Origin of the sequence: Thalassolituus sp. ST750PaO-4 (assembly GCF_020320405.1) — a bacterium.
In the GTDB taxonomy this organism is placed as follows: domain Bacteria; phylum Pseudomonadota; class Gammaproteobacteria; order Pseudomonadales; family Oceanobacteraceae; genus Venatoribacter; species Venatoribacter alkanivorans.
This window is the reverse complement of the sequence record NZ_JABVCB010000007.1, coordinates 57,672-115,342: the sequence shown is the minus strand read 5'-3', so window position 1 is coordinate 115,342 and position 57,671 is coordinate 57,672. Positions and strand designations below refer to the sequence as shown.

The following is a 57,671-nucleotide window of genomic DNA, read 5'->3' as shown; positions in this document are numbered from 1 at the left end:
TACAACAACAGGACCAGAAGTCATGAAAGACACCAGATCTTTGAAGAAAGGACGCTCTTTGTGCTCTGCGTAGAAACCGCCCGCTTTTTCGTCGTCCAGTTTGATCATTTTAGCGGCAACAACTTTCAGGCCAGCTTTTTCGAAACGGGTCAGGATTTCACCGATTACGTTTTTGGCCACAGCGTCTGGTTTAACGATGGACAGAGTGCGTTCAACAGCCATTTTTAGCTCCCAAGGGTAAATTATCAGGGTTACGGAAAATAAAACCCGCGGATTATACGCACCTTTTCATTAAAGTTGTACGCGTACGCGGGCGCGCTGGCGGATTATTTGACCGCCAGCGGCAGGAAATACGGAACTCAGCGATCAGCCGCGCAGCATCTGCACCACACGCGTAACTTCACTGAGGGCAAAATCGATTTCTTCGGCCGTGGTGAAACGCCCGAGACTGAAGCGCAGACCGGCATGTGCCAGCGCATCGCTGCGGCCAATGGCCTTCAGCACATAGGACGGCGCAACCGTCGCCGAGTTACAGGCCGAACCAGAAGACACCGCTACCTTCGCCAGCGAGGCCAGCAGGATCTCACCATCCACACCGTCAAAGCTGACGTTCAGATGATTGGCGGTACGCTGCTGCGTATGACCGTTCAGATACACCCCACCCAGCGCCTGCAATCCATTCCACAGCTGATCACGTAATGCGCCGATACGGGCTTCATCGGCCGCCAGCTCTTCCTGCACCAGACGTGCAGCCTCACCCAGACCCGCCAGCTGATGGGTTGGCAGCGTGCCGGAACGCATACCGCGCTCATGGCCACCGCCGTGCATCTGGGCCGCCAGTTTCACCTGCGGTTCACGGCGCACATAGAGCGCACCAATGCCTTTCGGGCCGTAGAACTTATGCGCGGACACCGACAACAGATCGACCTGCCAGTCTCTGACGTTCACAGCAACTTTACCCAGCGCCTGAGCGGCATCCACATGCAGATACGCCGGGTGATCTTTTAACAACGCGCCGATGGCGGCGATATCGGTAATGGTGCCCAGCTCGTTATTAACCGCCATCAGACTGACCAGACAGGTATCGTCACGCAGGGCATCAGCCACCTGCTGCACACCGATCAGACCATCGGCATCCGGTGTCAGGTAAGTAACCTCAACCTGTTGCCGCGCCTGCAGCCAGGCACAGACATCCAGTACCGCCTTATGCTCAATCGCCGAAGTAATAATGTGCAGCGGACGGCCGGCATCGTCAGCACGCAGCGCTTCGACCACACCTTTTAAGGCCAGGTTGTTGGATTCGGTTGCACCTGAGGTCCAGACGATTTCACGCGGATCGGCGGCGAGCAGATCAGCCAGCTGGCGCCGGGCATTTTCCACCACCTGCTCAGCCTGCCAGCCATACCGATGGGAACGTGATGCCGCATTACCAAAGGTACCATCCAGAGTCAGGCAGGCTGCCATCACCTGAGCCACACGGGGGTCGACCGGCGTGGTCGCTGCATAATCGAGATAGATGGATTTCATGGGTCACCGCTGGAAAATCTGAAACCTGAGGCGGCGCATTGTCCGCGCTGCAGCGCTCAGGTCAAGGGGCGCTCAGATCAAGAGGAGCACTCCGGTCAAGGACCGGCCATTCAGCCGGTAATGTCTTCTGTACTCAGTACTGCATCAATACGGTTTCGTGTATTGCTGTCCTGACGGTCGGCGGTATTACGGATCTCTTTACGCTGAATCAGTTGCGCCAGCGTGATGCCGCGCAGAAATGCGTGAATCTGATCACTCAGCTCCAGCCATAAATGATGGGTCAGGCACTCTTCGCCATCCTGACAATCACCACGGCGGTTGCAGCGTGTGGCATCCATGGATTCGTTTACCGCGTCCACCACCTCAGCCACATTAATATCACTGCCATCACGGCTCAGGCGATAACCACCACCCGGGCCACGCACGCTGGCTACCAGACCACCGCGGCGTAACTTGGCAAACAACTGCTCCAGGTACGACAGGGAAATGCCCTGACGACCGGAAATATCATTCAGACTTACCGGCCCGTCCTGCGCATGAATCGCCAGATCCAGCATGGCCGTCACCGCATAGCGGCCCTTGGTCGTTAAACGCATGGTCTATCCCCCACATAAATCGTGGTGGCATTATGCGTATATCCGACTATTTCAGTCAACTTTAGCCTGCATGCCTTTACACAACAAAACACGCCGGACTGGTTTCAGTGCTTTTCCACACCCGGACCAGCACTGTCAGCCGTTTCGGCACTGTCAGCATCGTCACTGCTGACCGCTTCGCTGAGGCTGACAAAGGTTTCCGCCTCAAGCTGCGGCAGCGCCTCAGAGCAGGTGCGGTCACCCAGATCGTGCAACGCCTTGCACATGGTGTCGATTTTACGGTCCACCGCGTGCATGTGATCCATCAGGTTATGGATGGAACGGGCAATTGGATCGGGCATTTCGTCGGCCATACCATAGGCATCAAAGCCAATTTTCTCGGCGATTTTGCGCCGCTGCTCATCTTCAGCCGTACTCGCTTTACGCACAATACGGCCCGGAATACCGACCACCGTCGCCCCCGCCGGAACTTCTTTGGTCACCACGGCATTGGAGCCGATACGGGCGTTTTCACCAACGATAATCGGCCCCAGCACCTTGGCGCCGGCACCGACCACCACGCCATTTTGCAGGGTCGGGTGGCGCTTGCCTTTATTCCAGGTGGTACCACCCAGCGTCACGCCGTGATACAGGGTGCAGTCATCGCCGATTTCAGCGGTCTCACCAATCACCACGCCCATACCGTGGTCGATAAAGAAACGCCGGCCAATGGTTGCTCCCGGATGAATCTCAATACCGGTCATCCAGCGGCTGAAGGTCGACAGCATGCGCGCCAGCCATTTAAAGCCCTTGCGCCACAGCCAGTTGGCCACCCGGTAATGCAGCAGAGCATGCAACCCCGGATAGGTGGTGACCACCTCAAAGGTATTGCGCGCTGCCGGGTCACGCTCAAATACACTGGCAATGTCTTCACGCAGTTGTCTGATCACTCAGTATCCCCTTGTGTTTTATGGCTGGTGTCGCCCTGACGCTGTACCGCCGCCAGAATGCCACGCAAAATATTCACTTCTGTTTTGTCCGGTGCAGCGCGCTGATACAGACGGCGCATACGGGACATCAGGTGCTTCGGAGTATTGGGGTCAAGGAAGCCGATATCAATGAGCACAGTTTCCATATGACGGAACAGTCCATCCAGCTCGCCCTGGGTTGCCAGCGGATAATCCCAGGGCACGCCCCAGGCTCCGGCCTCATCTTCCGGTTCGGCTTCGGCGCGGAAATCATCCGTCACCAGTGCCAAACGCATTTCATAGCACAGCACCTGAATGGCCTGGGCAACGTTCAGGGATGAGAAGTTTTCGTCGGTAGGAATATGCACGTGCGCGGTACACAGGTGCAGCTCTTCATTGGTCAGACCACGGGATTCACGGCCGAACACCAGCGCCACTTCATTACCGGCGGGAATCATTTCCGCAGCTTTCGCGGCCGACTGGCGCGGCGACATCAGCGGCCAGGGAATATGGCGGCTGCGGGCGCTGGTGCCAATCACCAGACCACAGTCGGCAATGGCGTCTTCCAGCGTCGGTACGATGACCGCGTTGTGCAGAATATCTTCTGCGCGCGAGGAACGCTGGATCGCCTCTTCGTCAATGCTGGCGATCGGATCAACCAGCACCAGCCGGCTCAGGCCCATGTTTTTCATCGCACGGGCGGCCGCTCCGATATTGCCGGAGTGGGTGGTATTAACCATTACGATACGGATTTTATCGAGCATAACGCCTTGTCTGCGCCGCAACGGCGCTTATCGGAGAATGGCGGCCGGTCTGAAACCCGTGCAATCCGCAGGTTAACCTCACAACGGAGCATCTGCGGGAGCCAGGCCGGTACAGAATAAGGGGCACGAAGTGTAACGCAAAACGGGCTTCGCTAACCAGTCAGGTGCTGATATAATCCCGCGCCCGAAAAATGTTCTTTAACTTTAAGAGATAGCGATCCCTATGCAACCCATGGTGAACTTGGCGTTGCGCGCTGCGCGTAATGCTGGTCAAGATCTGGTCCGTCGCCTGGACCGCTTCGATTCGTACAAAAGCACGGATCAGGAGAAAGCAAAGTTTGTGGCAGACTGCACCATTGGTCTGGAAAAAGGCATTATTTTTGAGCTGAAGAAAGCCCTGCCTGAACACAACTTTTACGGCCGTGAAACCGGTCAGAACGGCGAACAGGCCAACCAGCCTGTGTGGCAGGTGTGCGTCATCGACGACATCTCCAACTTCCGCGTAGGTATCCCATCTTTTGCCATCATCGTCTGCTGCATGCAAAACGGCAAAGCAGAACACTCGGTGATCCTCAATCCTATTAATGGTGATGAATTCACAGCTTCCCGTGGCCGTGGTGCCCAGCTGAACAACCGCCGTATCCGCAGCGGTAACGTTAACAGCCTGAGCGACGCCATCGTTGGTTACACCCAGCCTATGGGCAACAACGAAGCCGCCTTCGATCAGCTGCAGCGTTTACAGCGTCTGATGTCAAAAAGCTTTGACCTGCGCAATATCGGCTCCAACGCCCTGTCTATCTGCTACGTAGCCGCCGACCGTTTTCAGGGTGCCCTGCTGAGCAACGTTGATGAGTTTGCCCTGAACGCTGCCGGCCTGCTGGCTTCCGAAGCCGGTTGTCTGCTGTCTGAAGTGAGTGGTCAGCCATTGCTGCGCGCTCCGGCCAACCTGGTGGTCAGCAACCCACGTCTGCTGAAAGCCCTGCTCGCCAAAGACTGATATACAAGCCATCACCGGCAGCATGTTGTTTTCAACAGATAACGACACTGCCGGTGATCACGGTTTGCCCTGCCTCCTGCCGCACCATCACTAACCGTCAGTTTTCTCTATACCACGCAGTGTTTTGTTACCCAGCAGCAGCACTCCCAGTGTCATCGCGACGGCCCCCAGAGTAAAAATGCTGCCCAGCGATGACATAAACTTGCCCAGCACACCAATCCCCAGAGTACCGAGGGAATCCCCCGAAGCATCCTGCGCCGTCCAGATACCATTAATACGACCCAGATACTGATCCGGGGTATTAATCTGCACCAGGTTGTATTGCAGTAAGGAAGCGATGGACACCAGATAGCCAAAAGCGGCGAGCAAAAACAGTGCAGTCATAAAACTGTGGTTAAGCCCCAGCGCCATCATGCAGGCAAAGGCCGCCAGACTGACAAACAGCATCACCTGCCCGGGTTTCTGCACATGGCTGGCCCAGCCACTCACCAGTGCGCCTAAGGTTGCCCCCAGCGGCACTGCGGAATACATCAGCCCGAGTTCAGCCGCCCCACCGGCAAAAGCGTCTTCTACCAGTGCCGGAAACAGCACACGAATGGCTGTGGTTAACGTCACCAGAGTTCCGGCCAGTACGGTGTAAAACACAATGCGGTTAGCAAACAGATAACGAAAACCCGCCGCCAGCGCCTTTAGCGGATGATGCTCTTCCACCTCCTGCGGACGCATGGAAGGCAACGCCAGCAAAGGAATCAGGGTCAGACCAGTGCCCAGTGCGGCAATCAGATAATTCCAGCCGACGTCGGCAAAGGCGATGATCAGCCCGCCCAGCGCCGGGGAAATAACCGTCGCCAGACGTACCGACAACATACTGACGGCACGCGCCTGCAGCAGATTTTCACGTCCGACAATAAAAGGCATGCAGGCTAACAAAGCGGTTACACCAATAGCACCGAAAAAGCCGTCCCAGACCGCCAGCAGATAAATAACCCAGAGTTGCGGCTGTGGCAGCCAGGCGTTTACCGCCAACCCGAGAAAACCAATGCCGCACACAGCGCGGGCAAACAGAATCAGTTTTTTACGGTCATCACGGTCGGCCAGCACGCCACCCAGCAACAGTCCGGCAAACATACCCGCGCCTTCCAGCGCCATTACCAGCCCCACCTGAAACGAATCACCACTGAGCTGATACACCTGCATGGGTATGGCAACCGCCAGCATGCCCAGCCCCAGCAGGGAAATAGTACGGGCAATAAATACGTTGCGGAAATGACGGTTGGTTTTCAGCAGGCTGAAATCAACAAAGAACGATTTTTTATTCATAGCATCAACTTAAACTAAGGCCGGTCATGCACTGACCGGCGGGTAATGACGGGAGGAACCTGCGGCTTCACTGTCTCCCTCAGCAAGCAGACGGTCGAGTAACGGGCCGAGCTGCTGCAGGGATTGTGGCGAAAGGATATTTTCATGACTGGCCCAGGGCAGAAATTCATACTCGGCTCCCGGTGCATAAGGCTGCCAGTCGGCTTGCGGGCGGATATAAGCGGGCAGATCCTGGGCGGCGACAAACACGCTGAAGCGACCGTCGTAAGCCGGAGTGCGTGTCTGTTTCAGCAGACGTACCGCATCTTTGTAGTTGGCAAAGATCTGCTCCAGCATGGCGTCTTTTTCTGCCTGAGCCTGGGCCATGGCCTGCTGCTCGTCCTGCGCCAGCGTGGCACTGTCTGTTTCCGCACCGACGGCATCATTCAGCAGTTGCGCCTGTTCCCGCTCGGCACCTAAGGCTTCTTCTGCACCTTCCGGATCGTTCCAGTCGTGTACTTCCGCCGGATAGGTATCGAGCAGACCGAGGAAGGCCACCTCCTCGCCCTGAGCGCGCAACTGCGCCGCCACGGCATAGGCCACCGTGCCACCCAGCGAGTAGCCCAGCAGATAGTAAGGTCCGTGAGCCTGTTCGCGGCGGATAATGCTCAGCTGACGCTGCACCAGTTCTTCCATACTGGCGCTGCTGGCCATCAGGCCGTGCGGGCGCGGTGACTGCAGGCCGATGATGGCGCGGCCTTCACGCAGGTAACGCGACAGCACACTGTACTGCCAGGCAAAGCCCGAGCCCGGACAGAAGCAGAACAGCGGCTCTGGCGTGTGACCGTGAACGTCTTTACGCGCCGCACGAAGCCTTATCACTTCGGCAAAACCATCGTGACCAAAATCGTTGCGCTGGTCGTTTTCGTTAAGCAACGCTGCCAGTCGCGCCACGGTGGGTGCGCCCATAATCTGCCCCACGGTCACCGCTCGTTTCAGTTCCCGGCGGATATCGGCCGCTAAGCGCATGGCCAACAACGAATGGCCGCCAAGGGCGAAGAAGTCGTCATCGGCACGGAGTTCCGTCACCTCCAGCAGGCGCATAAACAGCTGCGCCAGACGTTGCTCCAGCCCGCGTGCCGGTGCGCGCCCGCTGCTGCTGCCAGCGCTGCTGAGCTGAGGTTTGGGCAGGGCTTTGCGGTCGAGTTTGCCGTTGGCGCTTAATGGCAGCTTTTCCAGCGTTACCCAGGCCACCGGCACCATATGCGCAGGCAGCGCAGCACTGGCGGCGGCTTTGAGTGCATCCTCTGCCAGCGTTACGCCGGGCTGCGCCACCAGATAAGCCACCAGCTGGCGGTTGTCTTCACCGGAGCCGTTATTGCCCTCGTGCAGCACCGTTGCATGCACCACGGCATTGGCCACGCCCGGTTGCGCCAGCAGACAGGTTTCGATTTCACCCAGCTCAATGCGCTGACCGCGGATTTTGATCTGATCGTCGGCACGCCCCAGATATTCCACCACGCCATTGCTCAGCCAGCGCACCACGTCGCCGGTGCGGTACATACGACTGCCCGGCGGGCCATAAGGATCGGCAACAAAACGCCCGGCGCTGAGTGCAGCACGGCCCAGATAGCCGTGCGCCAGCTGCACACCACTGAGATACAGCTCGCCGGTAGCACCCACAGGGACCGGGCGTAATGTCGCATCCAGCACCTGCAGACGGGTGTTCCACACCGGACGTCCTATCGGCACACTGTTACCCAATGACACTGGGCTACCCAACGACACCGGGTTGCCCGCAGACGACACAGCCTGCGAGGCCGGTTCGTAACTGACATCCACCGCCGCTTCGGTCGGACCGTAGAGGTTATGCAGCTGCACGCCCTGATCATCCGCGGCGCGAGCGCCAAAACGCTGGTTAAAGGCATCGGCCTGAGCCCAGGTCAGGGCTTCACCGCTGCAGAAGACCTGACGTAATGATGTACACAGCGGTTGTTCTTCACCGTACAGCGCCCGCGCTGTGCTGGTAAAAATCGCCAGCATGGACGGTACAAAGTGCAGTGTGGTCACCTGCCAGCGGTTAATAGTGTCGATCAGCGCCTGCGGATCTTTGTGCGCTTCCGGCGCGGCCATCACCAGCCCGGCGCCCACACACGCCGACCAGAAAAATTCCCACACCGACACATCAAAGCTGCACGGAGTTTTCTGCAACACCACATCCGCTGCCGTCAGCGGGTACTGGTGTTGCATCCACTCCAGCCGGTTAACGATGGCTGCATGGCCGACCAGTACGCCTTTCGGTTGTCCTGTGGTGCCCGAGGTATAAATCAGATACGCCGGATGCGCCGGAGTGATATTCACCCGCTTAAGCTGCGCCGGGTCGCTGGTCTGCAGGTCGTTCACATCCAGCAGCGGGCTGTTGCCAGCCAGCGGTTGCAGCCGTGCAAACAGGGCTTCTGCCGTGATCAGCGCCGCCGCACCAGCATCCTGCAACATAAAGCCGAGACGCTCATCCGGATAACCGGTATCCAGCGGCAGATAGGCCGCACCGGCTTCAATCACCGCCCAGATGGCCAGAGTCAGATCCACCGAGCGCGGCAGGGCCAGCGCCACAATGCTGCCCGGCGTCACTCCGGCCTGCTGCAGACCTGCAGCCATAGCATCCACCCGCGCACGCGCTGCGCCATAGGTCAGAGTCTGGTGCTCGTCGGCCACACAGAACGACTGCATATGATGCTCAGCCCGACTGCGCAGCGCCGACTGCAGGGTGGCGCCGGACAATGGCCGCTGCGTGTTATTAGCCTCTGTCAGCAGGCTTTGCTCCACCGGACTCAGCGCTGGCCAGCGGGCCAACGGCACAGCGGAATTGCTATCGGCTTCAGCCAACGCCAGACGCAACACATGGGCCACGCGCTGCGCCAGCAGAGCTGCGTTCAGGCCCAGCGTCGCCAGTGCCTGGCGGTCTTCTACCAGCAGAGTCAGCTGCTCGCCGGGAATCACCAGCAGCGCCAGCGGGTAATGGCTGTAGCCACGGTTATGAATAGCGCGGATATGCAACGGCTGGCTGCCATTGCCACTGAGCTCGGCGCTGGCCCAGGCGGAGTCGGGGTAGTTTTCCACCACCAGCAGAGTGTCAAAGAGAGTACCCAGTCCGGCCTGACGCTGAATGTCCGCCAGTCCCAGACTGTCCTGTTCCATCAGATGCGCGTGTTGCTGCTGTATGGCCGCAAGCTGGGGCCAGAAGGCCTGATCAGCGTCGGCCTTAACCCGCACCGGCAGGGTATTGAGGAACAGCCCCACCTGCTCGCCCAAACCGGTAATGGCGGCACTGCGCCCGGACACCGGCGTGCCGAACAGCACATCGTCGCGCCCGGTTATGCCACGCAGGACCTGAGCCCAGATGCCCTGCATCAGCACGTTGAGGGTAATCCCCTGACGCCGCAGCCTCTGCGTCAGCGCCTGGGTTTCTGTCGTGGTTAAGGTGAGCGTGTATTCGCTGACAGCGGCCACCGCTGTGCGGCTGTCGGCAGCATCGAATACACAGGTCGGGCTGGCCCCCGCCATCGCCTGCGCCCACACAGCGCGTGCTTCAGTGTCATCACGTTGCAGCAGCTGTTGCAGCAGTTGCGGGTAGGACACATCCAGCGCCGGTAGCGGCGCCTGTGTCTGGTAAGCGGTGATCAGATCGCGCAGCAGCAGCGGCGTCGACCAGCCATCCACCACCAGATGGTGAATCACCAGAATCAGTTCACTGCGCGGTTCGTTGTCTTCATTCAACCCGAGATGCACCAATGCCGCTGCCAGCATCCCACCAGCACGGCCGGTGGGGTAATGCGCCTGCAGCAGCTGTTGTTCAAGCTCGGCAAAGGCCCGGGCGCGCTCGCTGGCAGGCAGGATGCTGAGGTCGTGTTCGCTCAACGGCCAGTGCCGTTCCGTAACGGCCGGCATTACCAGTAACGGCTGCTCCAGACTGTCACTGTCGAACAGCCCGGCCAGTTGCGGATAGCGGCCCACTACATGATTGAGCGCCTGCTGTAAGCGTTCACTGTCCACCACGCCACTGAGAGACAGGCGGGTAAAGGCGTTGTAGTTACCGCCGTCCGGGTGCAACTGGGTTTCAAACAGCATGCCCTGCTGCAGCGGCAGCAGAGGTGCGGCCTCCACCTCACGCCCATAGCGCAGCTGCAGGGTCTGGCGCTCCGCCGCGCTCAGCCACTCCAGCTCAGAAGCCGTGTTTGCCTGCAGGGGCGTCATTACAGTGGCCAGTGCGCGTGGGGTTTTAAGGCTGAACACCTGCGCCGGCTTCAGCAGCCAGCCCTGCTCGCGCACTGCGGTACAGAGAATAATGGCGCTGATGCTGTCGCCACCGATGGCAAAGAAATCGTCATCCGCGCCCACCTGCCCGAGCCGAAGCACAGCGGCCATTTGTATGCACAGCAGCGCCTCATCGTCGCTCAGTGCCCTGTTGGTGTGGACACTGCCGCCGTGCATATCCTGACTGCTCGGTAATGCCTTGCGATCAATCTTACCGCTGACATTACGCGGGAATTCATCCATCACCAGCAGCAACGACGGCACCATGTAATCCGGCAGCCGCTCGCGCAGCAGGTTCAGCAGCTCGCGGCTGCGCTGTGTGCGCTCGTCACCGCTCAGTCCCGGAATCACGCAATAGCCAAGCAAACGCTGGCTGTTGTTGATCGACTCCGCCAGCACCAGCGCACTTTCCACCGCCGGCAGTAGCGACAGGGCGTTTTCCACCTCACCGATTTCGACGCGGTAGCCACGGATTTTCACCTGATCGTCACCACGACCGGCAAATTCCACGCGGCCATCGCTGGTCCAGCGCACCAGATCACCGCTGCGGTACATGCGGCTGCCTGGCGGGCCATAAGGGTCGGCAACAAAACGTCCAGCCGAGAGTGCGCCACGGGCCAGATAACCCGCCGCCAGACCGGCACCGGCGATATAGAGTTCGCCCAGTACACCCGGCGGCACCGGCTGTAAGCGGGCATCAAGAATGTAAACGCGGGTATTGCCGATGGGGCGGCCCACCAGCGGGCGCTCGCTGTCACGCACACAGGCACGCAGGGTATCCACTGTGTATTCGGTCGGGCCGTACAAATTGTGGGCGGTAAGTTGCGGATGCTGATTCAGCTGCTGCCACAGGTTAGCCGGGCAGGCTTCGCCACCGATCAGAATCAGCGACGGCTGATGATGGTCAGCGTCCATCAGGCCCTGATTGAGCAGTTGTGCCAGAAACGACGGTGGCAGGTCGAGGGTGTCGATGCCACGTTGCCGGATCTGCTGCACCAGCTCGCTGGCGTCGCGCCGCACAGTGTCGTCGAACACATGCACTTCTTCGCCCAGCAGCAGCCAGAAAATCTGCAGCCAGCTGGAATCGAACGAAAACGAATGGGTGTGACCGGCACGCAGTGGCCGCCCCGGACAGCGCTGCGCGATCTGCTCGCGCAGCGGCTCATAAAAGGCGCTGCGGTGTGAGCTGATCAGATTAAGCAACGCGCCGTGGGTATTCATCACCCCTTTCGGCCGCCCGGTACTGCCCGAGGTAAAAATGACATAGGCGATATCATCGTCCCCCGGCAGCGGTCGCTCATCAGCGTTAAGCCGCACGGCGGGCTGGGCCTGCAACTCTGCCAGCAACGCCATATCGTCGAGATTCGCCCGCTTAAGCTGTGCCGGAAACTGTGCCGTCACCGTCTGCGTCGTCAGCAACAACGCCGGACGGGCGTCCTCACACATCATGGCCATACGCCCGGCCGGGTAATCCAGATCCAGCGGCAACCAGCTGGCACCGTTGTCGAGCACCGCCAGCATGGCCAGTACCGAATAGCGCGACCTTGGCAGCGCAGTGGCCACGACCTGACCACGCCCTATGCCCTGAGCCCGCAGCCAGCGGCTGAGACGTGCGACTTCTGCGCCGGCTTCAGCAAAACTCAGGCGCTCGTCGGCGCCGCTACCAGTGGCAAAAACCAGCGCGGTGTGCGCCGGTTTTTTCTGCACCTGCTCCCAGAACAGATCGGCGATATTGTGCAGATCCTGTGGTGGCGGGAATACCCGCCCCTGTTGCCACAGGCTCAGGCTGTGACGTTCGTCGTCGCTGAGCAGGGGCACATCGGCCAGTGGAGATTCCGGCTGCGCCAGCCAGTAATTGAGCAGGCGCACAAAACGTTCAGCATGAGCAGCTAATTCAGCGGCAGTGTAACGGCCAGCACCGGCGCGTAATTCCAGCAATAAGTGCTGCTCATGCACCAGCAGACCGAATTCAATATCGTCCACCGGACCGGTGGCGAGGTGATGGGTAATACCTTCGGCTCCGGCAAAATCCAGGCGGTAATCAAAGTGTTTGTAATTCACCACAGCGCCGTATAAAGGGTCGCCGGCCACGCGCTTCAGGTCGCGTGCAATCTGTTCGGCATCGTATTTCTGATGGCGGCGCACGGCGGCCATCTGTTCGTGCACCTGACGGGTTAATTCTGCCAGCGAAGTCAGTGGCGCAATGCTGAGTGGTAATGGCAACACGTTCACCACCGGAGCCGCAGAGGTAATGGCCGCCGAACCCAGACGGCGCATAAAGGGCACGCCAAGCACCTGAGTGCTCTGGCCGGTCATGCGGGCCAGATAAGCACCAATCAGGGCCATCAGCACATCCGGCAGACCGGTGCGTTTACCGCATTGCGCGGCAAAGGTTTTCAGCCGGCTGAGCACATCGCCGGCCATCGGTAATTCCACAGTTAATAACGATGCGGCCCCCGCAGTGCTGTGCGGCCTGGCCGATAAAGATGCCGGTGTGGGCAGGTCGGCACAGAGCTCTGACCAGAAAGCCTTATCACGCTGGCAGGCGTCCGAGGCGCGGTAAGCCTGGTATTCCGCCGTCACCTCAGTTACCGCAGTAAAGGGCGATGGCCCACAGGCGATACCCGCCAGACGCTCAGAATACAGAGCGGCAATACGCCGGCTCAAGGCATTAATGCTGAACCCATCGAGCTGAATATGATGGTATCTCTGGTACCAGAGCCAGTGCTCCGGCGCGAGCTGAATCAGCAGATGACGGAACAGAGGGGCTTCACCGTCCACCGCCAGATGGGCGTGACTGTCGGCCCACATATATGCAAAGGCCTGTTCACGGCCATCCGCCAATGCCGAGAAATCCAGCCGTTCACAGGCGGGAATATTCTCTGCCCTTAAACAACGCAGCGTCTGCTGACCATCGCGGTACAACGCACACACCGTATCGGCTTCCGTCATGGCCTGGCGAATGGCCAGATCGAGCAGCGCCGCATTTAACGGTCCGCGGATTTCCACCGCATGGGAAATGTTATACAGGTCGCCGCTTTCGCTGACCTGATCCGCCAGCCAGATTCCCTGTTGGGTGCCGGTCAGTGCTTGCCCGTTAATATCTGCACCGCTCATTGCCCGGCACCTGCGGTAAACGGATTAATGCTGAGCCAGTGCGCCTCAATAAAATCGTTACAGGCGCTGCGCGCCGCCGGACCGAATTGCGGGTGCCAGCCTTCAGGAACGGTGGAAAATACCGGCCATAAACTGTATTGCCCCGCACTGTTTTTCAGCACCAGAAATTCATGCTGGTCATCGTCGAACGGATTTAAATAGGCACTATTGCTCATAACAGATCCTGATTTTTAAATAACCGAAAAAAGGCGTTTTAATCCCGACAGTAATTCGCTGTGCCAGCACAGCCAGTCGTGACCACCACGGAATTGCTGAAAAGAAACATGCGCGCCAGCAGCATTCAGGGCATCGTGCATGGCGTGATTAACCCCAAGCATGCTGTCTTCGTAGCAGCCGATCTGCAGTTCCACATTAAGCTCACTGAGCACAGGGGCAGACGAACGCACATGGCGGGTAAGCAGACCATTACCGGCCTCCTCATTAACATCCGGCCACCAGAAAGAGCCCGACTGACTGAGCACGTTGCCGAAGCGTTGTGGCCAGTTAAGTGCGGCGTACAGCGCCGCTAAACCACCAAAACTCTGACCGGCCACGATGGTTTTTTGCGCAGCAGAGGAAAAGGCTTCCAGTCTTTGCGCATCGGCTAATAATTCCTGTTGCAGCATCAGCCAGAACGCCGGGTTACAGGCTAGTTCGCGCGAGCGCACATCACTGCTGACCGAATCAATAAATAAATACACCGCGGGCGGAAATTCGCCATTGTGAGTTAAGGCATCCAGCTGGGCGAAAAAGCCTTTGCTGCGTGCCCAGCGCTGTCCGTCGAGAAAAATAACCAGAGGTAAATCCCGGCCCGTACCACAGCGGTAACACCACACATCGCGCTCTGCGCTGAGCAGAGCGTTATGCCAGCGCCAGTGATGCAGCTTGCCTTGCGCAGGCAGGCATTTTTCATCGCGTAGCTGCGCATGCACAGCAGCACCCGGTAATATCAGCGCCGATAATTCACGGCCATTACCATCCACATGTGGGGCGCGCAGATTCAGCACATCGGCCTGACCGCTTTGCTGCAATAAATTTATCCACCAGCCGCGCACTGCTGCGGCAACATCACTGCTGCTTTGCTGCGCACTTTTGGCCGGTGGTAATTGCGTATTTTTTACTGGCAACAGCACATAACTGCCAAGCCAGTCGGCGGGTAATTGCGTTTGCCAATACCAGACATCGGTACCGGTCAGGCGCACCAGACTGGTCAGCTGACGGGTCGGATGCGGAGTGTGTGAATACACATCAATGAATACCGCTTCATAAGGTGAACAGTTTTCTGCACCTTGCGGATCACGCCACAGAAAGGTGATACCGCACTGGTTATCAGCACGGCTGGTTAACAGTGGCGTACCCTGTTTTTTTATCTGTTTCCAGAATGCATCTGAACCAGGAACTGCGGTTATATCTGAGGCAGAAAAAACCTGTAGTAAAGCGCTCTCCTGCATTACGGCAGAAGCCTCAGCCACAGTTCCTGAGTTCATAATATTCCCGGCGTTCATTACGACCCACACACTCACTGACACGGAGGCTGCAGCTCACCCGCCACAGACGTTCCTGACAGGCTCAGCCGCTGACGCAGACGGGCAATCAGCAGGTAACACAGAGGCACAAAGAAAATAGCCAGCGCCGTGCCGGAAATGACGCCACCCAGCACGCTGGCGCCAATGGCATTCTGTGCCGCAGCACCCGGGCCGGTAGCAAATACCAGTGGAATAATGCCTGCACCAAAGGCCAGTGAGGTCATCAGTATCGGTCGTAAGCGCTGGCTGGCGGCATGCACGACGGCAGCCATTGGCATCTCTCCGCGGGCAATTTCGCTTTCGGCAAATTCAACGATCAGAATGGCATTTTTAGCAGCAAGGCCGATGGTGGTGAGCACGCCGACCTGAAAGAAAATATCGTTTTTCATACCCAGCAACATGACCCCCGCCACGGCACCGAGCAGGCCCAGCGGAATCACCAGCATCACGGCAACCGGAATGCTCCAGCTTTCGTACAACGCAGCCAAACAAAGAAAAACAAACAAAACGGATACGACATACAGCACCGGGGCCTGATCGCCGGAAATTTTGTCCTGATAAGAAAGCCCTGCCCATTCCAGATTGGTATCCGTCATGCTGGCCGCCGCTTTTTCAATCATGGCCATGATGTCACCAGAGCTGGCTCCGGCCTCTCCGGCGCCACTGATTTCAATCGCAGGCAACCCATTAAAGCGTGCCAGCTGCGCCGGTCCGGAGGTCCAGCGAGTGGAGGCAAATGCAGAAAATGGTGTCATGCTGCCATTCACACCACGTACATACCATTCACCCAGATCCGACGGCTGAGCACGGTATTCGGCGGCGGCCTGCACCATGACCTTTTTTACCCGGCCGTGATGAATAAAATCATTCACATAGGCGCCGCCCCAGGCCGTACTTAACGTGGAATTAACATCGGCCGGACGCAACGCCATAGCCGCCGCTTTTGGCTGATCGATATCGATGCGTAATTGCGGAATAATGTCGCTGCCTTCGGCATCGGCAAACAGAACGTCCGGTGATTCGCTGATGCGCTCCACCAGCTCATGCGCTTTGGCGGTCAGAGCCTCAATTCCCACCGCTGCCGTATCCTGCAACCAGAATTCAAAACCGGCGCTGTCACCGAGACCATCCACCGGTGGCAGTACCATTGCGAACATGCGCCCGTCGCGTAATTCTTCATTCAGAATACGGGTTGCCCGTCCGGCAATCGCCTGTGCGGTATTGTCACTGCCAGGACGCTCATCCCAGTCGCGCAGGTTAACAAAAGCAATACCGGCGTTCTGACCTGAGCCGGAAAAGCTGAAGCCGGAGACGGTATAAATAGCAGCGGTATTATTTTTTTCCCGGGTCAGAAAATAGTCTTCGATCTGGCGCATTACTTCAGCCGTGCGCTCATAGGTCGCCCCCGGTGGCAGCATATAGCGCACCATGACCGTACCCTGATCATCTTCCGGTAAAAAGGTGGTGGGTAATTTCTGATACCCGTAATAAACGCCCAGTCCCAACAACAGATAAATAACAGCAAAACGGCGCGGACGGTTAAGAAATGCCTGTAAACGCCGGCGGTAAGCAGTCTGCAGCCCGCCGATTGCCCGGGCCAGACGGGCGCTCCAGCCAGTGGCCGGTGCAGCGTCCTGCGTTGTGCGTAACAGGCTGACACACAATGCCGGCGTCAGGGTCAGTGCCACCAGAACGGACAAGCCCATTGCCGATACCAGCGTCACAGAAAACTGGCGGTAAATCACACCAACAGATCCGGGGAAAAATGCCATGGGCAAAAATACCGCGCCGAGTACCACCGCCACACCGATTAACGCACTGGTGATTTCCTTCATACTGCGCCGCGTAGCAGTCAGGGCATCCACACCCTCTTCCTGCATAATGCGTTCGGCGTTTTCCACCACCACAATGGCGTCGTCCACCAGCAGACCAATCGCCAGCACCATGCCAAATAACGTCAGGGTATTAATGGAAAATCCGCCCAAAGCCAGCACTGCGCAGGTACCCAGTAAAACCACAGGCACTGTAATGGCGGGAATTAAGGTTGTGCGCCAGTTCTGCAGAAACAGAAACATCACCAGCACCACCAGCGCCACGGCCTCGGCCAGGGTTTTAAATACCGCACTGATGGAGCGTTTGACAAAACGGGTGGCGTCTTCCGGATACATCACTTTAACGCCATGGGGAAATGAACGGCTGAGCTGCTCAATCCGCTCTTTTACTGCGGCAGCCGTCGCCAGTGAATTGGCGCCGGGGGTTGTCATAATCGCCAGTCCGGACGCCGGCATACCATTTAAACGCGAAATACTGCCATAGCTTTCCTGCCCGATTTCGACCCGGGCAACATCCTGCAGCCGCACCAGTGCACCGTCAGTGCTGGTTTTCAACACCAGATTGCGGAACTCATCCACCGTCCGCAAACGCGACAGCGCCGTTACCGTGACGTTGAGTTGTTGCTGATCCGGCGCTGGCAGAGCGCCCAGTTCGCCCACCGGCACTTCCGCATTCTGCGCTTCAATAGTGGCGATAACGTCCTGTGGCATCAGGCTATAGCTGGCCAGCTTGTCCGGTTCCAGCCAGATACGCATCGCATAAGGTGAACCGAAATTCTGTATGCGGCCAACACCCGGTACGCGGCTTAACGCATCCAGCATGCTGTTACTCAGCCAGTCGGCAATATCCGAGTTACTGCGCGCGCCGCTTTCGTCATAAAACACCGCTACCATCAGAAAGGTGTTCTGCATCGCCGTCACCGAAAGGCCGTTCTGCTGAACCTGTTGCGGCAGACGATAGGTCACCTGATTGACCTTGTTCTGCACCATCACTTGCGCGACTTCGGCATCCTGACCGTGCTGAAAAAACAGCATGATGTCGGTTTCACCACTGGAAGAACTGGTGGAATTAAAATACAGCAGTCCTTCCAGTCCTTTCAGCTCCTGTTCCAGCACCTGAGTCACGCTGTTTTCAACAACAGCGGCTGAGGCACCGGGATACATCGCTCCCACGCGCACAATCGGTGGCGCAATATCCGGATACTGCGCCACCGGCAATGTACGCAGGGTCATCAGGCCGGCCAGCATAATGGCAATGGCCACCACCCACGCAAAAACCGGACGATCAATAAAAAAATGCGACACCATAATTTACTGAGCCTCCGCCTGTATCTGCAGGGTATCTGCCCAGTTGCGGGCTTCGGTAATCCGCCCCGGCCAAAGGCGCAGACTGCCTTCCATCACCAGCCGCCCACCATCCGGCACTCCGGCCGACACCAGCCAGTCACTGCCGGACTGGCCCTGAACATTCAGAACACTGAGCTGCGCCCGGCCATCACTGTCCAGTATCCAGGCTGTGGCATCACCACGCTCGTTGTAACGTACGGCCTGCTGCGGGATTCTGTACAGTGCAGGTGCCACGCCCTGCTCAACCCGGGTGCGGACATACATCCCAGGCAACAGCAGGCCCTGTGGATTGGCAAACTGGGCGCGCATGGTGACCACGCCGGTATCGGCATCGACATTCATTTCCGTCAGCTTGAGCTCTCCGGCCAGTGGGTAAGCGCTGCCATCTTCCAGCGTCAATCTGACCTGCTGGCTGCCTGACAACAGCTCGCCGGAAGCCAGGCGACGGCGGATACTTACCTGATCGCGACTGGACTGAACGATGTCCACATAGACAGGATCAGACTGGCGCACCGTTGCCAGCGGTTCATTCTGCCCGACCACCACTAACGCGCCTTCGCTGATCAGTGAGCGGCCGATACGGCCATCAATGGGAGAGCGGATACCGGTGCGTTCAAGATCAATACGTGCGGCATCCACTTCGGCACGCGCCGCTTTTACCTCGGCCACGCCCTGCTGATAAGACGCCAGCGCCAGCTCATATTCATGCTGACTGACCCCTTCGCTGTCCACCAGTTGACGATAGCGCTCCACACTGATGTTTAAGTTCACCAGACTGGCCTCCGCGACGGCCAGCCCGGCTTCAGCACGGGCAACCACCGCACGGTAACTGGCATCATCAATCTGGTATAACAGCTGCCCTGCCGTAACATCAGCGCCCTCCTCAAACAGGCGCCGCACCACAATGCCACTCACCTGTGGACGCACTTCCGCCGAACGAAAAGCCGATACCCGACCAGGTAATTCACTGGTCAGAATTTCCGGGCCGGACTGCAGAGTGAGCACCGAAACCTTTGCCGGAGTTTCTTCTTCAGGAGCCGGCTCCGGAGCGGACGAACAGGCGGTCAATAACAGCAGCGACCACAGCAGAGACAACTGACACAGCCTCCGCCGAATGGATATCGAATAACTCATGGTGGTTATAAATTCCTTCACAAAAGATGGCAGCGTCATGCCGCCAGCGTGGCACCGCCATCCACCACCAGATCATGCATGGTGATATGGCCTGCCAGATCAGAGGCTAAAAAAATAACGGCGTTGGTGATGTCGGCCGGGGTCGCGACCTTGCCCAGCGGAATACCGAGTTTGTACTGCTCGGGCAGACCGCCGATGGTGCGCTGATAGCCATCGGGGAGCATGGCACGCAGCATTGGGGTATCGGTGGAACCCGGCGAAACCAGATTGCAGCGCACAGCAAAAGGCGCCAGCTCCAGAGCCGCACACTGGGCAAAACTGCGCACGGCTGCTTTAGAGGCACAGTACGCTGCCATATTCAGCCGTGGCACATGGGCCGCGTTGGACGACACCGTTACAATGCTGCCACGGCGCTGCTCTTTCATCGCCGGACTGAGTGCACGGATCATAGAAAAGACGGCACGCACATTAACGGCAAAACAGGCATCCCAATCGGCCATCGTCAGATTGTCGAGACCGCCCAGACGTAAAATACCAGCCGCATTAATCAGAATATCGGGCACTGCATGGTGCAGATGATCCGCCACACAGGCCTGCACATCGCCGTCACGACTCAGATCAAGTGTTTGCCGGCGAAACGCATAGGCTGCCGGCGGCTGACTGAAAGCCAGATCAAAACCTGTGACGTCAGCACCCAGCGCCGTTAATTGCTGCGCGACCTGCCAGCCAATCCCCTGACCGGCACCGGTAACCCAGGCATGGCGTCCGGAAAAATCAAATGCGGCCATATTTATGCCGCCTTTGCCGCTTGCCGGCGACTGAGTAAATCCCACCAGGTATTAAAGGTGGCCTGGCGCGCCAGCTCTTCAAACTGCACGCGGATACCGGCTTTATCCCATTCACCAATCAGCTGCATTACCTGCACCGAATCCAGACCGTAATCGACCAGCAGTTCGTCGCCGTCGAATTCATCGGCGCTGATTTCCAGTAATTGCAACAGACGCGTCTGCAGACCTTCACGGGTCAGTATTCCGGCCTTGTTATTTTCAGCAAATAAATCCTGAGTTGTGATCACAGAACCGCAGCGGCCTGCCACATATTTCAGTGCCATGACATGTTCAGCGTGGGAAAAATCAGCGACCGCATCCGCCACCATAAAAGGCTGAATATCACGCATAAAGGCATCCAGCGCCGTGGTCAGGCAGCCAATATGTGCATAAACACCAACAATGATTAACTGATCACGCTGCCAGCCGAGCATTTTTTCCTGCAACTCAGAACGCTGGAAAGCGCTGTAACGCCATTTAACCAGTACAGTGTCATCTGTAGCCGGGGCAATGGCCTGAGCAATTTTGCATTGCGCAGGATCGGCCTTAGTCAGACCCGGCCCCCACATATCATTTAACAGCGCACGCTCGGCATCGCTCTGCTCCACCGGCTGTGCTGTATACACCACAGGAATACCCTGCTGCTTTGCCCACTGATAGATACGTGCAATATTGTCGGTAAGAGCGCTCATAAGCGGGCTGTCTTTGCCGTAAAAACGCAGAAAATAATCCTGCATATCATGCACCAGCAATACCGCACGCTGGCTGTCGACCGTCCAGTTAACCTTATTTTTTGGCAGCTCGTCGGCTGCGGGCAATAAATAGGAGGTGATATCGGGAATGCTCATAAAAAAACCTCAGATAGCAGGTGCAGCAGTAAAAATCTGCTGACGTAATTCTTTTTTGTCGGTTTTACCGACGGCGGTGAGTGGCAGCGAGGCCATAAACTGAAAGCGGTCAGGCAACTTAAATTCAGCGACCCCCTGAGCACGCAGGTATTTGCGCAGCGCGACAGGCTTTAATTCACTCTGCCCTGCGGTTTGGCGCGCAACGATACAGGCCAGGCTTTTTTCACCGAGCAAAGCATCCGGCACAGAAATCAACGCTGCCTGCAATACATCAGGGTGACGCAACAGAATATTTTCAATTTCTTCAGCGGCGATTTTTTCACCGCCACGGTTAATCTGATCTTTTACCCTGCCGACTACTCTCAGGTAGCCGTTTTCGTCCTGTGTCACCAGATCTCCGGAGATATAAAATCCATCCGGATTAAAGGCGCTGGCGTTATGCTCTGCGGCGTTAAAATAACCGCGAAACGTGTAAGGACCACGGGTCATTAACATTCCGGTCTGACCACAGGCCACAGGTGTGTGACTTTCAGGATCAACGACCCACACTTCATCAGCGCTGCTCATCGGACATCCCTGAGTAGTGAAAATACGCTCATCACTGTCATTCAGGCGGGTGTAATTCACCAAACCCTCGGCCATACCAAACACTTGCTGTAACTGACAGCCAAGCTCAACAGGGACACGTCGTGCCAAAGCTTCAGCAAAACTGGCTCCGCCTACCTGCAGTAATTTAAGGCTGCTTAACTGCTGTTGATAACCGGGGGCCGCCTGTAACCACAGAATGACCGCTGATGGCACCAGCGCAGTCATAGTCACACCGTATTTTTCAATTAAGGAAAAGCAGCGCAGAGGTTCAGGATCACGCGCCATAACGACACAGCCACCGGCAAAGAAGACACCTAATGCTCCCGGCGAACTGAGCGGATAATTATGCGCCGCAGGTAATGCGCACAAATAACGTGTGGCACCATCAAGCTGACAGATTTCTGCACTGCGGCGTACGCTATAGTAGTAATCGTTATGTGTCCGGGGAATTAATTTGGGTGTACCTGTACTGCCGCCTGAGAGCTGAAAAAATGCAACCTCTTCTGCTGCACTGTTACAGTCAATATCCGCGTCAACATCCACGTCAACGTCAACACCAACGGTCATGGAACACAGACTGCTGAGATGCAGTGCAAAATTGCTTTCCCCTGCAGAACAGACCAAATCCAGTGCCGGAGCCAGTGTCTTTAATTCAGCAGTAAAGACCTCATCGGTAAACAACGGGTGCTCATGGCTGATCACCAGTAATGCCGGATTCAACTGACTGGCATAAGCACGCAACTCCAGTTTCTGATGACTGAAAAGTGCATTAACCGGGGCAATACCGGCTTTCAGTAAGGCAAAAAAAACAATGTAAAATTCAGCGATATTCGGCAGCTGCACCAGTGCAGTATCACCAACACCTAAACCACGACGGACAAATTGCGCTGCCAGGTTATTACTTAAACGATTCAGCTCTGCATAAGAAAAATGTCGTTCACCACAGATAACAGCAGTACCTTGATTATCACGATGGCGCTGCAGAATATTGCTGAGCGGTAAGTCCAGCCAGAATCCCTGCCCGCGATATTCATCCTCCAGAACCTGCGGCCAACGGTTAAACGGCAGAGAAGGCCTCATAGTGTTACTCCGGAAAAATCGGCATCCAGCGCATTGAGCATGGTCTGCATTTTTGCGCGGGTTTCTGCCCATTCACTTTCCGGCGACGAGTCTGCGACGATACCCGCACCAGCAAAGATCTGGATCCGGTTTGCAGTGATACGCCCACAACGGATAGTCACCACCCACTCACCATTGCCTTCACCGTCACACCAGCCGACCATTCCTGCAAATGGCCCTCGTTCATAGGGTTCTATAAGCTGAATAAGTTTATATGCCTGAGCGGTAGGAGAGCCGCAAACAGCAGGCGTAGGGTGTAACTCAGTAGCGATTTTCAATGGATTCATAGTCGCATCATTAACCTGACCGTGAATGCAGGTTGATAAATGCCACATAGCCGGAGTGCTGATTAACGACGGAGCATCGGGAATATCAAGTTCCTCGCACCAGGGGGATAAAACCTGACGAATATCATCAATTACCAGCTTATGTTCGTATGCATCTTTCGCTGAACGTAATAACTGCTCACTGACCTGGCGATCTTCTGTTGCATCTGCACGCCGGCGTGCTGAACCCGCCAGAGGATTCGAAATAATTTTCCGCCCCTGCTTGCGCAGTAATAATTCCGGACTGGCACCAATCAGCTCAGAGCCATCGGCCAGTGGAAAACGAAAATGATATCCCGATGGATTTTGTGCACGTAATCGCTGAAAAACAGAACCAGCATCCAGTGGCCGGTCAAGGTCCACATTCAGAACCCGAGACAGAACCGTTTTGCGAATATCACTAAGACGGAAATTCGCCACAGCCTGCTCTACAGATTGCCGGAAACGCTGCTCACCCGGCACGCTGTCACAGGAAATAACACGCGACCTTATTGCCAAATCAGGCACAGGTAAAACTGGCGACTCCGTCAGAAATTCGCTCTCGCGGGGTACATAAAGAGTGGCTGGCTGCGTACGATCAAATGGAATACAGCCCATTACCAAGGGGCGTTTCTGACCATAAGCGCGCGCACGATTTAATGCTGAATCAACTGAACGTAAAAACTGCAGCCGCTGAACAGCATCAACACCTACAGGCTGACAAACAGCCTCTGCGATACCCCGCGCCTGAATGCACCCCTGAGATGAAGCATAAAAAAAGCAGGCGTTTTCCGCATCAGGATGAGCGCTGATGCCAGAAGCCAAAACAGGATGAGAGGAATTTTCCTCAATACCGGATACAGGGTTATTCACTTGACACCTCAGCCTCAAACGCTAATGATAATGCTTATCATTTTACGGTACATCACCATCAGGATGAGTGTCAACAAACGTCAAGCAAGAATTGGCTATTTTTTTCTTCTGCTATTTAAACGGATTTTATGAAATTCTTTTTTAATCCATTCCGCCGCCAGAAACCGGGATTTATTTTTTCTCCTGTTCCGCTTTCTTCAGGTTTTCTCTCACTAATTCTTCTTACAAATCATGCCCAGGCTGAAACCCATGATTTATTATCACTATTTAAAGCGGGCCAGATGACAGACCCAACTTTAAACAGCTCGAGGGCGCAACTGGCCGCTGACCAACTCACCGCAGATATTGCTCTTGGTAAATTATTGCCGCAGATAAATGCACGGCTGGAAGTGACCAGTACAGATGATGAGACAGGTAATAGCGGCAGCCGGTCAGGGGAAATAATTCTGCAACAAAGTCTGTTCGATCCGGTTGCCTGGTATGACTACCGCGCAGCTTATGCAGAAAGCGCAGCAGCAAAAACAGCCTTCAGTGACACTCAGCAACAATGGCTGCTGACACTTATCCGGACTTACGCAGACGCCCTGCGGGCAATCGCCGCACAGGAAGCCGCCAACACTGATACCCTGGCGTTTACTGAAGCATTGCACCATGCCAGCCAGCGCCATACTGCGGGGCTTGTTGTAAAAACAGAAGTGCTGGAAGCACAGGCCGCACTCGATAATGCGTATGCAGCGGCTCATTCAGCCAAGGCAGAGCTCAGCCTGCAACTGGAAATACTAAGCCGTATCAGCAGTCAGCCGGTCAGTGCTGTTACACCATTTACACCCGGCCTTGAATTACAGCTGCCTGATGAGCAACAGCTGAACCAGTGGTTGCTGTCGGATGGAATTAATCATCCACAGATTCAACAGGCTCAACAGGAAGAAATTAAAATGCGGCTGCTGAATAAATCAGCTGCAGCCGCACATTTTCCCAAGGCCGATTTTACTGCCACCGTTCAGCATACGCAGAGTTACGGTAATAAACATGATGAAGGAACGACAACGATGCTCTCGGCCAAAATCACCCTGCCATTACTGGCCGGAGGCAGCCACTATGGTGAGCAGCAGAAAACTCATTGGCAAGCTATCGCTGCCGGACATCAGCAGGAAGAAAGCCGGCGGGCAGTACGCTTTGAGCTACGCCGCCTGTTACGACAGATACGCTATGATGTGATGAATATTAACGGACGCCGACAAGCAATTATTTCCGCTACGTCTGCCATGAACGCAACACGCAGTGCCCATCGCATTGGAACCCGCAACATGGTGGATGTCCTCAATGCTCAGCGTACATTATCGGCGGCAGAAAAAGAGTTCGCCAATGCGCGCAGCGACTATATGACTCACCTGATGGAACTGAAATATTATGCCGGCGCTCTTGATGAAACAGATGTAGCTTTGATGAACCGCTGGTTTTCAGCTGACGAGAACTGAAGTCAGAACCTGTTTATCTGTCAGAATCCAGTCAGCGCGATAACAGCGTCCCTGTGTTACTCCCGGAGCCAGTGTTCTTTTCAGCGTTATATCACAATAGCCGCACTGTATTTGATCAGGTAAATACAGATAATGATGAGTCTGACAAAGCGGATGAACAGCAATTACCGCGACATCGGTAAAATCAAAAACCTGCCTCACTTCCGGCCACAGGGCTTTATATAACGCTTCTTTAACAGAAAAGATCAGGCTTAATGCCACGTTTTCAGTAAAATTCAGATTGCTTTTTAACAGCAGTTTTTCAGATGCATCACATACCTGATTGAACACCGCCGCAGCGATATCCCGGCTCATTATATTTTCCAGATCAACACCCAGGGATCTGGCCGACGTTGTTCTGGCCAGCAGACAAACCGCCTCAATACACTCGCCCGTACGCACATGGCTGATCGACCCCACCACCGCTGGCGGGAACTGCGGACAACCACCAGCATCACTGCCAATATTAAATCCCCCGCACTCACCCGCCATCTGCAAAGCCTGCCGGGCTGCCTGGCGTCCGGCCAGATAAGACGCCTGACGCACAGGTGAAGCCGTTGCTATTTTCTGCGGCAATTTAATATTTTTCCGCTCAAAATCATCCGCGTTAAAATCCGAAAGCGACAACATCTGCCGGCAAAGAAATACGTCTCCCTGTGTAAAAACCATGATCTCTCCCTGACGAACATTCTGATGGGCAATAAAAAGCACACAAGAATTTATGTGTGCTTTTTCCTTACCCGGATTCAGTAATCCTGATGCTACTGACTATCAGAAGTTATAAGTTCCACTGACGTAGTAGTTACGGCCCAGTTCGAACAGGGTATAACTTGGATCGATTTCACTCAGCTGCACATCGGTGAGGTTTTTCACACCACCACGTAGCGTAAAGGTATCAGAAACCTTACCCACAACACCCAGATCGGTGCGGTAGTAAGATTTTGCAACCGGAAACTCCTGCACCCAGGTACCACCATTATTTGCCCAGCTGGAATACTGCATACCCGCCAGATAATTCACACTCAACAAAGCAGAAACTGCATCGCTGGCCTGCCAGTCGACTGTCGTATTGGCTTCATATTCAGGGCGGCCGGTAAGCACAAACTTCTCACCGGCTGCATCTTCATATTCGGTGTCCAGATACGTCATATTGCCCGACAGAGTCAGATTACTGAGCACATCGGCAGAGGCTGTCAGTTCAAAACCATTGGTGTTTGCTTTAGCAACGTTGATCCATTCAGCGGCAACCGGATCATTGTTGGTATCATAAGTAATCTGGCGCTCAATCAGATCATCAATATCATTATTGAACCAGCTCAGTGCCATTTCCCAGGTATCCTGACGCAGTTCGATACCCGCTTCATAGTTAATACTGGTTTCGGCTTTCAGATCCGGATTACCGGCCAGATCACAGGCACCACCACAACTCCTAATGCTGTATTCCGCACTCAGGTAACTGCCATCCGGCGCCTTAAAGGCTTTACTCACTCCACCTTTAACGGTAAGCGCATCGTTAATCTGATACACCACATAAGCTTTCGGTGAGAAATTCGAGCCAAAAATTTCGTGATTATCCAAACGTCCGCCCAGAGTAACGAACAGATTATCAGCGACGGTAATTTCATCCTGAACAAAAGCTGCCAGCTCATCAATCGACAGCTTACCGGTTTTAAGGTAGGTCGTTTTGTCTTCAATTTCCTGATGGCGGTAATCCATACCGGCAACAATGGCATTACTGCCGGCCGTTACATTGGCGTAAGCTTTGGCATACAGATTTTGTTCACCGGTATTGTGAGTCTGTGGAGCAGCATAAGATGAGTTAAAGTCTTTTACCTCAGAGTCTTCATGTTTGACGAACGCTGTTGTTGTACCCCAACCCCAGCGACCGGTGTGAGTCAGAGCCAGCTCCATACGCTCCAACTCCTGTTCACGAGTACGCGGACCGGAAGCATAAACACCCAATGGACGATCATCTTTATTCAGCGCCAGATCAACATCCAGCGTTTGTTCTGCATTCAGATCCTGGCTCAGTGTGACAAACAGATTGGTCGAGGTTTTCTCTTCCAATCGCGGAGGCTCATTCGCTTTTTTATCGGCACGATCTTCATACCAGGCATCGTGTTGCTTTTGCTCAATGGCCACAAACAGACGCGAACCCGGTGCCAGCTCACCACGGACAGAAGCTCCCAAGCGCTGCTGCTGACCATCTTCACCCGATTCAATCGTACGGTATTCAGCAGATACGTTGCCGCTCCATTCCTGAGTCGGTGCTTTGGTAATAATGTTCAGTACACCACCAATCGCATCGGCACCATAAACAGAAGACATAGGGCCACGGATGATTTCAACGCGATCAATACTGTTCAGCGGAATTGAGTTGTAATCCACATCGCTGCCTTTGGCGAACGCAGAACCAGAGGAAACACGTTTGCCATTCACCAAAATCAGGGTGTAATCGCCCCCCAGGCCACGGATACGTAATTCATCACGTCCCAGGCTGTCGTTGGAATTATGCACACCTACGGTATCGCGCAGCAGATCTGCCAGGCTGGTTACCGCCGACCGTTCAATATCTTCCGCGGTGACTACCGTAGTAAAAGCCGGCACGGTTGCCGAATCCCGGGCCGACAGCGTTGCTGTCGTCACCATATTCTCTAACTCTCTGGTCTGCTCTTCTGCGGCGACAACCATTGATGCATTTGCCAGAGCAAATGCCAGTACTGAATATCTGAAGTTCATGTACTCCTCCCCAATAAATAACATTGATTATCATTTAGAACTCGGCAGATAGTATGCGACTATCACAGTCATTACAATATTTGATAATCATTCGTATTTAATAATGAGTATTGAGTACTCCAAATAAGCTGTCTGTGGAAGATTATGGCGGCCGGTAGTCGGCAAGGCGCCAGTTCCTGAAAAACCGGCCTGCTGGCAACCTCCCGAGCCCTGTCTACACTCAGATAAGACAACGCGGGAGGACTCGCTATGACACTGCTCTGGCAATATTTCACTCTGATTCTGCAATGGTTCGCCGAGCCCCAGGGCTGCGATGAACCCGGCCTGCATCAGACCGATACCCGGTCCATCAGTCAGGCACAAAGCCACAAGGCATAGCAGAACTAAAAACTGCAGATACAAAAAAAGCGGCAACAGCCGCTTTTTTTGTATCGGTTTCAGGCTTCAGCGAACCGCTGAAACATCTTCCGCCTGCGGGCCCTTCTGACCACGCACTACGGTGAATTTCACGCGCTGACCTTCAGTCAGAGAGCGGTGCCCCTGACCGCGGATAGAACGGAAATGCACAAACACATCTTCGCCCTGATCCCAGGTAATAAAGCCAAAACCTTTTTTCACGTTGAACCACTTAACCACACCACGCTCGCGACCATCTTCAACATCGCTTTCCACAACGGTACCACTGGAGCGGAAACGACGGCGACGGGAAGGAACCAACTGCGCTGACAGCAGGCTGGTAACCAGTGTCAGAACGGCAACAGCCAGCAGCAGCTCGGTCATACCGGCGACATTCATCAGGTTATCGGCGGTCAGCGCCGTACCGTCGGTCAATTGCAGACCTGTCACCAGCGAAGTAAAGATGCCGGCAACAATGAAAGGAACAATTGCAGCAAACACCAGCGCTACAATAATTTTACGTAATATCAATTTACCCATGCGTTCTCTCGTATCACTCGTTAATATCACAGCTGTAACAAAATCGTTGGCCCGCGGGCCTTTGACAAGTGGGCTATGAAAGCCCAATTCATTAAAAAAATCAACACGATAGCTAAAGGGTATAAACACACCTATGAGCCAACAGCCACCGGCTTCCGCTGCAGCGCCTGATAAACAACCGCTGGCGCAACAACGTATCGACGAACTGGAAATGCGTATTGCCTTCCTGGAAGACACCATCGATAGCCTGAATGACCAGGTATCGACCCTTAGCCAGGAATTCCTGCTGGCCAAACAGGCCATGCAATTGATGCACCGTAAGCTGGAGCAACTGCAGCAGAACCCTTCTGCCGGCGAAGCAATGGCCGATGAACCGCCGCCGCCGCATTACTGATAGCCCATAGCGGAGCAGTAACAGGCAGATATAAAGAAGCCGGGCTAAGCCCGGCTTCTTTATTGGCACTATTAATCAAATGATCAAAGGCTCTGCCGGCGCCGCTGCCAGGCCACCAGCCCCCACAATAACAGGGTAAACAACAACGGCAGCACAAAGATATTCAGCACTTTCAGGCGCATGCCCAGCGCTTCGATATCTTTATCCAGCTCATGCTGCACATTACGCAGTTCTTTGCGGATTTCGATTTTCTTCTGCTGAAACTGCTCCAGCGCGGCCTGCTGCTCTGCCGACAGCGTCAGCACGCCATTATCACCGTCACGCTGGTCCTGCAGAGCACTGAGCTGCTGCTCGGTTTCTTCCAGTTCCTGCTGCAGACGCTGCTCGCTGGCCAGAAACTGTTGCTCGGCATCGCGGCGCAAAGTATTTACCCGTTCAAATGGACGGTTGTATTGTCCACGGGCACGCAGGCTGATCAGGTCAGCACTGCCGCCCAGATGATCGGCCAGATTCACCAGCAGGGCGCCGTTATCTGCCCAGGGAGAGGCGATGCGCTGACCAAAGAAGTTCTGCACCTGCACCCATAAACGGTCAGACAGCACGTCGGTATCGGCCACCAACGTGACCGCCAGGCGCTCCGTTGAGGCCAGATGAGTGTCGGCTTTTACGCCATCAACACCATCCGGGAAAGCAGAATCCGCTTTGCCCTGCACGCGCACAGCCAGATTAAATTCTTCATTGGCCGGTACAAAGTCACGCTGCAGCGCCATTAAATCGCCCCCCATGCGCAGCCGGTTGGCGTCCGTCAGCATGGCTTCCGTGCTGCTGTACAGCCAGGGTTCGATGCTGCTGAGCGCATTTTCAAGCGCGGTAAAATGCCCAACGCTGCTGAGGTTAATGGCTTCAAGCTGAGCGGTGACCACATCATCGGCGTTCAGGCTTTCCGGATGCAGCGCCAGCAAACCAAAGTGGCGCAGCGGCGGACGCCCCGGCCCCTGATTCACCACCAGCGCATTGGCAGCATCCAGCACCACCTGATCCGGGTTCCAGCCCACACCCCAGTTTTGCAGGAGTTTATTAAGACTGCTGGCCGAGCCGCTGTCGCCCATTCCCATCAGGCCGCCATTCGGTGCGGTTTCAGCAACCGGATCAAGAAACGCCAATACGCGTCCGCCTTTTAACGCAAACTGGTCAATCGCATACAGCGCGCTGTCGGTCAGCTCCGGCGGCTGCACCAGCAGCAGCAGGTCAATATCGTCATCGATATGATCCAGTCCGGCCGTCAGTGAGCGCAACTCATAAGGGCCATCCAGCTGATCTATCGCCATCCAGGCCGGCGCCGGGCGGCCGGTTTGCGGGTTAAAGCCGCCGCGTACATCCAGTCCGCTGAGTAAGCCGATCACCACCGGCTTGCTCTGCTGCACCTGATAAATCAGCTGGGTAATTTCATACTCAAGAAAGGCCTCGCGGTCAGGCTGCAGAAAAGGCAGCTGCGCCACCTGCTCTTTGCCTGCGTCTTCGGCTTTCTCATCTGAGCCCTGATTTTCTGCGGCTTGCGGCAGCTGGGCTTTCGCAACCAGACCGAAATACAGGTTATCGCCACTGACCGATACCGGCACGGCCTGCAGACCATAAGCGGTGGCCTGATCTTCTTCTTCTGAGAAGGGTGCCGGGTCGATAATTTTCAGACTGAGCTTACCACCAGCAAGCATCACATATTCATCCAGTAATTCCCGCACACGCTGCTGATAAGCACGCACTTTCACCAGATCTGCACTGGCCTTCTGCGAGAAATACAACTCCAGCTCAACCGGCTGGTTCAGCTGTGCCAGAATATTCCGCGTTCCCTCTGACAGGGTGTAGAGTTTCTGTTCGGTTAAATCGAGACGCGCACCACTGCCCAGCTGGTTCAGCAAAAACGCTCCGCCAATAAAGCCCAGCAACAGTGCCAGAAGTGAAAACAGTTTGAATTTCATATCGCTCTCCTGTCCTGTTTATGCAGATTTTTTAACGGTTAAAACCTGTGTTGTCGCCAGCAGCCACACAGCAATAACCAACACGAAATACAGCAGGTCGCGGATATCGACCACACCACGCGCCAGGGCTTCAAAGTGCGTAAGGAAACTCAGGCTGGCAATCAGATCCAGCAAACCTTCAGAGGCCCAGCCGCGGAAAAAATCCAGCACCAGCGGAAAACCACTCAGCATCAGCACAAAGCAAACCACCACGGTCAGAATAAAGGCAACGATCTGATTACGGCTGAGTGCCGACATACAGGAGCCTACAGCAATAAAGGCACCGGCCATTAACCAGCTGCCCAGATAGCTGGCCAGAATCACGCCGTTATCCGGCGTGCCCAGATAATTAACGGTCAGCCACAGCGGCAGGGTTAACAACAACGCCAGACCGGCAAAAAGCCATGCGGCGAGGAATTTTCCCAGTACCGCCTGCCAAAGGGTAACTGGCAGCGTCATCAGCAGTTCAATGGTGCCCAGCTGGCGCTCCTGCGACCACAGCCCCATCGCCACCGCCGGCATAAAAAACAGATACAGCCAGGGGTGAAAGTTGAAAAATGGGAGCAGATCGGCTTGCCCGCGCTGATAAAAGTTACCCAGATAAAAGGTAAAGACGCCGGACATCACCAGGAAGATAAAAATAAAAACATAGGCAACCGGGGTTGCAAAATAAGCAGAAAATTCGCGCTTACAAATCGTCATTAATGTATTCATAGTGCTGTTCAGACTCCGGTCAACTGACGAAAAACATCATCCAGACGTCCACGCTCAATATGCAGCGTGTCGAGATCCCAGCCCTGCTGTTCAATCAGGGCATTCACCGCGTGATACGGACGCGCACCCGGCTGCGGAAACAACAGATAACTCTGCCCCTGTTCCAGCTCATCAACCTCGTTGATTTCAGGCAATGCAGAAAAGGCGGCGGCAGCATTTACCGGCTGCTGAAAACGCACCGATATCGCCTGGTGATAACGCGAGCGGGCTTCCAGCTCGGCCGGAGTGCCATCGGCGACTTTTTTACCCGCAGCAATAATCATCGCCCGCGAGCAAACCGCTGAAACTTCTTCAAGAATATGGGTGGAAATAATCACCATTTTGTCTTCCGCCAGATTAGTGATCAGCTGACGGACCTGTTGCTTCTGGTTAGGGTCGAGACCGTCGGTTGGCTCATCCAGAATCATAATGGCCGGATCATGCAACAGCGTTTGCGCCAGACCAACGCGGCGCTTATACCCTTTAGACAAGGTTTGCACTGCTTGTTTGAGTACGTCCTGCAGGCCAACCTGTTCAACCACACGGGCCAGGCGCTGACGCAGCTCGGCACCACGATAACCGCGCACCTCACCAATAAAACGCAGAAATGCCAGCACGCTCATATCGCCATAACTGGGGGCACCTTCCGGCAGATAGCCGATCTGGCGTTTCACCGCCACCGGATGCTGTGCCACGTCATAACCACCAATACAAACCGTACCGGAAGTTGCCGGCAGAAAACCTGTCAGCATTTTCATGGTGGTTGATTTACCGGCACCATTTGGCCCGAGAAAACCCAGCACTTCGCCGGGCCTGACTTCAAAAGAGAGATCGTCTACAGCGGTAAAACCGCCGAAACGCTTGGTCAGATGTTGCACTTCAATCATATCAACTCCCTATTTTGCCATGATCAGTAACGCCGGCAGGCCGCAACCACCTGCCGCACAGAACAACCTAAAAGGTAAAAACCAGACCATAAAGATGGCATTTTGTTTCCTGAAACAGCCGGTCTGCGCCATAAACAGCGACAACCGGGCCATTTCCGGACAATAACCTGTACAACCACCGATAAAGGCGCCATGACTGCCTATTACGTCACAGCCCGCGCGATCAGACCGTTTAAACCTACAGACTTGCAGGGTAAACTCCGCAGGCATTTACAACGCGGGGGCGTCACGACCCGCAGACACACCAGAGACTGACTATGAATATTATTAAAAAAATCCGCAGCACCCTGTTCCGCTGGCAACAAAAATGGCTGTATGGCGTTATCAAAACCCAGATCATCGGGCCGGATATTAAAGATTTCAACCTGGACCCTGACAAGCCAATCATCTATGCCATGCTCTATCCATCCCATGCTGAGCAGCTGGTGATAGACGCCGAAGTCAATAAACTGGGCTGGGGCAGTCCTCATCAGGACCGCATTGAGCGCCGCCTGCCGGGTAAGCCGTTTTTTAATATTTACCGCCGCGCCGGAACCCCCTTCCGTAAACAGGGCACACCGATTGTCGCCAAGCAGCTGATCCGTCAGGCCGAATGGCTGGCAGAACAGGATGAGCGCGATATTCAGGTTGTGCCTGTGCGGGTTTTCTGGGGACGGGCACCGGAAAAAGAAGGCTCTTTCCTGCGTATCTGGCTGCAGAACAGCGGTACTCTGGGTGGCCGTTTATTTACTCTGATGGCCATCCTGCTCAACGGCCGTAATACCTTTGTGCATTTCAGCCGGCCAATGTCGCTGCGTGAACTGTACGAGCCGGGTAAATCGCCGGAAATGCTGGCGCGTAAAGTAGCCCGCGTATTGCGTGTGCATAACCGTCAGGTTTCCGCCTCGGTACTGGGACCGGATTTATCCCACCGCCGCACTCTGGTGCATCAGATTCCGCACAAGCCGCTGGTACTCAAAGCCATTGAAGAAGAAGTAGCGACTCAGGGCATCAGTAAAGCCAAAGCGCAGCAGAAGGCGCTGAAGTATGCCGACGAAATTGCCTCCAATATTTCCTACACCAACGTGCGCTTCCTGGATGTGTTGCTGACCTGGGTATGGAATAAAATTTACGATGGTATTTCGCTGCACAATATCGAAAACCTGAAAAACATCAGCAAAGACAACGAAATTATTTATGTGCCCTGCCACCGCAGCCATATTGATTACCTGCTGCTGTCTTACGTTCTGTATCACCACGGTCTGCAACTGCCGCAGATTGCCGCCGGCATTAACCTTAATATGCCGGTTGTTGGCCCCATCCTGCGCCGTGGCGGTGCCTTCTTTATGCGCCGGACGTTCCGTGACAATAAACTCTATGCCGCGGTTTTTGATGAATACCTGCACTCGGTATTTTCCGGTGGTTACGCCACCGAATATTTCGTTGAAGGCGGACGTTCACGTACCGGCCGCACCCTGAGTCCGAAAGCCGGTATGCTGGCCATGACCCTACGCAGCTATCTGCGCGATTCGCGCAAGCCGATTATGTTTGTGCCTGTATACACCGGTTACGAGAAAGTATTCGAAGCCAACAGTTATCTGGGCGAATTACGCGGCCAACAGAAGAAAAAAGAAAGCCTGCTGGGTGTTGTGGGTACACTGCGTTCTTTTAAACGTTCCTTCGGAAAAGTAAACGTTACTTTCGGCGAGCCGATTTACTTCACCGAATTCCTTAATCAGCAGCGCCCGGACTGGCGTGCGGAAGATTACAGCACTTGTGATTACCGTCCGGAATGGGCACCTAAGGTAGTTGATCAGCTGGCAAAAGAAGTGGTCACCGGTATCAACAGCGCGACCTCCGTTAACCCGATCAACCTGATTGCCCTGAGCATTCTGTCGGCACCACGTCAGGCGATGGATGAGCAGCAGCTGATTGTGCAGATGGAATCCTACCGCAATCTGCTGGCACAAACCCCATACAGCAAACTGACGGCCCTGCCAGACGGCAATGGTGCTGAGTGGCTGGCCTATGCCGAAAAACTGGATGCCGTATCGCGCTCCAAGCACCCACTTGGCGATCTGATTCAGACCAGCGACCGTCAGGCCGTTACCCTGACCTATTACCGCAACAACGTATTGCATTTAATTGCTCTGCCATCACTGCTGGCCTGTTTGTTTGTGAACAACCAGCGCTACAGCAGCGAACAGGTTCAGGCCATGGTTGCCAGCTTCTATCCTTATCTGCAGGCTGAATTATTCCTGCACTGGAACAGCAGCGAGCTGAGCAGCGAAGTACAGCGCTGGCTGGATGCATTGGTGGATTGTGGTTATCTGCATCTGAACGATAAGGGCTACCACGCCACGCCGGCCAGCAGTAATGAATATGCTCTGCTCGAAGGACTGGCGGCTAACGTGATGCAGACGCTGGAACGTTACTTCCTCACCCTGAGCGTGCTCAGCCGTAAAGGTTCAGGCGAACTCAGCGCCAAAGAACTGGAAGAACAATGCACCCTGCTGGCACAGCGTATCAGCCTGCTGTACGGCATTAACGCGCCGGAGTTCTTTGATAAATCGCTGTTCCGCACCCTGATTCAGCAACTTGTCAGTGAAAAACTGCTGGCAAAAAACAGCGATGACAAACTGACCTTCAGCAATGAACTGGATGCGCTGACCAGCGCACTGGAAGAAGTGCTGGATGGCGCTCTGCGTCAGAGCATTCTGCGCAGCGTTTAAACCTGCTCAGAGCATAAAAAAACCGGCATCTGCCGGTTTTTTTATATCTGTAATCTGTAGCAAAGCGCTTATTCAGCGTCAGTATCTTCTGGATTCCAGGGAGCAACTTTGGCTTTAACATAAACATCAAAGCGGTTGGATTTACCGGTTAAGGCAAAGGTTGGTTTTTTACCCGCCAGAGGCTCGGCTTTACGTGCCCGCTTCACCACTACCCGGCAACGGGCACAGGCAAGAGCCCGTTCAAGCAGATCATCAGCATCGGTGTCCTGCCCTACGACATCACGGAACGCCTGCATATCTTTTTTAACCTGCGCCGTTGCTTTCGGGTCGTGATCAAACATCGGATCGAGATACACCACATCCGGTTGCCGCTGCGGATCGGATTCAGGCACCAGCAGATCGTGACTGCTGCCAAAGTGCAATTCAATACGGGCAATAATATCGGCCACTTCTGCATCGTTAGCGCCCCGCGCTAGACCATCGGCCAATAAGGCCGCGACCACCGGCTGACGTTCGTGAGCACGTACGCTGCAACCCAGAGTCGCCAGCACAAAGCTGTCACGACCAAGACCTGCGGTGGCATCCAGCACCGAGGGTTTGTACGAACCACTCACTCCCACCGCTTTGGCAATATCCTGCCCGAGACCGCCGCCAAATTTACGCCGGTGCGCCGCAGCTCCGGCAGAAAAATCAACACGTACCGCGGTGCGCAGATTATTGCCCTGACGCAGGCTCAGACCGTCATAGTCAAAGCACAGATGAAAACCATCCTGCTGCAACAGGGATTTAGGTGCCAGTGTCAGACCGTAGCGTTCACACAGCTCCCGGACTTCACTGTCCGATTCACGCACCAGATTGATTAGTTCAGTCACAACCTATCCGTTCTCAGACAAAAAACAGCAGCAATACGCCACCCAATGCCAGGCGGTACAGAACAAACGGCAGCATGCCAATCCGGTTAATAAAAGCCAGGAAGTAATAAATACAGACCCAGGCACTGACCGCCGACAATACCGCACCAAGAGCCAGTGAGGTCCAGTCAACCGGCAACAGCGACTGGCTCAGCTCATGCGCTTTTAAACCACCGGCTGCCAGAATTAACGGAATCGATAACAGAAAAGAAAAACGCGCCGCATCAACCCGGTGTAAGCCGAGCAATAACGCCGCCGTCATGGTAATGCCTGAACGTGACGTACCGGGAATTAATGCCAGCGCCTGGGCGACACCAATAATCAGCGCCATCGCCAGCGTCATTTTTGCCAGGCTGATGCCCTTCCCACGTTTCTGGTCGGCAATGCCCAATAAAATACCAAATCCGATCGTGGCCCAGGCAATCACTTCAACCGAACGCAGGTTAGCTTCAATCCAGTCGCCTAATAATACCCCGGCCAAACCGGCAGGAATTGTTGCCAGCCCGACATACCAGGCGAGTTTTGCATCAGCACTGGGCTTTGCCGTCCAGCCACTTTTAAACCATGCACTTATCAGTCTGTGAATATCCTGGCGGAAATAAAACATGACTGCTGCCAGTGTGCCCACATGCACGGCTACATCAAATGCCAGTCCCTGATCCTGCCAACCAAGAACCTGTGAAGGCAGAATAAGATGTGCCGAACTGGAAATAGGTAAAAACTCAGTTAATCCCTGCAGTACCGCCAGTACGATGATCTCAATAAGATCCATAAATTGATTCCTTAAAAGTATTAATCCCGGCGCAACAGGCTCGGTTGCTCATCGAGTTTTTTCCAGGCAACAGAATCACGCAAATAAACCGGCGGATGTTGTTCGACACTGCCAAATTCACCGCGTTGCCATGCGTCCTCAGCCAGCGCCAACATAATATCGGCCTGAGGTTGCACATCAGCCCACTCCTGAGCGCAGGAAGCAAATGCCGGCAGAGTAAGGCCATCCCCTGCAACGATACCGTCAAACGCCTTCAGCGCCTGCAGACACTGCTCCGGACTGCCGACGTGTTCGGCTCCGATCAATCGGCAAAGTTCACCTTCACGCTGGAAATGCCCCCAGAATACCTCTCCCATATGGGCATCCATTACCGCCATCACATGGTCAGCCTGAGAACTGCGTAAAGTTTTTAATGCCACACTCTGCAATGAGGAAATACCGCAAACAGGAAGCTCCAGTGCAAAAGCAATTCCCTGTAATACCGAAGCCGCAATCCGGATACCGGTAAAAGAGCCTGGTCCACGCCCGTAAGCTATGCCCTCCAGCTCTGCTTTTTTCACCCCTGCCCGGATTAACAACTCATCCACCATCGGCAATAAGCGCTGTGCATGACGACGCGGTTGATCTTCACACAACGACCAGGATTCCGAACCACGGCTAAGGGCAACAGAACACAGAGAGGATGAGGCATCAACGATCAATAAACAGGACATAATACTTTCCGCAGCGAACAGGCGCGGCAGTATAACACAGGGCATGATTCTTCCATCCTGCTGCCCAACGCTGACAGACAGTCCCTGCAGAACAAAAATGACAGGCGAAAAAAAACCCGGCATTGCCGGGTTTTTCAATGCAGCAATCAGCTCGCTGCTTTTGGCGGACGACCGCGACGCTTAGGCGCAGTACCGGCAGCCGCAGCTGCTGGTTTGGCCTTAGCCGGACGACCACGACGCTTAGGAGCGGCACCTGCAGCAGCCGGTGCAGCGGCTGCTTTAGCCGGACGACCGCGTTTTTTAGGAGCAGCAGCAGTTGCTGGCGCAGCTTTAGCCGGACGACCACGCTTTTTAGGCGCAGCAGCGGTTGTTGCTTTTGCTGCAGCCGGACGGCCACGCTTTTTAGGCGCAGCAGCGGTTGCTGTTTTTGCGGTTGCAGTTGCTTTGGCTTTCAGCTTTTTAGCAGCAACAGAGGCTTTGCCATGTTCTTTAGTGGCATGAGCTTTAACTTTTGCAGCATCCTGTTTGCCACGGGCTTTACGCCATTTGGCTTCAAATGCAGCAACGGCTTTCGCCAGATCGGCTTCTGCTTTAGCAACCAGTGACGCTTCAAACGCTTCAACAGCCGCAATGGCTTTTGCTGCCACTTCTTCTGCTTTCGCTTCAATTTGTGCAGCTTTAACCGCAACAGTAGCAGTACGGGCTTCAGCTTTCAGAGCCTGCAGCTTGGTATTTTCTGCTTTTACTTTAGCGTTAGCTGCAGCAACTGCACGCTTGGCAGCAGGCGTTGGTTTAGCGGTTGCTTTTTCTTTTGCAGCGGTTGCTTTAGTTGCAGCAGCATCGACTTTAGCCTGTTGAGCGGTAACCGCTGCATGGGCTTTTTCAGATGCTTTTACTGCTGAAGCGACAACCGCTGGTACTGCCTCTGCAGTTTTAGCCGCAACTGCTTTAGCAGCTGCAGGCTTACGACCGCGTTTGGCTGGAGCTTTTTTAGGTCTGGCCATAGGTGAATTCCTCTAATATTCCTGATCAGGTAGGGTAACGCTAGCACAAAATATATAAGTGCATAAGCTAACGGGAGCAATAATAGTATTTTTATTATCGAAAACCAAAAAATAATGAATCAACAATGCTATTTATGACCTGTTTTTGCCTATTCTGGTCATTGTTCTGTGATATTCCGCTGCCATTACTGAAAATAGATATGATTTTTGCATCCTCGCGTTACTTGCAATGACGTATTTAACAGCCTGCCTATTAATCTCCCGGATTACTATTAAGGCACTTCTTAAGATACTTCTTAAGGTACTTCCGAATAATTCAGCCGTGTCTTAAATTCCGCTGAAAGGAAGTTCATCGATCGATAATGTAATAAGCAGCGTCTTGGTAGTTTTACGGATCAGTTTAATCCCGGTAGTTTAAAAGCTGACAATATTTGCCTGTTGGTACCCGGTAATGGCAAAAGCAAATACGGAATCACGCATTTATGTTCTGACTCAGCAAATAAAGATGAACCTTAATGGTGCACACACCTGTTTTTAAGTTGTTGATTCTATTAAAAAACCGATACGACCCCAGGGCCTGTTGACACTAATTAAACAGGCCTGTTATCGGATAAAAATGCCTCAGACAAGGCGCTGAGAGTGTGGGATGTTCAGCACATCCCTGTGCTTCACCCCTTCGGGGTTGGCACGCCAATCTGTTCCAGACAGATTGGTAACGGGTTAAGCGAGCGAACAGCAACGCAGGATGAGGGATTTTTAGTCATAACCCTTCGGGCTGAGGCCCGATTAACTTAGTGTCAACAGGCCCTAGGTATCTCCTGCACTAAGTGCAGTCGACCCCGGCCTTCAGAAGGTACTTTTTAATCTCTGCAACACCATCAGCACGCACAGATCAGGTCGCAATAGAGACAAATAAAGCTCAATGACATTAGCCGGTGCATAAAGGAAAGATGAAAACCACCCGCTATGATTTAAACGGCCTACCGGAACAACATCACGATCAACTGTCGCCGGATGTAAAACGCGGACATAAAAAAAGGGCCGAGGCCCTTTTTAACTTATCCGGTTATTCAGCCCTGTAAGGCCTCAAGAACCTGAGAAGTAATTTCCTGCAGTGAGCCAACACCCTGGATGTGGCTGTACTTAGGTGCATTAGCGCCCTTTTCTGCTTCCAGTTTTTTGTAGAAGCTGACCAGTGGTGCAGTCTGATCATGGTAAATAGCCAGACGCTTGCGTACGGTTTCTTCCTGGTCATCATCACGCTGCACCAGATCTTCACCGCTTTCATCGTCTTTACCTTCCACTTTAGGTGGGTTGTAAATAACGTGGTAAACGCGGCCAGAACCCGGATGAACACGACGGCCACTGAGACGTTTAACAATCTCTTCGTCAGCTACGTCAATTTCGACAACGTGGTCGATATCAACGCCCGCTTCCAGCATGGCTTCTGCCTGAGGAATAGTGCGCGGGAAGCCATCAAACAGGAAACCGTTTACACAGTCATCCTGCTGAATACGTTCTTTTACCAGACCGATAATGATTTCATCAGAAACCAGACCGCCGGTTTCCATGATTTCTTTTACTTTAAGACCCAGTTCGCTACCGGCTTTTACTGCTGCACGCAGCATATCGCCGGTAGAGATTTGTGGAATAGCAAACTTTTCACAAATGAACTGTGCCTGTGTGCCTTTACCTGCACCGGGCGCACCCAACAGAATTACGCGCATGCGCATACCCCTTGTGGTTAATAGAAACTGTCCGGCGAGTCAAAAAATTGGTTATTTTTCAACCAGTCACGGAAAAAATAGGCCTAACCTTACTCCGAGCCGGGCTCTTGCTCAAGTGATTGTGATGAAAAAGCCGGGCAGATAATGCCCGACTTTGGTATAGACCGCGCAGCACCTGAAGTGATGCCACGCCCACGACAAGGGATTAACCGGTATTACGCATCCCAGCAGCAATACCAGCCATTGTGACTTTCAATGCACGCTCCACTTCTTTACTGACCACATCCTGATCCTGCCGCTCGCGGTACAGTAATTCGGCCTGTAAATAATGCAGTGGATCTGTATATGGATTACGCACACTCATGGAGTGCTGTAAGGCCAGGTTATCCTGCAGCAGAGTCTGCTGATCTTTAATCGCCAGCACCAGCTCACGGATCTTCTGCAAACGGATACGCAGCTGGCTGCCAAGCGGCTGTAACTCGGCTTCAACCAGACGACTTTCATAATACTGAGCAATAGCCGGATCGGCTTTCGATATCACCATTTCCAGCATATCGATATAGGTACGGAAGAACGGCCACTGCGCATACATCGATTGCAGCTGTGGCAGCTCACCATGATTAACCGGCTGCGCCAGAGCTTCATCCGAACCCAGCCAGGCAGGCAGCATTAAGCGCATTTGTGTCCAGGCAAAAATCCACGGAATAGCGCGCAGTGTTTCAATACCACCACCACTTTTACGGCGCGCTGGCCGGCTGCCTAATGATAATTTACCCAATTCCTGCTCCGGCGTTGCGGCGCGGAAATAACGGACAAAATCCGGCGTATCACGCACCATAGTCCGGTAAGATTTAACCCCGGCACCCGCTAACTGCTCCATACGCTCACGCCATTGCGGCTGTGCAGCTTCCGGCGGTAACAGATTGGCTTCCAAGACCGCAGAAACATAAACCTTAAGGTTACGCACCGCCACTTCCGGTAAACCGAATTTAAAGCGGATCATTTCACCCTGCTCGGTTACCCGCAAGCCACCCAGTACCGACCCTGGCGGCTGCGATAAAATCGCCCGGTGAGCAGGACCGCCGCCACGGCCAACACTACCGCCACGACCATGAAATAAACGCAGTTTAATACCTTTATCCTGTGCCGTTTTTGACAGCGCTTCCTGTGCCCGGTATTGCGCCCAGACAGCCGCCAGCTGACCGGCATCCTTAGAGGAATCGGAATAACCAATCATCACCTGTTGATGACCTTTACAGTACTGGCGGTACCAGTCCACCGACCAGAGTTTTTCCATGCGCGGCGCCGATTGTTCAAGATCGCTGAGGGTCTCAAATAATGGCACCACCGGCATATGATCGCGCACACCGCAGGCCTGTAATAACAAAGCTACCGCCAGAATATCCGACGGCTCACTAGCCATGGAAATGATGTAGCAGGACACACCGTCACCGGCGCGGGTCGCCAGCACGTTCATGGTGTCGAGCACTTCTTGCGTTTCGGCCGTTGGCGTCCAGCGGCTTGGAATTAACGGGCGGCGGGATGCGAGTTCGTTCAGCAGGAACTGCTGTTTCTTTTCTTCATCCCAGGATTTGTAATCACCCCAGTTATAAAAGGCGCAGATTTCCTGCAGCACATCGGCATGGCGGGTCGATTCCTGACGTACATCCAGTTTCACCAGCGCCAGACCAAAACAGGCGACCCGGCGCAGGGTGTCGAGCAATGAACCATTGGCCACCGTATCCAGCCCCTGCTCTACCAGGCTGTTGTAACAGAGCATTAATGGCTGCAGTAATTCATCGTCTTCCAGCAGAGGTTCGTAATCGCTTTCCGCCCCACGGGCTTTGGCGGCCGCCCAGAGTTTGGTCTGTTCCAGCCGATGGCGCAGCTGATGCATACAGGCGCGGTAAGGTTCGTGCAGATTATCCGGATAAGCACGGCGTAATTCCGCCGAGGCTGCCGTCATCGATAACTGCATGCCTAATTGTTCAATATCACGCAGGAATAAATCCGCCGCCATCCAGCGTGCCAGAAATAAAACCTCACGGGTAACGGCAGAAGTGACATTCGGATTGCCGTCACGGTCGCCTCCCATCCACGAAGAAAAACGTACCGGAGCCGCCGTCAGCGGTAATGCGCTGCTGCCACGCTGACGCAGTTCATCATCCAGATTGCGTAATAATTGCGGCACTGCGTACCAGAGCGAATTTTCGATCACCGCGAAACCCCATTTGGCTTCGTCCACAGCGGTTGGCCTTACCTGACGGATTTCATCGCTGTGCCAGATTTCTTCCACCACCGAAGCCAGCTGCTGCTCAATTTCCAGCAATTGCGGATGGCCGTCGCGCAGGTCATCACGTTGCTGCAGTAATCGGGCAATCAGATCGTATTTCTGGATCAGGGTACGGCGGGTAATTTCGGTCGGATGAGCGGTGAGAACCAGCTCAATATTCACATCGGCGACTTTCTGACTGAGATTCAGCCCGGCGATGCCTTTCTGCTGTAAACGGTCGAGTAAATTACTGAACATCTGCTCGACATCATCGTGCAGAAAATCACTGCGCCGCCAGCTGGCACCGTGCTGCTGTTCGGCAATATTGGCCAGATTAAGGAACTGATTAAAACCACGCACCACCGGCACCAGTGCATCATCCGGCATGGTTTTCAGTAATGCCAGTAAACGGTCGCGTTCGGCATCGTCGCCATTGCGGGCTTTTTTGGCCTGCTTACGGATATCCTCAATACGTTTGAGCATACTGCTGCCGTATTGATTTTCGATCGTTTTTCCCAGCAGGTTGCCCAGCAGTTTTACTTTGTCGCGTAACAAAGCATCCAATTCAAAAGCATCCGTAGCACTCATACCTACTCCTGTCAGATCGTTTTATTCAGTGTGCGGAAAAACAGACAGATAGCAAGGAGTTACGCAGGGTGACTTTCACTGCATTTTGGTAACACTTTGTTCAGTTACAGGGCAGCGGCTTTTTTTCATTCTATTCTGATAAAACAGCCAGAGAAAAAGGAACGCCCGATGAAAGCCTCAGAATTATTACGCCACTGGGAAAAAGAATTCGGTGAACCGCTGACTGCCGCCCGCTATGAATTGCCATTAAATGTAAAAGATGCGGCCCGGCTTGAAGCACTTGCAGAAATGTTTCCCGGCAGCACAAAAGAACGCATTCTGCGCGATCTGGTCAGTGCAGCATTATCGGATCTGACCAGCGGTTTTCCTTATATTGCCGGGGATAAAGTCGTTGCTCAGGATGAAGAAGGGTATCCGGTATTTGAAGATGTTGGGCCGACACCGCAATTCCTGCAGCTGACCCGCAAGCATCTGAACAGCCTGCAAAAAGGCAAACACTGAGCGGTACTGCTTCAGTGTTTTTCCTGCTGCTTGGCAGCCTGCCAGGCAGCTTCCATCTCGGCGGCGCTGGCGTTGTCCCAGCCTCCCAGGCGTTCAACCTGCGCTTCGACCTGAGCGAAGCGCGAACAGAAACGGGCATTGGTGCCACGCAGCGCGACTTCCGCATCCACCTTTAAATGTCGGGCCAGATTACTGACGGCAAACAACAGATCGCCCACTTCGTGCTCCAGCCGCTCTGGGTCGGCTGGGCTGATTTCGGCTTCAACCTCGGCCAGTTCTTCACGGATTTTATCCAGCACGCCCTGCACATCAGGCCAGTCAAAGCCCACTTTTGAGGCTTTTTTCTGTAATTTGACCGCCCGGTTAAGAGCCGGCAGCGTGGCCGGGACATCGGCCAGTAAACCGGAAGGCATATTCTGCGCTACGGGTTTGAGTGCTTTTTCCTGCTGTTTGATCAGATCCCAGTTGGCGTTGATCTCTGCCTCTTGCGGGCTGACCGAGGGGTCCCGCTCGCTGTGCAGTGTGCCCTGCGGAAACACGTGCGGATGACGGCGGATCAGCTTTTCCACCAGACGGTGAATAATCGAGTTGAGGTTAAACAACTGCCGCTCATCGCCCATCTGACCGTAAAAAATCACCTGAAACAGCAGATCGCCCAGCTCTTCTTCCAGATGCGGCCAGTCCTGACGTTCAATAGCATCGGCTACTTCATAGGCTTCTTCCAGGGTGTGCGGCAGAATGGTGGCAAAATCCTGCTTCAGATCCCAGGGGCAGCCGGTCTGCGGATCACGCAGACGGCGCATCAGGTACAGCAGATCATCAAGGCCATAACTCATGAGCCATGGCCTCCACGTACCCGGCGGGCAGAAATCACATTTGGCAGTTGCGCAATTTTGCTCATCAGCCGGGCAAAGCGCTCAAGACTTTCCACTTCGACGGTCAACTGCATATTGGCGGTATTTTCCCCCTGATTGGACTGGGTATTCACCGACAGTACATTAATGCGTTCATTCGCCAGTACCGAGCTGACATCGCGCAGCAGACCGGTGCGGTCATAGGCCTGAATCAGCATATCCACCGGATAGGTGCTGTTCGGCTTATTCCCCCAGCTGACCTGCAACAGACGCTGTGGCTCCATCGCTTCAAGATGCAGCAGGTTATCGCAGTCACTGCGGTGTACGGTCACGCCACGCCCCACGGTGATATAGCCACGGATGTCGTCACCCGGCACCGGCTGACAGCACTGCGCCAGCTGAGTCAGCAGATTGCCAACGCCTTCAATATAAATATCGTCGGCCTTGGCATGACGCTCACTGTGCTCCGGCTTACGCGCCAGCGGCAGTTCCTGCTGGCTGTTGCCGGTATCGGCTCTTTTCAGCACGTTATGCACAATCTGGCCAACGCGCAGATCACCGGCACCGACGGCGGCGAACATATCGTCCACCGACTTCATATTCATGTCTTTAGCGACATCGGTCAGCGGTTCGTTCACCAGATCCAGACGATCCAGCTCACGCAAGACCAGCTGGCGGCCTTCATCGATATTCTGATCGCGCGCCTGCAGCTTGAACCAGTGCGCCACTTTGGCGCGCGCGCGGGTGGTGTGAATATAACCGGATTCCGGATACAGCCAGTCGCGACTCGGGTGCGCATTGGCGTTGGTCAGAATTTCGACCTGCTCGCCGTTTTTCAGCAGATAGGTCAGCGGCACAATACGGCCATTGACCTTGGCACCACGGCATTTATTACCGACTTCGGTATGCACGCGATAGGCAAAATCCACCGGCGTGGCGCGCGGCGGTAAATCCACCACATGGCCTTCGGGGGTGAACACATAAATGCGGTCGGGGTTGATGTCGGCGCGCAGTTCTCCCACCAGCTCCGGCAGATCGTCCAGCTCTTCGTGCCATTCCAGCACCTGACGCAGCCAGGCAATTTTCTGCTCGTAGCCCTGATCTTTGGCGTTGAGGTCGGTGCCTTTATACAGCCAGTGCGCACAAACCCCCAGCTCCGCATCTTCGTGCATATTGTGGGTACGGATCTGCACTTCCAGTACCTTGCCTTCAGGGCCGATCACGGCAGTATGCAGCGAGCGGTAACCGTTCTCTTTCGGGTTAGCGATATAGTCGTCAAATTCGTTCGGAATATGACGCCATAGGGTGTGCACAATGCCCAGTGCGGCGTAACAGTCTTTCAGTTCCGGCACCAGAATACGCACCGCACGGATATCGTAAATCTGCGAGAAATCGAGGTTCTTGCGGCTCATCTTCCGCCAGATGCTGTAGATATGCTTGGCACGGCCATAGACATCGCATTTGATGCCGGCACCAAGCAGGTCATCACGCAGGCGCTGTACCACGGTTTCGATATAGTCCTGACGGGCAAGACGTTTTTCATCCAGCAGGCCGGCAATCTTTTTATAGGCTTCCGGCTGCATATAGCGGAACGCCAGGTCCTCAAGCTCCCACTTCAGATGACCAATACCCAGACGGTGCGCCAGCGGCGCATAGATATTGAAGACTTCTTCGGCGACCTTGCGGCGCTTGTCTTCCGGGCCATCTTTCACCGCCCGGATAGCCGAGGTCCGCTCGGCCAGCTTGATCAGCGCGACACGCACATCATCGATCATTGCCACCAGCATTTTGCGCAGGTTCTCAACCTGTGCCTGACGCTGGCCCAGCACCACTTCGTCGCGCGAGTTCTGGATTGCGCTGATCGCCGCCATGCGCAGCACGCCTTCAATCAGCTTGGCCACTTCGGCGCCAAAATCGCGCTCCACACGCTGCAGGGCCAGACGCCCTTCACGCACCGCACGGTAGAGAATGGCAGCCACCAGCGACTCGGTATCGAGACGCAGATCCAGCAGAATCTGCGCCATCTCAATACCCATCTGCACACTGTCGATTGACCAGTAGGTGCGGTTGGCAATGGCTTCGTCTGACAGCTGTTTCGCCAGTGTCAGCGCGCGCCCGAGTGTTTCCGGGTCTTTTACATCGTACGCCTGCTGGATGCTGTCCAGCCAACGTGAAACATCGAGCGATCCATCATGTAACAACGGATGATCATCTCTGACCTTAACCATGACGCTTAGCCTTTCTTTCCAGTAATACCATGGTTTCTACATGGTGAGTCTGCGGGAACATATCCATAATTCCCGCCTGCCGGACCTGATAACCGGCCGCGGCCAGCACATTCAGATCCCGTGCCAGAGTTGCCGCATCGCAGGACACATAGAGAATGCGCGGCACCCGGCGTGCAATAAGTTCGTTCATCACTCCGGCCGCTCCGGCGCGGGGCGGATCCAGCAGCACCGCCTGCGGCTCAGGCAAATCCGCCAGACCACCGGCGCCGCTTAAATCGGCCTGAATCGCTTGCAAAGGTAAGGCCAGATTGGACGCCTGGGCGGCCAGGCTGTCTACCATACTTTGCTCTACCTCCACCGCCAGTACCTGCTGCGAGCGTTTCGCCAGCGGCATACTGAAGTTGCCATGACCGGCAAACAGATCCCAGATCACTTCATCGGCACCGGGCTGCAGCCAGTCCAGCGCCTGCTGCACCATGGCACGATTGACCGCGCCATTGACCTGCACAAAGTCGCTGAGTTCCAGCCGCAGTGCCAGATCATCAACCTGATGATGCAAAGGCTCAGCCTGCTCTGGCCACAGCAGCTGCGCCGGCGCATCGCGTTCGCTTTTCAGCCACAGCTGTAACGGCAGCAGGCCATCAATATTGAGCCCTGCGGCAAAGCTGCACAGTTTTTTCTCATCACCCGGCGATAAAGGCTTCAGAATGCGCAATACCAGTGCCAGCGCATTATCGGCGGCAATGGCTTCAATCTGGGTAATGACTGCCCGCGCATCAAGGCGGTTAATCTGTTCACGCCAGGCTGCCCAGTCGAGGGCCGGGTGTTCGGGCAGCACCAGACAACGGTCAATATTACTGATATGGGCAGACGAGGCTTCGCGGAAGCCAACAAAGTTCTCACGGCTGTCTTTGCTGTAACGCACACCAAGGCGCGCTTTGCGGCGGTAATGCCAGGGCTCAGCCACAATCGGCGCCGACCACTCTGGCACCTCTACGCCCTGACGGCTCAGCTCACGCGCCACGCGCTCCTGTTTAAACGCCACCTGAGCGTCATAGGCCAGATGCTGCAGATCACAGCCGCCACAGCGCTGGTAATGCGGACAGTCAGGAGTTACGCGTTCAGGGGAGGTTTTAATCAGGTTAAGCAGGCGCGTCTGCCACACCTTGCGACGGCGACCATCGAGCACCACTTCGGCTTCTTCGCCGGGCAAAGCACCGGGAACGAAATAGACATCGCGACCCAGCCGCGCCACCCCTTCCCCTTCCGAGGTCAGGTTATCCACCGACAGCGTCAGGCGCCGTTGTTTATCTGCTGGTTTCACCAGGCACTCCTTTTCATGCGTCCGCGCGGCAACGCGACGCGGTATCTGGCGCACAAGATTGGGGCAAAGAGGAAAAGATTCAAGGGTACCTCCGAATAACTCTGCAGCACTCACGCGAAGCTGTGCAGAATGATTCAGAGGTGCCCAGGGTCCGGGAGGAACAAATCGTGCAGCGACTGACGGTTATCAGCCGCTGCATAACGCTCACTTTTCAGGAGCAAAGACACCGGATGACAGATAACGGTCACCACGATCGCAGATGATGGCAACAATAGTGGCATTTTCCAGCGTTTGCGCCAGACGCAGGGCACCGGCCACCGCGCCACCGGAGGAAACTCCGCAGAAAATCCCCTCACGCCGCGCCAGTTCGCGCATGCAGTGCTCGGCTTCCTGCTGACTGATGTCCATCACCAGATCCACCTGACGGGCATCAAAGATGGTCGGCAGATATTCCTGCGGCCAGCGGCGGATACCGGGAATAGCCGAACCGTCTTCCGGCTGCAGACCAACAATCTGCACCGCCGGATTCTGTTCCTTCAGGTAACGTGAGGTTCCCATAATGGTTCCCGTGGTACCCATTGAGCTGACAAAATGGGTGATGCGCCCACCGGTCTGCGCCCAGATTTCAGGTCCGGTGCTGTGATAATGCGCCTCGGGGTTATCACCATTGCCAAACTGATTCAGCACCTTGCCTTCGCCACGCGACTCCATCGCCAGCGCCAGATCGCGGGCGCCCTCCATACCACTGTCGACCAGAATCAGTTCGGCACCATAGGCTTCCATTGCCCAGCGCCGTTCCATGGTGGCACTGTCAGGCATGATCAGAATCATGCGGTAGCCCTTAATGGCAGCCGCCATCGCCAGCGCGATACCAGTATTGCCACTGGTGGCCTCAATCAAGGTATCGCCGGGCTGAATATCACCGCGCTGTTCGGCGCGTTCGATCATGGATAGCGCCGGACGATCTTTCACCGAGCCGGCCGGGTTATTACCTTCCAGCTTGAGCAGAATGGTATTGCTGCTGTCTGCCGGTAATAAACGCTGCAGACGTACCAGCGGTGTATTGCCCACGCAGTCGGCGATGGTCGGGTACTGAATATCGGTCACGGCGATCTCTACTTATAACCAAAGAGCGCGTAGTTTACCTTTGCACCTCACCTGAACGTAATATCAATTGGTGATTTCGTTATATCGCTGTGCATACCAGCGCACAGTCCTGCTGCGGCAATGCAGGCTGCGATTGCACCCATCCTGCCTGCCCTTTACTCTACGGCTTTACCTTTCTTTAAGTTGTGTGCATGAAAAACTGGACCATCCAGAGCCGTATTCTGTTTCTCGCTTTGCTACCCGGCGTTATTGTTTCCGTTGTGCTCGGTATTTTCTTTATGGCCGAGCGTGCACGCGACCTGAATGACCTGCTCGATCAGCGTGCGCTGGCGATGGCCAAGCAGCTGGCTCCGACCTGTGAATACGGCGTGATGACCGGCAATGTCGGTATTCTGCAGAACATCGCTAACAACATGCTGGAAGAAAAGGACGTCCGCTCGGTCAGCATCTATAACCAGGATGTGGAAATTCTGGCCCATGCCGGACCGAAAATGCTGACCGAGCGCATCGGCTCAGCACAACTGCAGGCTAACCAGTTACAGCTGCTGCGTACCGAAGGGTCGGTCCGGGTACGGGCACCGATTTTTGCCCAGAACCTGGTGATTCCTGACCAGCTGTCCGATCAGTTCTATGCCGAAGAAAGCCGCCAGATCAAACTGCTGGGCTGGGCCGAACTGGAGCTGTCAAACAGCAACACCCTGCTGTTGCGCTATCAGCATATTGCGTCTTCGCTAAGCGTTATTTTGCTGGCCCTGCTGAGCTGTACCTTTGTGGCTATCCGCTTCAGCCGTCAGGTATCTGAGCCTATGGGGCGCATCGTCAAAGCCATTGGCGAACTGGAAGACGGCAAGCTGGAAAGCCGTATTCATATCAACAGCGGCGGCGAGTTCCAGCAACTGGCCTCAGGCATCAATGCCATGGCCAGTGCACTGCAGCGCGTGAATACCGAACATCAGCAAAACCTGGAACAGGCGACACAGGATCTGCAGGAAACGCTGGATGAAATGGAAATCCGCAACCGCGAACTGACTATCGGCCGTAAAGAAGCACTGGAAGCCAGCCGCATGAAGTCAGAGTTCCTGGCCAATGTCAGCCATGAAATCCGCACCCCACTGAACGGTATTATCGGTTTCAGTGACCTGCTGCTGCGCACTCATGTGGATGAACGCCAGGCTGACTATCTGGATACCATCCGCAAATCCTCCGGCGATCTGCTGAACATCATTAACGACATCCTTGACCTGTCAAAAATTGATGCCGGCAAGCTGATTATTGAGCACACCAGCTTTAATCTGCGCGATGTTCTGGAAGATGTAATGACGGTACTGGCTCCGGCCGCCTTTCAGAAAGAACTGGAACTCAGCCACCTGATTTATTCAGATGTACCGCTGCAGATCGAAAGCGATCCCTTGCGCCTTAAACAAGTACTCACCAACCTGGTCAATAACGCCATCAAATTTACCGAGCGCGGCAACGTCAGCGTGCGCGTATCGCTGATCAGTAAGGGAGATAACCGCGCCAGCATCAAATTTGAAATCCAGGACTCCGGTATCGGCATGTCCGAAGAGCAGATCAACAAGATCTTTAATGCCTTCACCCAGGCCGACGCCAGTACTGCGCGCCAGTTTGGCGGCACCGGACTGGGCCTGATTATCTCCCGCGCTCTGGTCGAAGCCATGCACGGTGAGATACTGGTCAGCAGTCACGAAGGCCGCGGTTCGACTTTCAGCTTCCATATCCAGGTAGGTATGCATGCCGGGACGGTCAATAACCTGCCCCTGCTGAGCGGTCAGCATATCGCCCTGCTGGAGCCCTCACTGCTGAACCGGATGAATACCGGTGCCCTGCTCAATCAGTGGCAGGTTGAACACCACGACTGCGAAAACCGTCAGCAATTACTGGAATTACTGAACAGCAATGAGCATGAACTGCAGGCACTGATCGTTGCCGTCAGCCGTCAACACATCAACGACCCACAGCAACGCCTGTTTATGCAGCAGCTGGCACAGTATGAGCTGCCCCTGATAGCCCTGATCGACAGCGTCAGCCACGAACATCTGGAGCAGCTGAAACAACAGGGCGCCAGCAGCAGTCTCAGCCAGCCGTTCCTGCATAAACGCCTGTATCAGGCGCTGTGCCGGGCTCTCGGCAACGAGGGAACGGAATTCCGTGACGCCCAGCCCGGCAACAGCAGCCATTCCTCGGCGCAGAAACCACCCTGTGTACTGGCCGTTGACGACAACAGCGCCAATCTGAAACTGGTGGTGACCCTGCTGCAGGAGCTGGGCATTCATGTGACAGCCGCCAGCAGCGGCCGCGATGCCATTGATATCGTGCAGCAACAGACCGTCGATATGGTGTTTATGGATATTCAGATGCCGGGCATGAATGGTCTGGAAGCCACCGAGCAGATCCGTACCCTGCCAGGCAGAGGAACATTGCCAATTATTGCACTCACCGCCCATGCCATGGCCGATGAAAAAGAGGCCCTGATTAAAGCCGGCATGAACGATTACCAGACCAAACCCATCAGCCAGGAGCAGCTGGCCGCCTGTGTTGAGCGCTGGACCGGTTACCGCTCACTCAGCCCGGCAGCCGCGGCTGAAGCCTCACCGCCATCGAAAAGTCAGTGCGAATGGGTGTTTGATGCGGCAACGGCCTTACGCCATGCGAACCACAAGGTCGATCTGGCGCAGGATATGTTCCGCATGCTGCTGGATTCACTGCAGCAGGATATGCAGCACATCGTGGATGCTTGGGAAGAAGAGGATATGGATGACCTGCTGGAACGGGTTCACCGGGTTCACGGCGCTACCCGCTACTGCGGTGTTCCCTGCCTGCGCAGCACACTGGAAACTTTTGAAACAGCATTAAAAGCCAACCGCCAGGCGGAGCTGCCAACGCTGATGCGGCAACTGGTGGAAGATGTCGCCAATCTGCAGCAGTGGGCACAAAGTAACGACTGGAAAACCACGCTGGCTGAAGCCGCCAGCAAACGCAGCGAGCAATTCACCAGCGCCTGACCCTCCTGCACCTGACCCGGCAGCGTTTAACTCAGCAAGGCGAAGGCCTGAATCCAGTCGCCTTCATCCGACAGGCTGACCAGCGCACGCTGCCCGCCCAGAACCCGCAAACGCTCTGCGGCGGCGGCATGCAGCAATACCTGTGGCGCCCCCAGTTCATCGCGCAGTATTTCCAGCTGCTGAAATCCCACCCCCTTGGCAATACCGGTGCCCAGCGCTTTGGCCAGGGCTTCTTTGGCGGCATATTGCTTGGCCAGAAAGTTAAGGGGATTGGCGCGCGAACGATACAAGGTCTGCTCGGCCGGGGTCAGAATACGCTGCACAAAACGCTCACCATGGCGCTCAAGCGCCTGCCCAATACGGCTGCTGTCGAGCAGGTCGGTGCCGATGGCAATCACCCCCGGCACCTGTTTCAACTCATCGGCCTGCGCCACGACAGTAGTCCTCAGCCGCGCTGTGTAGCCGCAGCCAGCAGGTCACGCATTTCACGAACCGCTTCTTTCAGGCCGACAAACAGCGCCCGGGCAACGATGGCATGACCGATATTCAGTTCGTTCATGCAGGGAATCGCGGCGATGGCTTCCACATTGTGGTAATGCAGACCATGGCCGGCATTCACAATCAGACCACGTTCATGGGCATAGGCGGCGGCTTCCTGAATACGCTTCAGCTCAAGCTGTTGCTCTGCTTCGGTTTTGGCATCGGCGTAACGGCCAGTATGCAGTTCAATCACCGGTGCGCCAACGCGCAGTGTGGCGTCGATCTGGGCAAAATCCGGATCAATAAACAGCGATACTTCACTGTTAATCGCCTGCAGACGCTCAACCGCCGCACGGATATGGGCTTCCTGACCAATCACATCCAGTCCGCCTTCGGTGGTCAGCTCTTCACGCTTTTCCGGCACCAGACAGGTACAGGGCGGGCAAACTTCCTCGGCCAGCTCGAGCATGGCATCGGTAACCGCCATTTCCAGATTCATACGGGTGGACAAGGTTTCGGCCAGCACATACACATCACGGGTCTGAATATGACGACGGTCTTCCCGCGGGTGAATGGTAATGCCATCGGCGCCGGCTTCTTCGGCCAGAAATGCCGCCTGGACCGGGTCGGGATAAATGGTGCCGCGCGCCTGACGCAGGGTGGCAACGTGGTCGATATTCACGCCCAGCAGGACGCGTTGAGCATTTTTCACAGGGACTTCCCTCTTGTCTGAACAGGCATTACTGGATGATGTTAATAATACTGATGAGCTTAACGGCCCGGCTGAAACAGTTCGCGGCTGATCAGTGGCCGCTCCAGCAGGTCTTCAAGTGCACAACGCAGCACCTGCTTGGCCGCCGCCCAGCATTGTGGCCGCTGCGCCCGGCCTTGTCCAAGCTCGAGTAAATATTCACCGGAGAACAACGGCTGCCTCAGCGCCGGAGCCACGGAGGCATCCGAACGCACAAAGCCTTCACGGGCGATAAAACGATAGAATTCAGAAGCATTGACCGGACGTCCATCACGATCCTGTTGCCAGGAAAAACCATATCCCAGCGTCTGCAACAGCTGATATTCAAACAGGCGTAACCAGGGGTCCGGTAAACCGGGATGCTGCAGCCCTTCAAGGGTTCTGACGTAAGTCAGGAAGAGTTCTGGCTGAGCTTCATAGCGTGGTAATAAGCGCACCAGTAATTCAGCGAGGTACAGACCGCAGTACAGGTTAGCCCCCTGCAGAGAGTAAGTTTGCAGACTGCGCAGGCCGCGTAACTGCGGCCAGTCTTCGGCACGGGCCCAGTCACCCTGATAGCGCTGGTGCAGATCGGGTTGTGGCTGGCTGCGCCCGGCAACCACACTCAGCCGTCCCTGTTCTGCGGTAAATATATCCAGCAGCCATTCCTGCTCCCGCAGGGGCTGACGCTGCAGTACAAACAGCGTCTTCATAACTTAACCGATGCGGTCGTCGTAACCCAGACTGCGCAGGGCACGCTCGTCATCAGACCAGCCGGCTTTGACTTTAACCCAGAGCTTGAGCATGACTTTGCAGTCGAACAGCTGCTCCATATCTTTGCGGGCTTCCTGACCAATCTGCTTGATACGGTAACCGCCATCGCCGATAACAATGGCTTTCTGCGAAGCGCGCTCCACCAGAATCAGAGCACTGATTTCGATTAACGTACCGGTGTGCACAAACTCTTCGATCTCAACGGTCATGGCGTAAGGCAGCTCATCGCCCAGCTGACGCATGATTTTTTCACGCACCAGTTCAGCTGCCAGAAAGCGCGAGCTGCGGTCGGTGATCTGGTCTTCCGGAAAGAAGTATTGGTTTTCCGGCAGATAGCTTTCGATCAGGTTTTCCAGCCGCTCGACGTTATGGCCGGTTTTGGCGCTGACCGGAATAATCTGGTCAAAATTATGCCGGCTGCTGAGTTCCTGCAGCACAGGCAACAACTCTTCTTTTTCGCGGACGAAATCGACCTTATTCACCACCAGAACGACCGGGGCGCGCTGGGATTTAACAGCCTGCAGCACCATTTCGTCTTCTTCAGTCCAGCGTGTACGGTCGACCAGCATCAGAATCAGATCCACGTCTTTCACTGCCGTGGTTGCCGCTTTGTTCATATAGCGGTTAATCGCTTTTTCCTGATGCTTATGCATACCCGGGGTATCGACATATACGACCTGAACATCACCTTCGGTTTTGATCCCTAAAATCTGATGGCGGGTAGTCTGCGGTTTACGCGACGTAATGGATAATTTCTGCCCGAGAATACGGTTCAGCAGCGTGGATTTGCCCACATTCGGGCGGCCAACGATGGCTACATAGCCGGTACGTTGTGTCATTATTCTTCCTCTCCTGCGTCATGCGCAGGCTCTGCTGATTCGTCAATGCCCAGTAGAGTCAGAACCTGAGCCGCGGCGCTTTGCTCGGCACCACGGCGGCTGCTGCCCTGGGCGACAATGGCATCAGCCAGTTCAGGAATACGACACTCAACGGTAAATACCTGCTCGTTGGTCGGGCCTTCGACGTTCAGAACCTCATATTTCGGCAGACTGGATTTACGCCCCTGCTGGTATTCCTGCAGACGGGTTTTCGGATCTTTAATCGGATCTTCCAGCGTTAAGGCATCCAGACGGGTTGCGTACCAGGACAGAATGCGCTCGCGTGCGGCTTCCAGACCAGCATCCAGATACATAGCGCCAATTAAGGCTTCAACCGTATCGGCCAGAATAGACTCACGGCGATGACCACCGCTTTTTAATTCGCCGGAGCCGAGTAACAGAAAATCACCCAGATCGAATTCACGGGCAATCACCGCCAGTGTTTCGCCTTTTACCATGCGCGCACGCAGGCGGCTCAGCTTGCCTTCTTTCGCCTGGGGAAAACGGCGGTATAAATCTTCAGCGACGACAAAATTCAGAATCGAGTCGCCGAGAAACTCCAGCCGTTCGTTATTGCTGATACCTTTACTGCGGTGTGTCAGCGCCAGCATAACCAGCGATTCATCGCGGAAGTTATAGCCCAGGCGCTGAGATAATTTAACGAGGGGATTATTCACTGAGTAAAATCTTTTTGCTGATGAAAACGCACGATCAGGTCGATATCACCGAACAGGGTTCCGCGTTGTTCATAGGGCCAGTCGAGGGTCAGTCCACGACTACTGGTATGAATAGTAAGATCATCAAAAGCCATCCGGATATCGTTTTGACTGAGCCGCTCTTCCAACAGCTTTTTTAACTGATTAGGACGGGTATCACTTTTGATATCTCCGGATTCGTGCATTTTATCGATAATGGTCGTCAGCATCTGGTTCTGCCAATACATAGGCACCAGCGTAATTGCCGCTTTAACAAAAATAATGGCAATAAATACAACGACCAATACCGACACAAAAGACATCCCACGCTGACGACGCATATTAATCATCCACTTTCAGAACGGCCAGGAAGGCAGACTGTGGGATTTCCACACTGCCGATTTGTTTCATTCGTTTTTTACCTTCTTTCTGCTTCTGCAGCAGTTTTTTCTTACGGCTAACGTCACCACCATAACACTTGGCGGTTACGTTCTTGCGCAATGCTTTTACCGTGGTCCGGGCAACCACCTGATTACCCATCGCGGCCTGAATCGCCACGTCGAACATCTGCCGCGGAATCAGCTCTTTCATTTTTTCGGTCAGCGACGCACCACGACGACGAACGTTATCACGGTGCATAATCACCGCCAGCGCATCCACGCGTTCACCGTTAACCAGCACATCCAGACGCACCAGCGGTGCTTCCTGGAAACGGGTAAAGTTATAGTCGAGTGAGGCAAAACCACGGCTGGCCGATTTCAGACGGTCAAAGAAATCCATCACCACTTCGGCCAGCGGAATTTCATATTTCAGCGCCACCTGCGTGCCGGTGTACTGCATGTCCACCTGCACACCACGTTTTTCAATACACAGAGTAATCACGTTACCCAGATATTCCTGTGGCACCAGAATATTACATTCGGCAATCGGCTCACGCATTTCATCGATTACGCCAGGATCAGGCAGTTTTGATGGGTTATCCACCATCAGCACTTCGCCTTTTTTATTCACCACCTCATAAATTACCGTTGGTGCGGTGGTAATCAGATCGAGGTCGTATTCGCGCTCCAGACGCTCCT

At 54.8% G+C, this 57,671-nt stretch carries 45 protein-coding genes (2 of these 45 cut by a window edge); 7 read left to right on the top strand and 38 right to left on the bottom strand.

Annotation, left to right across the window (positions count from 1 at the left end; all coding sequences use genetic code 11):
• From ndk to HUF18_RS06370, 5 genes are all read right to left on the bottom strand, one after another.
• On the bottom strand, positions 1-222 hold the 5' portion of the coding sequence (ndk, locus tag HUF18_RS06390; protein WP_225691557.1) for a nucleoside-diphosphate kinase. The gene continues 204 nt to the left of window position 1, outside the view; only the first 222 of its 426 coding nucleotides appear in the window; its start codon is at positions 220-222; its stop codon lies off the left edge, out of view.
• A 144-nt stretch (positions 223-366) separates the two neighbouring features.
• Entirely contained in the window at positions 367-1,527 is a 1,161-nt protein-coding gene (locus HUF18_RS06385) for an aminotransferase class V-fold PLP-dependent enzyme (RefSeq protein ID WP_225691556.1), read from the bottom strand.
• Between the two features lie 110 nt (positions 1,528-1,637).
• Positions 1,638-2,123 (bottom strand): Fe-S cluster assembly transcriptional regulator IscR, encoded by a 486-nt coding sequence (iscR, locus tag HUF18_RS06380; protein WP_145469205.1) that lies wholly within the window; start codon positions 2,121-2,123, stop codon positions 1,638-1,640.
• A 104-nt stretch (positions 2,124-2,227) separates the two neighbouring features.
• Positions 2,228-3,052 carry a serine O-acetyltransferase gene (cysE, locus tag HUF18_RS06375; RefSeq protein ID WP_225691555.1) on the bottom strand — a complete coding sequence of 275 codons (825 nt, stop codon included), beginning with the start codon at positions 3,050-3,052 and terminating at the stop codon, positions 2,228-2,230.
• Positions 3,049-3,834: an RNA methyltransferase gene (locus tag HUF18_RS06370; RefSeq protein ID WP_145469203.1), complete on the bottom strand. Its 786-nt coding sequence runs from the start codon at positions 3,832-3,834 to the stop codon at positions 3,049-3,051. The genes cysE and HUF18_RS06370 overlap by 4 nt, the downstream gene beginning before the upstream one ends.
• A gap of 223 nt (positions 3,835-4,057) precedes the next feature.
• Here HUF18_RS06370 and HUF18_RS06365 point away from each other — a divergent pair, with 223 nt between their 5' ends.
• On the top strand, positions 4,058-4,831 hold the full coding sequence (locus tag HUF18_RS06365; RefSeq protein WP_145469202.1) for an inositol monophosphatase family protein: 774 nt from the start codon (positions 4,058-4,060) through the stop codon (positions 4,829-4,831).
• A gap of 90 nt (positions 4,832-4,921) precedes the next feature.
• Here the strand turns inward: HUF18_RS06365 and entS are convergent, their stop codons facing one another.
• Genes entS through HUF18_RS06315 form a run of 10 tightly spaced genes read right to left on the bottom strand, consistent with a single transcriptional unit; the run spans position 4,922 to position 23,999 of the window.
• Positions 4,922-6,151: an enterobactin transporter EntS gene (gene entS, locus HUF18_RS06360; RefSeq protein ID WP_225691554.1), complete on the bottom strand. Its 1,230-nt coding sequence runs from the start codon at positions 6,149-6,151 to the stop codon at positions 4,922-4,924.
• 24 nt (positions 6,152-6,175) lie between these two features.
• Complete coding sequence (locus HUF18_RS06355; protein WP_225691553.1) at positions 6,176-13,561, bottom strand: non-ribosomal peptide synthetase; 7,386 nt, start codon at positions 13,559-13,561, stop codon at positions 6,176-6,178.
• Entirely contained in the window at positions 13,558-13,776 is a 219-nt protein-coding gene (locus HUF18_RS06350; RefSeq protein WP_225691552.1) for an MbtH family protein, read from the bottom strand. Before HUF18_RS06350 ends, HUF18_RS06355 begins: the two co-directional genes overlap by 4 nt.
• A gap of 15 nt (positions 13,777-13,791) precedes the next feature.
• Complete coding sequence (gene fes / locus HUF18_RS06345; RefSeq protein WP_225691551.1) at positions 13,792-15,087, bottom strand: enterochelin esterase; 1,296 nt, start codon at positions 15,085-15,087, stop codon at positions 13,792-13,794.
• A gap of 32 nt (positions 15,088-15,119) precedes the next feature.
• Positions 15,120-18,266, bottom strand: coding sequence for a multidrug efflux RND transporter permease subunit (locus tag HUF18_RS06340; protein WP_255605852.1), 3,147 nt, complete (start codon positions 18,264-18,266; stop codon positions 15,120-15,122).
• A 3-nt stretch (positions 18,267-18,269) separates the two neighbouring features.
• On the bottom strand, positions 18,270-19,439 hold the full coding sequence (locus HUF18_RS06335; protein ID WP_225691550.1) for an efflux RND transporter periplasmic adaptor subunit: 1,170 nt from the start codon (positions 19,437-19,439) through the stop codon (positions 18,270-18,272).
• Positions 19,440-19,474: 35 nt separating this feature from the next.
• Positions 19,475-20,227: a 2,3-dihydro-2,3-dihydroxybenzoate dehydrogenase gene (gene dhbA, locus HUF18_RS06330; protein WP_145469195.1), complete on the bottom strand. Its 753-nt coding sequence runs from the start codon at positions 20,225-20,227 to the stop codon at positions 19,475-19,477.
• Between the two features lie 2 nt (positions 20,228-20,229).
• Positions 20,230-21,114, bottom strand: coding sequence for an isochorismatase family protein (locus tag HUF18_RS06325; RefSeq protein WP_225691549.1), 885 nt, complete (start codon positions 21,112-21,114; stop codon positions 20,230-20,232).
• Positions 21,115-21,123: 9 nt separating this feature from the next.
• Positions 21,124-22,782, bottom strand: a complete 1,659-nt coding sequence (locus HUF18_RS06320) for a (2,3-dihydroxybenzoyl)adenylate synthase (protein WP_225691548.1) — start codon at positions 22,780-22,782, stop codon at positions 21,124-21,126.
• Entirely contained in the window at positions 22,779-23,999 is a 1,221-nt protein-coding gene (locus tag HUF18_RS06315; protein WP_225691547.1) for an isochorismate synthase, read from the bottom strand. The genes HUF18_RS06320 and HUF18_RS06315 overlap by 4 nt, the downstream gene beginning before the upstream one ends.
• A 281-nt stretch (positions 24,000-24,280) precedes the next feature.
• On the opposite strand from HUF18_RS06315, the gene HUF18_RS06310 reads away from it, so the two are divergent.
• The gene (locus HUF18_RS06310) at positions 24,281-25,477 is read left to right on the top strand and encodes a TolC family protein (RefSeq protein WP_255605849.1); all 1,197 of its coding nucleotides are present in this window, start codon (positions 24,281-24,283) and stop codon (positions 25,475-25,477) included.
• Here HUF18_RS06310 and HUF18_RS06305 read toward each other — a convergent pair.
• Positions 25,460-26,185, bottom strand: a complete 726-nt coding sequence (locus HUF18_RS06305; RefSeq protein WP_225691545.1) for a 4'-phosphopantetheinyl transferase family protein — start codon at positions 26,183-26,185, stop codon at positions 25,460-25,462. The two genes, HUF18_RS06310 and HUF18_RS06305, sit on opposite strands and share 18 nt — an antisense overlap.
• A gap of 102 nt (positions 26,186-26,287) precedes the next feature.
• Positions 26,288-28,255 (bottom strand): TonB-dependent receptor plug domain-containing protein, encoded by a 1,968-nt coding sequence (locus HUF18_RS06300; RefSeq protein WP_225691544.1) that lies wholly within the window; start codon positions 28,253-28,255, stop codon positions 26,288-26,290.
• Between the two features lie 249 nt (positions 28,256-28,504).
• On the opposite strand from HUF18_RS06300, the gene HUF18_RS19610 reads away from it, so the two are divergent.
• A complete protein-coding gene (locus HUF18_RS19610; protein ID WP_255605848.1) occupies positions 28,505-28,633 on the top strand; it encodes a hypothetical protein in 129 nt (42 codons plus the stop codon).
• 66 nt (positions 28,634-28,699) lie between these two features.
• Here the strand turns inward: HUF18_RS19610 and HUF18_RS19690 are convergent, their stop codons facing one another.
• The gene (locus HUF18_RS19690; protein ID WP_274704259.1) at positions 28,700-29,191 is read right to left on the bottom strand and encodes a cold-shock protein; all 492 of its coding nucleotides are present in this window, start codon (positions 29,189-29,191) and stop codon (positions 28,700-28,702) included.
• A 133-nt stretch (positions 29,192-29,324) separates the two neighbouring features.
• Between HUF18_RS19690 and HUF18_RS06290 the strand changes: the two genes are divergently transcribed.
• Positions 29,325-29,585, top strand: coding sequence for a SlyX family protein (locus tag HUF18_RS06290; protein WP_145469187.1), 261 nt, complete (start codon positions 29,325-29,327; stop codon positions 29,583-29,585).
• Positions 29,586-29,668: 83 nt separating this feature from the next.
• Here the strand turns inward: HUF18_RS06290 and HUF18_RS06285 are convergent, their stop codons facing one another.
• Genes HUF18_RS06285 through HUF18_RS06275 form a run of 3 tightly spaced genes read right to left on the bottom strand, consistent with a single transcriptional unit; the run spans position 29,669 to position 33,240 of the window.
• Entirely contained in the window at positions 29,669-31,561 is a 1,893-nt protein-coding gene (locus HUF18_RS06285) for a Gldg family protein (RefSeq protein ID WP_225691543.1), read from the bottom strand.
• Positions 31,562-31,579: 18 nt separating this feature from the next.
• Positions 31,580-32,314: an ABC transporter permease subunit gene (locus HUF18_RS06280; RefSeq protein WP_225691542.1), complete on the bottom strand. Its 735-nt coding sequence runs from the start codon at positions 32,312-32,314 to the stop codon at positions 31,580-31,582.
• Between the two features lie 8 nt (positions 32,315-32,322).
• On the bottom strand, positions 32,323-33,240 hold the full coding sequence (locus HUF18_RS06275; RefSeq protein WP_225691541.1) for an ABC transporter ATP-binding protein: 918 nt from the start codon (positions 33,238-33,240) through the stop codon (positions 32,323-32,325).
• 317 nt (positions 33,241-33,557) lie between these two features.
• On the opposite strand from HUF18_RS06275, the gene plsB reads away from it, so the two are divergent.
• On the top strand, positions 33,558-36,011 hold the full coding sequence (gene plsB / locus HUF18_RS06270; RefSeq protein WP_225691540.1) for a glycerol-3-phosphate 1-O-acyltransferase PlsB: 2,454 nt from the start codon (positions 33,558-33,560) through the stop codon (positions 36,009-36,011).
• Between the two features lie 68 nt (positions 36,012-36,079).
• Here plsB and HUF18_RS06265 read toward each other — a convergent pair whose 3' ends face one another.
• The 6 genes from HUF18_RS06265 to ppc all read right to left on the bottom strand — a co-directional run bounded on the left by HUF18_RS06265 (position 36,080) and on the right by ppc (position 43,998).
• Positions 36,080-36,883 carry a class I SAM-dependent methyltransferase gene (locus HUF18_RS06265; RefSeq protein WP_225691539.1) on the bottom strand — a complete coding sequence of 268 codons (804 nt, stop codon included), beginning with the start codon at positions 36,881-36,883 and terminating at the stop codon, positions 36,080-36,082.
• 13 nt (positions 36,884-36,896) lie between these two features.
• Entirely contained in the window at positions 36,897-37,694 is a 798-nt protein-coding gene (locus HUF18_RS06260; RefSeq protein WP_145469182.1) for an undecaprenyl-diphosphate phosphatase, read from the bottom strand.
• A gap of 20 nt (positions 37,695-37,714) precedes the next feature.
• Complete coding sequence (gene tsaB, locus HUF18_RS06255; protein WP_225691538.1) at positions 37,715-38,407, bottom strand: tRNA (adenosine(37)-N6)-threonylcarbamoyltransferase complex dimerization subunit type 1 TsaB; 693 nt, start codon at positions 38,405-38,407, stop codon at positions 37,715-37,717.
• Between the two features lie 146 nt (positions 38,408-38,553).
• Positions 38,554-39,411 carry a hypothetical protein gene (locus HUF18_RS06250; protein WP_225691537.1) on the bottom strand — a complete coding sequence of 286 codons (858 nt, stop codon included), beginning with the start codon at positions 39,409-39,411 and terminating at the stop codon, positions 38,554-38,556.
• A gap of 1,070 nt (positions 39,412-40,481) precedes the next feature.
• Complete coding sequence (gene adk / locus HUF18_RS06245) at positions 40,482-41,138, bottom strand: adenylate kinase (protein ID WP_145469179.1); 657 nt, start codon at positions 41,136-41,138, stop codon at positions 40,482-40,484.
• Positions 41,139-41,343: 205 nt separating this feature from the next.
• On the bottom strand, positions 41,344-43,998 hold the full coding sequence (ppc, locus tag HUF18_RS06240; protein WP_225691536.1) for a phosphoenolpyruvate carboxylase: 2,655 nt from the start codon (positions 43,996-43,998) through the stop codon (positions 41,344-41,346).
• Between the two features lie 168 nt (positions 43,999-44,166).
• On the opposite strand from ppc, the gene HUF18_RS06235 reads away from it, so the two are divergent.
• Complete coding sequence (locus tag HUF18_RS06235; protein ID WP_225691535.1) at positions 44,167-44,499, top strand: type 1 pili tip component; 333 nt, start codon at positions 44,167-44,169, stop codon at positions 44,497-44,499.
• Between the two features lie 11 nt (positions 44,500-44,510).
• On the opposite strand, the gene mazG is transcribed toward HUF18_RS06235, so the two are convergent.
• From mazG to cysM, 4 genes are all read right to left on the bottom strand, one after another.
• On the bottom strand, positions 44,511-45,335 hold the full coding sequence (gene mazG / locus HUF18_RS06230) for a nucleoside triphosphate pyrophosphohydrolase (protein WP_225691534.1): 825 nt from the start codon (positions 45,333-45,335) through the stop codon (positions 44,511-44,513).
• Positions 45,332-47,581 (bottom strand): GTP diphosphokinase, encoded by a 2,250-nt coding sequence (relA, locus tag HUF18_RS06225; protein ID WP_145469175.1) that lies wholly within the window; start codon positions 47,579-47,581, stop codon positions 45,332-45,334. The genes mazG and relA overlap by 4 nt, the downstream gene beginning before the upstream one ends.
• Positions 47,574-48,905, bottom strand: coding sequence for a 23S rRNA (uracil(1939)-C(5))-methyltransferase RlmD (rlmD, locus tag HUF18_RS06220; RefSeq protein ID WP_225691533.1), 1,332 nt, complete (start codon positions 48,903-48,905; stop codon positions 47,574-47,576). Before rlmD ends, relA begins: the two co-directional genes overlap by 8 nt.
• Positions 48,906-49,109: 204 nt before the next feature.
• Positions 49,110-50,003 carry a cysteine synthase CysM gene (gene cysM / locus HUF18_RS06215; protein WP_145469521.1) on the bottom strand — a complete coding sequence of 298 codons (894 nt, stop codon included), beginning with the start codon at positions 50,001-50,003 and terminating at the stop codon, positions 49,110-49,112.
• A 200-nt stretch (positions 50,004-50,203) separates the two neighbouring features.
• Between cysM and HUF18_RS06210 the strand changes: the two genes are divergently transcribed.
• On the top strand, positions 50,204-53,035 hold the full coding sequence (locus tag HUF18_RS06210) for a response regulator (RefSeq protein WP_145469173.1): 2,832 nt from the start codon (positions 50,204-50,206) through the stop codon (positions 53,033-53,035).
• A 26-nt stretch (positions 53,036-53,061) separates the two neighbouring features.
• Here HUF18_RS06210 and acpS read toward each other — a convergent pair whose 3' ends face one another.
• The 7 genes in view from acpS to lepA are tightly spaced (at most 59 nt apart) and all read right to left on the bottom strand, a layout consistent with a single transcriptional unit that may run on beyond the window.
• Complete coding sequence (gene acpS, locus HUF18_RS06205) at positions 53,062-53,469, bottom strand: holo-ACP synthase (protein WP_225691532.1); 408 nt, start codon at positions 53,467-53,469, stop codon at positions 53,062-53,064.
• Positions 53,470-53,480: 11 nt separating this feature from the next.
• A complete protein-coding gene (pdxJ, locus tag HUF18_RS06200; RefSeq protein WP_225691531.1) occupies positions 53,481-54,227 on the bottom strand; it encodes a pyridoxine 5'-phosphate synthase in 747 nt (248 codons plus the stop codon).
• Positions 54,228-54,286: 59 nt separating this feature from the next.
• Positions 54,287-54,958 carry a DNA repair protein RecO gene (recO, locus tag HUF18_RS06195; RefSeq protein ID WP_225691530.1) on the bottom strand — a complete coding sequence of 224 codons (672 nt, stop codon included), beginning with the start codon at positions 54,956-54,958 and terminating at the stop codon, positions 54,287-54,289.
• A gap of 3 nt (positions 54,959-54,961) precedes the next feature.
• Positions 54,962-55,858 carry a GTPase Era gene (gene era / locus HUF18_RS06190; RefSeq protein WP_145469171.1) on the bottom strand — a complete coding sequence of 299 codons (897 nt, stop codon included), beginning with the start codon at positions 55,856-55,858 and terminating at the stop codon, positions 54,962-54,964.
• Positions 55,858-56,574, bottom strand: coding sequence for a ribonuclease III (gene rnc, locus HUF18_RS06185; protein WP_225691529.1), 717 nt, complete (start codon positions 56,572-56,574; stop codon positions 55,858-55,860). Before rnc ends, era begins: the two co-directional genes overlap by 1 nt.
• Positions 56,571-56,933, bottom strand: a complete 363-nt coding sequence (locus tag HUF18_RS06180) for a DUF4845 domain-containing protein (protein ID WP_225691528.1) — start codon at positions 56,931-56,933, stop codon at positions 56,571-56,573. The genes rnc and HUF18_RS06180 overlap by 4 nt, the downstream gene beginning before the upstream one ends.
• A gap of 1 nt (position 56,934) precedes the next feature.
• A protein-coding gene (gene lepA / locus HUF18_RS06175) for a translation elongation factor 4 (RefSeq protein WP_225691527.1) crosses the window boundary here: on the bottom strand, positions 56,935-57,671 show its 3' end. 1,063 nt of this gene lie beyond the right edge of the window; only the last 737 of its 1,800 coding nucleotides appear in the window; its start codon lies off the right edge, out of view; its stop codon occupies positions 56,935-56,937.

Bases quoted from the DNA above. Each gene is read 5' to 3' on its own strand.
- HUF18_RS06370 (WP_145469203.1), bottom strand. From the start codon at position 3,834: ATGCTCGATAAAATCCGTATCGTAATGGTTAATACCACCCACTCCGGC.
- HUF18_RS06385 (WP_225691556.1), bottom strand. From the start codon at position 1,527: ATGAAATCCATCTATCTCGATTATGCAGCGACCACGCCGGTCGACCCC.
- iscR (WP_145469205.1), bottom strand. From the start codon at position 2,123: ATGCGTTTAACGACCAAGGGCCGCTATGCGGTGACGGCCATGCTGGAT.
- era (WP_145469171.1), bottom strand. From the start codon at position 55,858: ATGACACAACGTACCGGCTATGTAGCCATCGTTGGCCGCCCGAATGTG.
- recO (WP_225691530.1), bottom strand. From the start codon at position 54,958: ATGAAGACGCTGTTTGTACTGCAGCGTCAGCCCCTGCGGGAGCAGGAA.
- HUF18_RS06365 (WP_145469202.1), top strand. From the start codon at position 4,058: ATGCAACCCATGGTGAACTTGGCGTTGCGCGCTGCGCGTAATGCTGGT.
- adk (WP_145469179.1), bottom strand. From the start codon at position 41,138: ATGCGCGTAATTCTGTTGGGTGCGCCCGGTGCAGGTAAAGGCACACAG.
- HUF18_RS06210 (WP_145469173.1), top strand. From the start codon at position 50,204: ATGAAAAACTGGACCATCCAGAGCCGTATTCTGTTTCTCGCTTTGCTA.
- ppc (WP_225691536.1), bottom strand. From the start codon at position 43,998: ATGAGTGCTACGGATGCTTTTGAATTGGATGCTTTGTTACGCGACAAA.
- HUF18_RS06350 (WP_225691552.1), bottom strand. From the start codon at position 13,776: ATGAGCAATAGTGCCTATTTAAATCCGTTCGACGATGACCAGCATGAA.
- HUF18_RS06305 (WP_225691545.1), bottom strand. From the start codon at position 26,185: ATGGTTTTTACACAGGGAGACGTATTTCTTTGCCGGCAGATGTTGTCG.
- HUF18_RS06310 (WP_255605849.1), top strand. From the start codon at position 24,281: ATGACAGACCCAACTTTAAACAGCTCGAGGGCGCAACTGGCCGCTGAC.
- HUF18_RS06320 (WP_225691548.1), bottom strand. From the start codon at position 22,782: ATGAGGCCTTCTCTGCCGTTTAACCGTTGGCCGCAGGTTCTGGAGGAT.
- HUF18_RS06325 (WP_225691549.1), bottom strand. From the start codon at position 21,114: ATGAGCATTCCCGATATCACCTCCTATTTATTGCCCGCAGCCGACGAG.
- HUF18_RS06235 (WP_225691535.1), top strand. From the start codon at position 44,167: ATGAAAGCCTCAGAATTATTACGCCACTGGGAAAAAGAATTCGGTGAA.
- HUF18_RS06300 (WP_225691544.1), bottom strand. From the start codon at position 28,255: ATGAACTTCAGATATTCAGTACTGGCATTTGCTCTGGCAAATGCATCA.
- HUF18_RS06290 (WP_145469187.1), top strand. From the start codon at position 29,325: ATGAGCCAACAGCCACCGGCTTCCGCTGCAGCGCCTGATAAACAACCG.
- HUF18_RS06335 (WP_225691550.1), bottom strand. From the start codon at position 19,439: ATGAGTTATTCGATATCCATTCGGCGGAGGCTGTGTCAGTTGTCTCTG.
- plsB (WP_225691540.1), top strand. From the start codon at position 33,558: ATGAATATTATTAAAAAAATCCGCAGCACCCTGTTCCGCTGGCAACAA.
- relA (WP_145469175.1), bottom strand. From the start codon at position 47,581: ATGGTTAAGGTCAGAGATGATCATCCGTTGTTACATGATGGATCGCTC.
- HUF18_RS06260 (WP_145469182.1), bottom strand. From the start codon at position 37,694: ATGGATCTTATTGAGATCATCGTACTGGCGGTACTGCAGGGATTAACT.
- tsaB (WP_225691538.1), bottom strand. From the start codon at position 38,407: ATGTCCTGTTTATTGATCGTTGATGCCTCATCCTCTCTGTGTTCTGTT.
- fes (WP_225691551.1), bottom strand. From the start codon at position 15,087: ATGAACTCAGGAACTGTGGCTGAGGCTTCTGCCGTAATGCAGGAGAGC.
- dhbA (WP_145469195.1), bottom strand. From the start codon at position 20,227: ATGGCCGCATTTGATTTTTCCGGACGCCATGCCTGGGTTACCGGTGCC.
- entS (WP_225691554.1), bottom strand. From the start codon at position 6,151: ATGAATAAAAAATCGTTCTTTGTTGATTTCAGCCTGCTGAAAACCAAC.
- HUF18_RS06180 (WP_225691528.1), bottom strand. From the start codon at position 56,933: ATGCGTCGTCAGCGTGGGATGTCTTTTGTGTCGGTATTGGTCGTTGTA.
- HUF18_RS19610 (WP_255605848.1), top strand. From the start codon at position 28,505: ATGACACTGCTCTGGCAATATTTCACTCTGATTCTGCAATGGTTCGCC.
- HUF18_RS06340 (WP_255605852.1), bottom strand. From the start codon at position 18,266: ATGGTGTCGCATTTTTTTATTGATCGTCCGGTTTTTGCGTGGGTGGTG.
- HUF18_RS06280 (WP_225691542.1), bottom strand. From the start codon at position 32,314: ATGAATACATTAATGACGATTTGTAAGCGCGAATTTTCTGCTTATTTT.
- HUF18_RS06355 (WP_225691553.1), bottom strand. From the start codon at position 13,561: ATGAGCGGTGCAGATATTAACGGGCAAGCACTGACCGGCACCCAACAG.
- HUF18_RS06275 (WP_225691541.1), bottom strand. From the start codon at position 33,240: ATGATTGAAGTGCAACATCTGACCAAGCGTTTCGGCGGTTTTACCGCT.
- HUF18_RS06285 (WP_225691543.1), bottom strand. From the start codon at position 31,561: ATGAAATTCAAACTGTTTTCACTTCTGGCACTGTTGCTGGGCTTTATT.
- HUF18_RS19690 (WP_274704259.1), bottom strand. From the start codon at position 29,191: ATGGGTAAATTGATATTACGTAAAATTATTGTAGCGCTGGTGTTTGCT.
- HUF18_RS06250 (WP_225691537.1), bottom strand. From the start codon at position 39,411: ATGGCCAGACCTAAAAAAGCTCCAGCCAAACGCGGTCGTAAGCCTGCA.
- mazG (WP_225691534.1), bottom strand. From the start codon at position 45,335: ATGAGTTATGGCCTTGATGATCTGCTGTACCTGATGCGCCGTCTGCGT.